This window comes from Pseudomonas sp. G1002 (assembly GCF_013385455.1).
GTDB lineage: Bacteria > Pseudomonadota > Gammaproteobacteria > Pseudomonadales > Pseudomonadaceae > Aquipseudomonas.
Genome location: NZ_JACAPY010000015.1, coordinates 1 through 57671, shown reverse-complemented (window position 1 = coordinate 57671; position 57671 = coordinate 1). Strand labels below are relative to the sequence as shown.

48 protein-coding genes, 4 tRNA genes and 1 pseudogene are annotated in these 57671 nt (G+C 60.0%); 20 read left to right on the top strand and 33 right to left on the bottom strand.

Features of this window, described 5'->3' with window-relative positions; translation table 11 throughout:
- Nucleotides 1-249 precede the first annotated feature (249 nt).
- Entirely contained in the window at nt 250-444 is a 195-nt protein-coding gene (gene csrA / locus HX801_RS06045) for a carbon storage regulator CsrA (RefSeq protein WP_003192511.1), read from the top strand.
- A gap of 120 nt (nt 445-564) precedes the next feature.
- Here the strand turns inward: csrA and HX801_RS06040 are convergent, their stop codons facing one another.
- The gene (locus HX801_RS06040) at nt 565-1023 is read right to left on the bottom strand and encodes a DUF2214 family protein (protein WP_177021778.1); all 459 of its coding nucleotides are present in this window, start codon (nt 1021-1023) and stop codon (nt 565-567) included.
- A 170-nt stretch (nt 1024-1193) separates the two neighbouring features.
- Here HX801_RS06040 and HX801_RS06035 point away from each other — a divergent pair, with 170 nt between their 5' ends.
- On the top strand, nt 1194-1454 hold the full coding sequence (locus HX801_RS06035; protein WP_003219977.1) for a hypothetical protein: 261 nt from the start codon (nt 1194-1196) through the stop codon (nt 1452-1454).
- Between the two features lie 159 nt (nt 1455-1613).
- Nucleotides 1614-1928 (top strand): hypothetical protein, encoded by a 315-nt coding sequence (locus HX801_RS06030; RefSeq protein WP_008438700.1) that lies wholly within the window; start codon nt 1614-1616, stop codon nt 1926-1928.
- A gap of 16 nt (nt 1929-1944) precedes the next feature.
- On the opposite strand, the gene HX801_RS06025 is transcribed toward HX801_RS06030, so the two are convergent.
- Entirely contained in the window at nt 1945-2619 is a 675-nt protein-coding gene (locus HX801_RS06025) for an HAD-IA family hydrolase (RefSeq protein WP_003219982.1), read from the bottom strand.
- A 243-nt stretch (nt 2620-2862) separates the two neighbouring features.
- On the opposite strand from HX801_RS06025, the gene HX801_RS06020 reads away from it, so the two are divergent.
- The 5 genes from HX801_RS06020 (at nt 2863) to HX801_RS06000 (ending at nt 6508) form a co-directional block, all read left to right on the top strand.
- Complete coding sequence (locus tag HX801_RS06020; RefSeq protein WP_003219983.1) at nt 2863-3075, top strand: hypothetical protein; 213 nt, start codon at nt 2863-2865, stop codon at nt 3073-3075.
- Nucleotides 3076-3236: 161 nt separating this feature from the next.
- Nucleotides 3237-4007: an alpha/beta fold hydrolase gene (locus tag HX801_RS06015; RefSeq protein WP_177021777.1), complete on the top strand. Its 771-nt coding sequence runs from the start codon at nt 3237-3239 to the stop codon at nt 4005-4007.
- A 111-nt stretch (nt 4008-4118) separates the two neighbouring features.
- On the top strand, nt 4119-4376 hold the full coding sequence (locus HX801_RS06010; protein WP_003219985.1) for a DUF2790 domain-containing protein: 258 nt from the start codon (nt 4119-4121) through the stop codon (nt 4374-4376).
- Nucleotides 4377-4427: 51 nt separating this feature from the next.
- Nucleotides 4428-5099, top strand: coding sequence for a heavy metal response regulator transcription factor (locus tag HX801_RS06005; protein ID WP_003219986.1), 672 nt, complete (start codon nt 4428-4430; stop codon nt 5097-5099).
- On the top strand, nt 5096-6508 hold the full coding sequence (locus HX801_RS06000; RefSeq protein ID WP_003219987.1) for a heavy metal sensor histidine kinase: 1413 nt from the start codon (nt 5096-5098) through the stop codon (nt 6506-6508). Before HX801_RS06005 ends, HX801_RS06000 begins: the two co-directional genes overlap by 4 nt.
- Here the strand turns inward: HX801_RS06000 and pcp are convergent.
- The 4 genes from pcp to HX801_RS05980 form a co-directional block, all read right to left on the bottom strand.
- Nucleotides 6501-7148 carry a pyroglutamyl-peptidase I gene (gene pcp, locus HX801_RS05995; RefSeq protein ID WP_008438704.1) on the bottom strand — a complete coding sequence of 216 codons (648 nt, stop codon included), beginning with the start codon at nt 7146-7148 and terminating at the stop codon, nt 6501-6503. The genes HX801_RS06000 and pcp overlap by 8 nt on opposite strands.
- 7 nt (nt 7149-7155) lie before the next feature.
- A complete protein-coding gene (locus HX801_RS05990) occupies nt 7156-8106 on the bottom strand; it encodes a DUF979 domain-containing protein (protein ID WP_003219989.1) in 951 nt (316 codons plus the stop codon).
- Entirely contained in the window at nt 8103-8816 is a 714-nt protein-coding gene (locus HX801_RS05985; protein WP_003219990.1) for a DUF969 domain-containing protein, read from the bottom strand. Before HX801_RS05985 ends, HX801_RS05990 begins: the two co-directional genes overlap by 4 nt.
- 337 nt (nt 8817-9153) lie before the next feature.
- On the bottom strand, nt 9154-9579 hold the full coding sequence (locus tag HX801_RS05980; protein WP_177021776.1) for a GNAT family N-acetyltransferase: 426 nt from the start codon (nt 9577-9579) through the stop codon (nt 9154-9156).
- 165 nt (nt 9580-9744) lie between these two features.
- On the opposite strand from HX801_RS05980, the gene HX801_RS05975 reads away from it, so the two are divergent.
- On the top strand, nt 9745-10659 hold the full coding sequence (locus HX801_RS05975) for an SGNH/GDSL hydrolase family protein (protein ID WP_102368531.1): 915 nt from the start codon (nt 9745-9747) through the stop codon (nt 10657-10659).
- Between the two features lie 263 nt (nt 10660-10922).
- Here the strand turns inward: HX801_RS05975 and HX801_RS05970 are convergent, their stop codons facing one another.
- Complete coding sequence (locus HX801_RS05970) at nt 10923-11699, bottom strand: AraC family transcriptional regulator (protein ID WP_174717779.1); 777 nt, start codon at nt 11697-11699, stop codon at nt 10923-10925.
- Nucleotides 11700-11910: 211 nt separating this feature from the next.
- On the opposite strand from HX801_RS05970, the gene HX801_RS05965 reads away from it, so the two are divergent.
- The 6 genes from HX801_RS05965 (at nt 11911) to HX801_RS05940 (ending at nt 19790) form a co-directional block, all read left to right on the top strand.
- Complete coding sequence (locus HX801_RS05965; RefSeq protein ID WP_102605124.1) at nt 11911-13527, top strand: APC family permease; 1617 nt, start codon at nt 11911-11913, stop codon at nt 13525-13527.
- A 30-nt stretch (nt 13528-13557) separates the two neighbouring features.
- Complete coding sequence (locus tag HX801_RS05960) at nt 13558-14484, top strand: 4-hydroxyproline epimerase (RefSeq protein WP_102605125.1); 927 nt, start codon at nt 13558-13560, stop codon at nt 14482-14484.
- Nucleotides 14485-14522: 38 nt separating this feature from the next.
- Nucleotides 14523-15470 (top strand): dihydrodipicolinate synthase family protein, encoded by a 948-nt coding sequence (locus tag HX801_RS05955; RefSeq protein ID WP_087693960.1) that lies wholly within the window; start codon nt 14523-14525, stop codon nt 15468-15470.
- 179 nt (nt 15471-15649) lie between these two features.
- A complete protein-coding gene (locus tag HX801_RS05950; RefSeq protein WP_177021775.1) occupies nt 15650-17221 on the top strand; it encodes an aldehyde dehydrogenase (NADP(+)) in 1572 nt (523 codons plus the stop codon).
- Nucleotides 17222-17224: 3 nt separating this feature from the next.
- A complete protein-coding gene (locus HX801_RS05945) occupies nt 17225-18484 on the top strand; it encodes an FAD-binding oxidoreductase (RefSeq protein ID WP_177021774.1) in 1260 nt (419 codons plus the stop codon).
- A gap of 214 nt (nt 18485-18698) precedes the next feature.
- Entirely contained in the window at nt 18699-19790 is a 1092-nt protein-coding gene (locus HX801_RS05940; RefSeq protein WP_256344219.1) for a carboxylesterase, read from the top strand.
- Nucleotides 19791-19813: 23 nt separating this feature from the next.
- Here HX801_RS05940 and gltS read toward each other — a convergent pair whose 3' ends face one another.
- Nucleotides 19814-21025, bottom strand: a complete 1212-nt coding sequence (gltS, locus tag HX801_RS05935; protein WP_177021772.1) for a sodium/glutamate symporter — start codon at nt 21023-21025, stop codon at nt 19814-19816.
- A 441-nt stretch (nt 21026-21466) separates the two neighbouring features.
- Complete coding sequence (locus HX801_RS05930) at nt 21467-22507, bottom strand: hypothetical protein (protein ID WP_177021771.1); 1041 nt, start codon at nt 22505-22507, stop codon at nt 21467-21469.
- A gap of 825 nt (nt 22508-23332) precedes the next feature.
- On the opposite strand from HX801_RS05930, the gene HX801_RS05925 reads away from it, so the two are divergent.
- On the top strand, nt 23333-24661 hold the full coding sequence (locus tag HX801_RS05925; protein ID WP_177021770.1) for an O-antigen ligase: 1329 nt from the start codon (nt 23333-23335) through the stop codon (nt 24659-24661).
- Nucleotides 24662-25052: 391 nt separating this feature from the next.
- Nucleotides 25053-26168, top strand: coding sequence for an acyltransferase (locus HX801_RS05920; RefSeq protein WP_177021769.1), 1116 nt, complete (start codon nt 25053-25055; stop codon nt 26166-26168).
- Between the two features lie 42 nt (nt 26169-26210).
- Here the strand turns inward: HX801_RS05920 and HX801_RS05915 are convergent, their stop codons facing one another.
- The 3 genes and pseudogenes from HX801_RS05915 to HX801_RS05905 all read right to left on the bottom strand — a co-directional run bounded on the left by HX801_RS05915 (nt 26211) and on the right by HX801_RS05905 (nt 28854).
- Nucleotides 26211-27248, bottom strand: a complete 1038-nt coding sequence (locus HX801_RS05915) for a hypothetical protein (protein WP_177021768.1) — start codon at nt 27246-27248, stop codon at nt 26211-26213.
- A gap of 287 nt (nt 27249-27535) precedes the next feature.
- A pseudogene (locus HX801_RS31960) lies at nt 27536-28657 on the bottom strand (IS3 family transposase); the annotation flags it as partial.
- A 120-nt stretch (nt 28658-28777) separates the two neighbouring features.
- Nucleotides 28778-28854, bottom strand: a tRNA-Val gene (locus HX801_RS05905).
- A 183-nt stretch (nt 28855-29037) separates the two neighbouring features.
- On the opposite strand from HX801_RS05905, the gene HX801_RS05900 reads away from it, so the two are divergent.
- Nucleotides 29038-30321, top strand: a complete 1284-nt coding sequence (locus HX801_RS05900; protein ID WP_003212689.1) for an FAD-binding oxidoreductase — start codon at nt 29038-29040, stop codon at nt 30319-30321.
- 166 nt (nt 30322-30487) lie between these two features.
- On the opposite strand, the gene HX801_RS05895 is transcribed toward HX801_RS05900, so the two are convergent.
- From HX801_RS05895 to leuC, 19 genes are all read right to left on the bottom strand, one after another.
- A tRNA-Asp gene (locus HX801_RS05895) sits at nt 30488-30564 on the bottom strand.
- Between the two features lie 105 nt (nt 30565-30669).
- Nucleotides 30670-30746 (bottom strand) — tRNA-Asp (locus HX801_RS05890).
- A gap of 55 nt (nt 30747-30801) precedes the next feature.
- A tRNA-Val gene (locus tag HX801_RS05885) sits at nt 30802-30877 on the bottom strand.
- A 107-nt stretch (nt 30878-30984) separates the two neighbouring features.
- Nucleotides 30985-31749: an SDR family oxidoreductase gene (locus HX801_RS05880; protein ID WP_003212687.1), complete on the bottom strand. Its 765-nt coding sequence runs from the start codon at nt 31747-31749 to the stop codon at nt 30985-30987.
- 11 nt (nt 31750-31760) lie between these two features.
- Nucleotides 31761-32972, bottom strand: a complete 1212-nt coding sequence (locus HX801_RS05875; RefSeq protein WP_008438742.1) for an O-succinylhomoserine sulfhydrylase — start codon at nt 32970-32972, stop codon at nt 31761-31763.
- A 66-nt stretch (nt 32973-33038) separates the two neighbouring features.
- Nucleotides 33039-34544 carry an amidophosphoribosyltransferase gene (gene purF, locus HX801_RS05870; protein ID WP_003212683.1) on the bottom strand — a complete coding sequence of 502 codons (1506 nt, stop codon included), beginning with the start codon at nt 34542-34544 and terminating at the stop codon, nt 33039-33041.
- 41 nt (nt 34545-34585) lie between these two features.
- Complete coding sequence (locus HX801_RS05865; RefSeq protein ID WP_003212681.1) at nt 34586-35143, bottom strand: CvpA family protein; 558 nt, start codon at nt 35141-35143, stop codon at nt 34586-34588.
- Between the two features lie 254 nt (nt 35144-35397).
- A complete protein-coding gene (locus HX801_RS05860) occupies nt 35398-36060 on the bottom strand; it encodes an SPOR domain-containing protein (RefSeq protein ID WP_087693954.1) in 663 nt (220 codons plus the stop codon).
- The gene (gene folC, locus HX801_RS05855; RefSeq protein ID WP_177021766.1) at nt 36044-37351 is read right to left on the bottom strand and encodes a bifunctional tetrahydrofolate synthase/dihydrofolate synthase; all 1308 of its coding nucleotides are present in this window, start codon (nt 37349-37351) and stop codon (nt 36044-36046) included. Before folC ends, HX801_RS05860 begins: the two co-directional genes overlap by 17 nt.
- Nucleotides 37348-38268, bottom strand: a complete 921-nt coding sequence (gene accD / locus HX801_RS05850) for an acetyl-CoA carboxylase, carboxyltransferase subunit beta (RefSeq protein WP_003212675.1) — start codon at nt 38266-38268, stop codon at nt 37348-37350. The genes folC and accD overlap by 4 nt, the downstream gene beginning before the upstream one ends.
- A 243-nt stretch (nt 38269-38511) precedes the next feature.
- The gene (locus tag HX801_RS05845; RefSeq protein ID WP_177021765.1) at nt 38512-39144 is read right to left on the bottom strand and encodes a phosphoribosylanthranilate isomerase; all 633 of its coding nucleotides are present in this window, start codon (nt 39142-39144) and stop codon (nt 38512-38514) included.
- Nucleotides 39145-39207: 63 nt separating this feature from the next.
- Nucleotides 39208-40032, bottom strand: a complete 825-nt coding sequence (gene truA / locus HX801_RS05840) for a tRNA pseudouridine(38-40) synthase TruA (RefSeq protein WP_003212671.1) — start codon at nt 40030-40032, stop codon at nt 39208-39210.
- Nucleotides 40033-40188: 156 nt separating this feature from the next.
- Nucleotides 40189-42741: a FimV family protein gene (locus HX801_RS05835; RefSeq protein WP_177021764.1), complete on the bottom strand. Its 2553-nt coding sequence runs from the start codon at nt 42739-42741 to the stop codon at nt 40189-40191.
- 160 nt (nt 42742-42901) lie between these two features.
- The gene (locus HX801_RS05830) at nt 42902-43912 is read right to left on the bottom strand and encodes an aspartate-semialdehyde dehydrogenase (protein WP_177021763.1); all 1011 of its coding nucleotides are present in this window, start codon (nt 43910-43912) and stop codon (nt 42902-42904) included.
- 248 nt (nt 43913-44160) lie between these two features.
- Nucleotides 44161-45273 (bottom strand): aspartate-semialdehyde dehydrogenase, encoded by a 1113-nt coding sequence (asd, locus tag HX801_RS05825; RefSeq protein WP_010175747.1) that lies wholly within the window; start codon nt 45271-45273, stop codon nt 44161-44163.
- Nucleotides 45274-45337: 64 nt separating this feature from the next.
- Nucleotides 45338-46420 (bottom strand): 3-isopropylmalate dehydrogenase, encoded by a 1083-nt coding sequence (gene leuB, locus HX801_RS05820; protein WP_003212664.1) that lies wholly within the window; start codon nt 46418-46420, stop codon nt 45338-45340.
- Between the two features lie 53 nt (nt 46421-46473).
- Nucleotides 46474-47238, bottom strand: coding sequence for a class I SAM-dependent methyltransferase (locus HX801_RS05815; protein ID WP_003212662.1), 765 nt, complete (start codon nt 47236-47238; stop codon nt 46474-46476).
- Between the two features lie 146 nt (nt 47239-47384).
- A complete protein-coding gene (gene leuD / locus HX801_RS05810) occupies nt 47385-48029 on the bottom strand; it encodes a 3-isopropylmalate dehydratase small subunit (RefSeq protein WP_177021762.1) in 645 nt (214 codons plus the stop codon).
- Between the two features lie 10 nt (nt 48030-48039).
- Nucleotides 48040-49458, bottom strand: coding sequence for a 3-isopropylmalate dehydratase large subunit (gene leuC / locus HX801_RS05805; RefSeq protein WP_003212658.1), 1419 nt, complete (start codon nt 49456-49458; stop codon nt 48040-48042).
- Nucleotides 49459-49603: 145 nt separating this feature from the next.
- Here leuC and HX801_RS05800 point away from each other — a divergent pair, with 145 nt between their 5' ends.
- Together HX801_RS05800 and HX801_RS05795 are read left to right on the top strand one after the other, a co-directional pair.
- On the top strand, nt 49604-50494 hold the full coding sequence (locus tag HX801_RS05800; RefSeq protein ID WP_003212656.1) for a LysR family transcriptional regulator: 891 nt from the start codon (nt 49604-49606) through the stop codon (nt 50492-50494).
- A gap of 64 nt (nt 50495-50558) precedes the next feature.
- Nucleotides 50559-53864 carry a bifunctional diguanylate cyclase/phosphodiesterase gene (locus tag HX801_RS05795; protein WP_003212653.1) on the top strand — a complete coding sequence of 1102 codons (3306 nt, stop codon included), beginning with the start codon at nt 50559-50561 and terminating at the stop codon, nt 53862-53864.
- 369 nt (nt 53865-54233) lie between these two features.
- Here HX801_RS05795 and HX801_RS05790 read toward each other — a convergent pair whose 3' ends face one another.
- Entirely contained in the window at nt 54234-56198 is a 1965-nt protein-coding gene (locus tag HX801_RS05790; protein WP_177021761.1) for a hypothetical protein, read from the bottom strand.
- Between the two features lie 220 nt (nt 56199-56418).
- Nucleotides 56419-57387 carry a hypothetical protein gene (locus HX801_RS05785; RefSeq protein WP_256344218.1) on the bottom strand — a complete coding sequence of 323 codons (969 nt, stop codon included), beginning with the start codon at nt 57385-57387 and terminating at the stop codon, nt 56419-56421.
- Between the last annotated feature and the right edge of the window lie 284 nt (nt 57388-57671).

Genomic DNA, 57671 nt, shown 5'->3' with positions numbered 1-57671 from the left:
CTACCCTGCTCCTTAGAGGATCAAAGAGGCGACTTTATCATTCACTGTCTATTCTGGCCGTCATAAACGTTGGCTTAAACAATGCGAATGATGTATCGCAGACCTGTATGATGGCGGCATGGGAATTAATGCCGCCTCTATGCGTCCTAAAAGAGGCAGCCACAGGGAAGCGCTTCGCAGTAAGCTACACACATCCGACATCTGCCCTGTCTGAAACATGTGTCCTTCAAAGCAATCAAGGAGAAGTCCATGCTGATACTCACCCGCAAAGTCGGTGAAAGCATAAACATCGGTGATGACATCACGATCACCATCCTGGGCGTTAGCGGCCAGCAAGTAAGAATCGGCATCAATGCTCCAAAGGACGTTGCCGTGCATCGCGAGGAGATCTACCAACGTATCCAGGCGGGCCTGACGGCTCCGGATAAAAACCAGACACCTTGAAGCGCCTCCAGTAGCCAGCCCTTTCGTTCACTGTAACGGCTGGCGAAAACCTCTTTCAGCCTGCTCGCGGCTTCCCGCGGCCAGCGCGCCCTATTCCCTTGTTCCAGCGTCAGGCCAGCGTCATCCCAGGCCGACACCGCGTGCCATGCCACTCGCTGCAATCATCATCAGCACCAGCAGTAACGCCTGCACATGGCTGATGCGCGCAAAAAGACCTGCCTGGTGCAAATCGAGGCGCGTGCCACGCGCCAACGCGATGCGCCATTGGATAAAGCGAATCATCGGCGCGAGCTCCAGTAACAAAATTAATACAAGCAGCGTCATCTTCACGTGAAACAACGGCTGGTGCAGGTAATAATCACTGCCCTTTTCGTAGCCGCCAAAGGCCCGCAGGCCACCGGTTACCAATAACACCAGGGCACTGATTCCCCAGATGTTGTCTGCGATCAATACGCGGCGCAGGGTGGATGGGTCACTATCAGATACACCGCGCAATGCCTTGCCACGCGCAAGCACGGCCGACAATGCCATGGCGAATGCCAGTAAATGGACTGCTGCAAGAAACCACTGAACCAACATAAGGCGTACTCCCTTTTGTATGACACATGGCAGGAACACTTCTCAGTAATAGTCGCTGGCTGCGTTCAACGCATGAAACAGCCTGCAAACAAAGGGAACTTGTGGAGTTTTCCAGGGCCGAATCTCGTGACAAATCCCCTACAGTCTGCAGCGCGCCAAGGAGCACGTTGATGAGGCGTACCGTTAAACAGCCTTACTTATCCAAGTCTTGGTTGATTGTCACGCTGATCAGCGTGGCGTTTGTGGCGCTGGAGTATGGCCTCAAGTTCGAAATCGAAGGTTCCTCCGACAAAGCCTACTCATGGCTGGACCTGACGCTGTTCCTGAGCGCGTACTTGTTTTTCTTCTGCCTCAAGCCCATTCAGGTCGCCGTCCATCGCAGACTGTGCCGGCGCGCGCCTCACAGTGATCGCCGCAAAGCCTCATCCTGACGGCTTTGGGTTTCATCTTGAAGTTCGTTGCCCCAGCGCGGTGTATCCCGCAAGCGGGTTGAAACCGCCGCCGCAGTTGCTATCAGATCGCCGGTATTTACAGCTGCGCGACACAACCTATGCTTGGGCATGCACGGTCGGTGAAAGGTTGTAGCGCTGATGGACACACTGAGTAAAAGCGAAATCGAATCAGCACTGGCAGCGCGCCTGCCGAGCTACAAAATCGTCTGCACCCTGCATGCCGATGGCACGCTTTCCGCGATTCTCAGCGGCCCGGAAGCTGATCACTTTGCGGTGACCGGCATCGTCCGCGCCCACCATCGAGGGCCGGAGGCGATTGCCAGGCTTGCCAGCGAAATCCTCAAGGAAATGGTCTTGTCCCGCCAGGGGCTCAAGGGCAACCGCCTGCAGACGCTGACTGGAAACGGCTCCAACGTTGAACCGCCCCTATACGAAGAAGGCCGATCCGGGTAACCGGGTCGGCCTTTTTTTACGCCAGGCGCTGTAGATGCAACAGCCCGGCTTCGTCCCGCTGAACCTGTAGACGCTCATACCCGTCAATCGAAGGATGCGCGGTGACCATGGGCACAAGGTGGGTCGACGTCACCACCATCACATCGGCCCCCGCCGCCTCGCCGGCGCGAATCCCGACGCTGGCATCCTCAAACACCAGGCAGTCCTGTACCGGTACTCCCAGCCGTTGCGCACCGAGCACATAACAGGCCGGATCCGGCTTGCCGCTGGCGACATCCTCCGCGGTGACCAGCACCGCCGGCGGGTTGATCCCGGCCGCCTGCATACGGCGCAGAGCCAGTGCCTTGGGGGCAGACGTAACCAGCGCCCATTGATCGCCGGGCAATGCGTTGAGGAATTCCACCGCGCCCGCAATCGCCACCACCCCTTCCACATCCTCAAGTTCAGCCTCGGTAATCCACTGCGCCTCAGCCTGCGCGTCCACACCGGGCAACGCCTGGCGGGTGATGGTATCGATGGCCCGGGCACCATGGATGGTCTTCAGAAAGGCCTCGACATCCAGCCCATGGCGTTCAGCCCAGGTGGCCCATACGCGCTCGGCGGCGGCAATGGAGTTCAGGAGTGTGCCATCCATATCGAACAGGAAGGCGCGGTAACGGTGGGCGAATACAGCTGAATCGCGGGTGGACACTGCTCGGCTTCCTCTTGCTTTCGTCACCCGGTCTTGGGCGCTGACGAACCACTTGCCTGGTGCAATCTACGGATCGGCCCAAACGCTGTAAACCTTCCCGTGGTTTGTATCGGACTGTATGGGAACCCCGCCTGGATACGCGAACCCGCATTTCGCCACGCCTGGGCACACATGGCAGATACACCCCGGCGATTAACTACGACCACCAGCCAATCCGGCTGACTCACGCGTAGGAGCCTCATCATGTTCAATCTCTCGAAAGCTTCGTCCCTGGTACTCGGCCTGACTGTCATCGCGGGCCTCGGGCTGTCATCCATGGCGTCGGCCGACACCCACGCTGGCGCGGTCAAAGACCAGCCATCCCACCTGCTCGCCGAGGGCGGCGCAGATCGCCTGCACGAACGCGGCCTGGCGGAAGGCGGCGCTGAACGCCTGCAAGCAGCCCGTACTGTCTGATGGGTCACCGTCCAACCAGGGCAGCCTTCCGGCTGCCCATTGCATTACAAACTTGTCATCAAGCTGTCAGTGTTGCCCGCACCCTCACTTCATACAGTGAAGTCGTCAGTCACCCACAGCGGGTGACCCAACTTCCCACTGAAAATGAAGCGAGCCCGCCCATGAAACCTGCAAGCAAACTCTGTCTGATCGCCGCCAGCCTGTTGATGCTGGGGACCGGCGCCGCCGTGGCCGGCCCGATTGCACCGGTGAAAGCCAATAACGTAGTGCTGGTACACGGCTCCTGGGCCGACGGTTCCAGTTGGTCCGAAGTGATTAACCGCCTGCAGGCCGCCGGCTTGCATGTAACCGCCGTGCAAAACCCGCTGACCTCGGTGGCGGATGACGTCGCTGCCACCAATCGCGTACTCGATCAACAGGACGGTCCTACCGTGCTGGTCGGCCATTCCTACGCCGGCACCGTGGTCAGCGACGCCGGGGTCAACCCCAAGGTCAGCTCCCTGGTATACGTCGCCGCCCGCGCTCCGGACGCCAACGAAGACTTCGTCGCCCTGTCCGCCAAGTACCCAAGCACACCCGTGCGGGCCGGTGTGGTGGAGCACGACGGTTACCTGACCCTGAATCAGGACGCCTTCCTCAAGTACTTTGCCGCCGATGTACCCCACGCCAAGGCCATGGAGCTGTACGCCGTGCAACAACCGATCGCCAAGACCCTGTTCAGCGGTCGCACCGTCAACGCCGCGTGGCACACCAAGCCGTCCTGGTATGCGGTGTCCAGCAATGACCAGACCATCAACCCGGACCTGGAACGCTTTCTCGCCAAGCGCATGAACGCCACCACCATCGAGGTGCCATCGAGCCACTTGTCCCTGGTTTCCCACGCCAAGGAAATCACCGACCTGATCCTCGAAGCGTCCGGCCGCCAGCCTTAAGCCCTTCATTACGATCTTGTCATCATCCTGTTGGCTGGCTGTTTGTGTCGCCTGGTTACTGTGAACTCACTGCCGGATACCGGCAGCCAACCCTTAAAGAGAGATACCGCCATGAAACTGTTTATCCTCGGCTTTGCTGCCCTCCTCGCCACCGGCTCGGCCTTTGCCGATACCACCGCCACCACCTCGGTGATCCATGACACCCCCGGCTTCTTCATGCACATGGACGTGGCCAAAGTACTGTCGAGCACCGATACCTACGGCCAGTGCGGCATTGTCCCTGCGCGCCTCGACTACCTCGACAGCCAGGGCCGCGAACACGTGCTGGACTATCAAGTACAGGGCATCGGCTGCCCCAATGACAATTGATCGGGCTACACTTGCGCCACGCAAGAACTGCACATCACCAGGGCGAATCCCATGAATATCCTCGTAGTCGAAGACGAGCCCAAGGCGGGCAACTACCTGCTTAACGGCCTGCAGGAACTGGGTTACTCCGTGAGCCTTGCCCGCGATGGCGTGGACGGTTTGCACCAGGCCCTGGAAACCCCGTTCGACGTGATCGTGCTGGATGTGATGATGCCGAAGATGGACGGCTGGGAAGTGCTGCGTCGCCTGCGCAAGGAAGCCGACACACCGGTGCTGTTCCTGACCGCCCGGGACGATATTGCCGACCGCATCAAGGGCCTGGAACTGGGCGCCGACGATTACCTGATCAAGCCGTTTTCCTTCGCCGAACTGGTGGCGCGCCTGCGCACCCTGACCCGGCGCGGGCCAAGCCGCGAAGAAGAACACTTGCAGATCGCCGACCTGCAGATCGACGTGCTCAAGCGCCGCGTCAGCCGTGGCGGCGTGCGCATCACCCTGACCAACAAGGAGTTCGCCTTGTTGCACTTGTTCGCCACCCATCAGGACCAGGTACTCTCGCGCTCGCTGATCGCCTCAAGGGTGTGGGACATGAATTTCGACAGCGACACCAATGTGGTCGACGTGGCCGTGCGCCGCCTGCGCCTGAAAATCGACGACCCGTTCCAGCTCAAGCTGATCCATAGCGTGCGCGGCATCGGCTATCGCTTCGATACGCAACCATGAGCAAGCCCCGGCATTACTCCCTGACGCTGCGCCTGGCGCTGATCTTCGCCCTGCTGGCGTTCGCCCTGCTGGCAACCCTCGGCGTGGCGCTGTACCGCGACCTTGAGCGCGAACTGATCCACCGTGACGACGCTGCGCTGATCTACCGCGTCGACCAACTGCGCAACCTGCTGAACGACAGCAACACCCTGGACCTGATCAAGACCAAGCCCGAACTGTTCCAGAACATGCTGGGCAACCGCGAATCGGTGCTGAGCATCGCCGCACCCGGGCAGAAACCGCTGCTGGAAGTGAACCCCGGCAACATCGACATGCCCGACGTTGCACCGGTGCCCCGGGACCACGCCCTGGAATTCGCCGACGTGCAGCATTTACCCGGCGTCAATGGCGTCCCCTTCTCCACCCTCGCCGCCACCATCGATTCAGGCGACCTGGGCAGCCTGCAAGTCACTACCGGGCGGTTGATGACCGAGCGCACCGCAGTGCTCGCCAGCTACCGGCTGAGTGTCTATATCCTCGCCAGCATCGCGGCATTGGTACTGGCGGTGGTCGGTTACCTGATGGTGCATCGCGGCCTGCTGCCATTGCGGCGCCTGGCCGTGCATGCCCAGGGCATCGGCGTCGGCAACCTCGCCGCGCGCCTCGACAGCCACGGCGCCCCCAAAGAACTGCTGCCGATGATTGATTCGTTCAACACCATGCTCGAACGCCTGGCCAAGGGTTTTGTGCAACTGGGCCAGGTCTCCACTGACATGGCCCACGAACTGCGCACGCCGATCAATAACTTGCTCGGGGAAACCCAGGTGGCGCTGCAGCAACACCGTAGCATCGAGGCCTACCAGCAACTGCTGGCCTCCAACGTCGAAGAACTCGAACGCCTGGCGCGCATGCTCGACAACATGCTGTTCCTGGCCCGCACCGACCCGGCCAGTGCACTGCGCCAGCGCCAGGAACTGGACGCGGCCGATGAAGTGGAACGCATGGCCGACTACTTCGAAGGCCTGGCGGGCGATGTCGACATCAGCATCCTCGCCCAGGGCGCCGGTGTGATCTGGGCCGAACCGATGCTGCTGCGCCGTGCCCTGGCCAACCTGTGCGCCAACGCCATCAAATATGGTGCGCCCGCCTCTGAACTGCTGATCCAGGCCACACCCTGCGCCGAAGGCATCAACCTGACGGTGACCAACCACGGCGCGACCATCCCGGCGGAGCACTTGCCCAGGTTGTTCGAGCGGTTTTATCGCGTGGATGAATCACGGGAGCGTTCGGCGCATTCCAATGGATTGGGGCTGTCGATTGTCGCGACCATCATGCAGTTGCATAACGGCCGATACAGCGTGAGCAGCGAGAACGGTGTGACATGCTTTGCGTTGTTTTTCCCGGGACGCGAAGCCGAAAACCTCAGCTGACTTGCCCACCCGTTTCAGTGATATCCACCAGGGTATTCCAGGCCGTCAGCAGCGCAATCCGCAAGCCCTCGACCTGCATCGGCAACGCCATCGAGGCCGGCTCGGGTATTCGGCCCACCACCTGCTCGGGCAGCCACGGCACATGGATGAAACCGCTGCGTACCCCTGACCCGGCGAGCGCGTGCTGCAACAGATAGAACACCTGGTTGCACACGAAAGTGCCGGCGGTTTGCGACACGCTGGCCCCAATGCCGGCCTCGCGCACGGCCCTCACCATGGCCTTGCTCGGCAAGGTGCCGAAGTAGGCCGCAGGGCCGCCGGGCAGCACTTCCGTGTCGACAGGTTGCTCACCCAGGTTGTCCGGAATCCGCGCGTCATTGAGGTTGATCGCGACCCGCTCGATGGAAATATCACTGCGCCCGGGGCCCAGCCCGACAGCAATGACCATCTGCGGGCGGTGTTCGGCCAACAGCTGAGCCAGGCGCTCGCCCGCCGTGGCAAAGGCACAGGGTAACTGCCGCGCGACAATCCGCACATCAGCGCCCAGCTGCACACCCTCCAACAGGCGTACCGCCTCCCAGGACGGGTTGACAAGGTCTTGGTCAAACGGTTCGAAACCCGTCAGCAATACAGTGCGCATTACAGCCTCACATCAGCAGGTAGAGCAGGACAATATTGACCACCAGCATCATCAACGCGGTCGGCATCTGTGCCTTGATGACCGCGTTTTTATCCGGCAGCTCCAGCAACGCTGCCGGGACAATATTGAAGTTGGCCGCCATGGGTGTCATCAGCGTACCGCAGTAACCGGAGAACATGCCGATGGCAGCCATCACCGCCGGGTTGCCGCCGTAGATGCCTACCAGCACCGGTACGCCAACGCCGCCGGTCATCACCGGGAAGGCGGCAAAGCCATTGCCCATGATCACGGTAAACAGTGCCATGCCCAACACATACACCATCACCGCTACCAGCTTGTAATCCAGGTTGATATAGGTGGTGGTGATGTGCGCCACCGCTGTGCCCACGCCCGCTTCGTTGAACAACAGCCCGAGCATCGCCAGCATCTGCGGCAGCACCATCGCCCAGCCCAGCGCTTCGGTGAGGCGCCGGGATTCGCGAAGGGCTTGCACCGGGGTGTCCCGCGTCAGCCAGCAGGCCAGCGCCAGTGCAATCAGGCAGCCGATACCCAGGGAAACAAAGGTGGTGTTCTTCGGGTCCAGCAGCGGCACGCCGCCGATCTCGGTGTGTTTGAGCAATACCGAGCCGATCACCGTGGTCAACGGAATGGCCAATGCCGGGATAAACAATTTATGCCCCAGGCGACCAGCGCTGGCCCGTGCGGCCTTGTCATGCAACTGGGCATGCGCGCCGCGGCCTACGCCGCCCAGGCCCGCGATGAGTGCCATCACCACCACGCCCACGCCGACCACCACCGAGGGCAGGCGCTCCCCCACCAGGAACGGAATCGCAAACAGCAGCCAGAACAACGAACTCGACCAGCGCTTGGGGTGGGTGCGATCCATCAGGATCATCCCGGCGGTGATCACCAGCAGAACGCCGGCCAGCCAGTACAGGTATTGAATGGAAATGATCATTGCGCCGCCTCCGCTGTGTTGGCCGGTAACAGCTCTCGGGTCAGCATTCGGTCAAAGCGGTGCAAGCGGATGGCGTGAATGATGAAGGCGCAGATCGCCGTCGGGATGCCCCAGACCGCAATGTGCAGAGGCTCGACATCAATCCCCGAACCCAGCAGGAACGTGTGCATCAACGCAATCGCACCAAAGGCGACGAAGATATCCTCGCCAAAAAACAGCCCGACGTTGTCGGTCGCGGCACACATGGCCAGGACCTTGTGGCGAAGCTTGTCGGGGAGTTTGCCATAGCGTTTTTCCGCCGCGCCTTCCGCCATCGGCGCCAGCAACGGGCGCACCATCTGCGGGTGCCCGCCCAGGCTCGTCAGGCCCATGGCCGCTGTGGATTCACGCACAAACAGATAGATGATCAGCAAGCGCCCAACCGTGGCCCGCTCAAAGCGCGCGATCCAGTTTTGCGCATGCAGGCGCAAGCCATGGCGCTCCAGCAAGCCGATGACAGCCAGGGGCAACAACAGGATCAATTGCAAGGCGCGAGTCTGGAGAAAGCCGTCGCCCATGGTGGCGAGGATCTTTTCCAGTGGAAAGTGGGCGGCAAACCCGGTGGCAATCGCTGCCGCCGTGACGACCAGCAGCGGATTGAAGCGCAACACAAAGCCGACCACGATGACGAGTACGCCAATCAGCGGCCATAGGTTCACAACAGTTTGCATGGTGGTGAGGTCCTTAAGTGCGCGCTGCGGCGCCAGTAAAGCAGGTAGTGAACAAAGGGTTCACTGCAAGAAAACGGCGTGCAGCCCGGCTCGATTTTTTATTGTTGACCTGGAAGGTCGAGCGTCAGTGGCCGCATCTTTGCTGCTTGGGGAGGGAGGTGTCCAACAAGAAAAATTGTTGCTGCAATCCAATAAAGTTTGTGGGTGTTTGAAGCGTTAGAGGGCATTTGTCGGCCCGTTTGAAGAGAAGGCCCAGGCGCAGAACGTGCTCAGGTACTTGAAGTCCGATAAAGGGCTGGACGGCTTGGTCACGTGGCGGTCGGTGACCCGCTAGCCCTCAGCCCAGGTGCTTCTGGAAAAAGTGGCGCGTGTGCCCTGGCGGGTACTCGGCAATATGCCCGAACTCGCTGAAACCCAGCTTCCGGTAGAACCCGGGCGCCTGGAAGCTGAAGGTGTCCAGCCAGATCCCCGCACAGCCCTTCTCTCGTGCCAGCTCCTCAGCCGCGCGCATCAGCCGCGACCCCATGCCTTGAGTGCGCATTGACTCAGGCACGCTCAACAGCTCAATGAACATCCAGCCATAGGAAATTTTTCCGTACAGGCCGCCCACCACTTCCTGGCTGGCGGGATCACGCAGTAACAGCCCAAACGTTTCGAACGGGTTCTCGCCGCATTGGCTGATGTTGTATGCCCTCAGCGGCTGAAGGATGGCCTGGCGCTCTTGCTCCGTAACTTCAAAAGACAACTCTATCGCTGATGCCATCTCAATCTTCCTGATGTGAATGCCCAATTCTGCGGACACTACCAGCGATAGCCACCTGTCGCATACAGGACAGTCTTTGCGCCCTCAGCTACACACAGGTCGCAACCGCCCGCGGGCATGCACTTCACCGCCAGTACTCTTGGAGCACCACCCGGGAGATTTCCAATGACTCTACGCGCTTGCTTGGCCGCTCTATTGGTACTGACCGCCTCCACCGCCTTTGGCGCTCCCCGCTACGATCACCTCTATGCGTTCGGCGATAGCTACTCCGATAACGGTGCGGGTGAACGCTTCACCAAGACCCTGGCCACTCTGAAGGTCAAGGATGCCCAGGAACTGCCCGGCTCGTTGTACTGGAAGGGCCGCTGGAGCAATGGCCCGACTGCCGTCGAGAACCTGGCCCACGCCTTGAAAACACCCTTGACCGACTACGCAGTGGGCGGCGCCAAGAGTGGCAATGGCAACTACTACGCCTGGATGGAGCCCGCCCGCGACACCGGCGTTTCAGGCCAGATCGCTGACTACCTGAAGTCCGCCAAGGCACACAAAGCCGACCCGAAGGCGCTGTATTTCATTTTCATCTCGGCCAACGACTTTTTTGAATGGGCCGACTTCTCGCACCCAGAGTCGGTTGCCGTACTCAGCCAGAACAGCGTGGCAAATATTCAGAAAGCCACCGAGACACTGATTACAGCGGGCGCAAAACACGTGATGGTAGTGGGCACCACGGATTTGAGTCATGTGCCAGCCGTGGTGCAGGGCAATCAAGTCGAGAACGCGAAAAACTACCAGCAGGTACTGGAACAAAAACTGCCGGTTGTGCTGAGCACATTGGCTAAGGCGCATCAGGTCAGCATCAGCTACTTCGACCACGTGGCGTTCAGCGACAAGCTGCGCGCAGCTCCCCAGGTGGCGGGGTTGAAAGACCTGGATACGCCCTGCCAACACACCTATCCGGACGTGAAGCCGGTGTGTGAAAACCCGGATGCGCATTACTACTGGGATGAATGGCATCCGACGCGCAAGGTGCATGCGCTGGCAGCACAGGCGATGCTTGAAACGTTGAAGGCCGGCCAGTGATTACCCAGGTGACGCCGTCCTACTGAGTCAAGGCGAACACCCACCGATAACCGCTTCTCTTCTGAACGAATCGGGAGAGCCCCCGGTGCTTTTGTCGGTGACATCCACCACGCAGCCACTCACCGGCACGGACTGGACGACTTGATAAGTCGCACCAACGGCAGGGATAAAACTGACCAGGTTTGCGCAACTGCGAAGAGCGTTGGCGCCCTCCTTGTTGGCGCCACCGCTGCTCATGACATTCACGTAGATCCAATTAGACATCACCGCACACTGGTCGCCTGCCGATACTGGCGCGGCGTAAACCCGGTCAACGCCTTGAACTGCCGGGTAAACGCACTGTGGTCGGTATACCCGCACTGCAACGCCACCTCAGTGATCGGCAGCTCGGTATGCAGCAGCCGGTGCGCATGTTCCAGGCGTACCTTCTGGATCATCTGGCGCGGTGTCAGGTGGAACACGCGCTTGCAGTAGCGCTCCAGTTGCGCCACGGAAATCCCGGCGATCCGCGTCAGTTCACCCAACGTGACCCGCCGATTGAAATGCGCCCGGATGTGCTCGTCCACCGCCGCCAGCCGTTGATAGGCCGGGTGGGTTTCGCTGGCGGTTTGCAGGTCGACCGAGATGCCCGCCAGGCCGATGATTGCAGCGTCGCGGCTGTACAGCGGCCATTTGTGGGTCAGGCACCAACCCGGCTCGCGGGTACCGTAGAGGTGCAATTCCAGCTGGTCTTCGAGGACAAATCCCTGCTCCAGCACCCGCCGATCCTGCTCGGTATAGCCGGGCCCCAACTGCGCGGGAAATACCTCGGCGCTGGTTTTTCCCAACAGCGGTTGCAAGTCCTTCAAGCCGCACCGCTGCACCAGGGTGCGGTTGGCCAATACGTAGCGCGCCTGCACGTCCTTGATAAAGATCGCGGCATTGGGAATCACGTCCAGCATCGGCAACAGCAACCCCACGCCGGCCAGTAATTCTTCGATGGTCTGTGGACGATTCGACTCGCTCCCTTGGCATAGGGTCGCGAACGCGCTCTGCATCATGACGCTCTCTCCTGCATTTTGCGGACAGGCCAGGCGCCCGGCGGGCGGTGCCTGGCGAGCAGATTGCCGCATGGCGGTGGCCCTGTCGAGCACTCGCAATTGTGCTGATTTCGTCATCGCAGCCTGCGCAAAACATCAATCGCGGCGCCGTTGATGGGTTCACTGTATGGCCACTGCATGCCTATCCAATAACCCACAAGAAGGCGCCGCCATGTCAGCCCAAGGCAAGTTCAAGAAACAGCTTTCATTGATCGACCTCACCTTTATCGGACTGGGAGCGATCTTCGGTTCGGGCTGGCTGTTCGCGGCCAGTCACGTCTCCGCCATCGCCGGGCCGGCGGGGATTTTTTCCTGGTTGCTGGGCGGCTTCGCCGTGTTGCTGCTGGGCATTGTGTACTGCGAACTGGGGGCGGCATTGCCCCGCGCCGGCGGTGTGGTGCGCTACCCGGTTTATTCCCACGGCCCGCTGCTGGGCTACCTGATGGGCTTTATCACGCTGATCGCGTTTTCAAGCCTGGTGGCAATTGAAGTGGTCGCCTCGCGCCAATACGCCGCGGCGTGGTTTCCCGAGTTGACGCAGGCGGGTTCCAGCAACCCCACCGTCCTCGGCTGGTTCGTGCAGTTTGCGCTGCTCTCGCTGTTTTTCGCCCTCAACTACCGCAGCGTGAAGACCTTCGCCATGGCCAATAACCTGGTCAGCGTGTTCAAGTTCATCGTGCCGCTGCTGGTGATCGGCGTGCTGTTCACCTTTTTCAAGCCGGAGAATTTCCACGCCCAGGGCTTCGCGCCGTTCGGCCTGTCGGGGATTGAAATGGCCGTGTCTGCCGGCGGGGTGATTTTCGCCTACCTGGGTCTGACGCCGATCATCTCGGTGGCCAGCGAAGTGAAGAACCCGCAACGCACCATTCCAATTGCACTGATCCTGTCGGTGCTGCTCTCCACTGCAATCTACGTGCTGTTGCAGACCGCTTTCCTCGGCGGCATTCCCACCGAAATGCTCGCCAACGGCTGGGCCGGCGTCGCCAAGGAACTGGCCCTGCCGTACCGCGACATCGCGCTCGCCCTGGGTGTGGGCTGGCTGGCGTACCTGGTAGTCGCCGACGCCGTGATCTCCCCCAGCGGCTGCGGCAATATCTACATGAACGCCACGCCACGGGTGATCTACGGCTGGGCGCAAACCGGAACCTTCTTCAAGATCTTCACCCGCATCGATGAAAAGTCCGGCATCCCGCGCCCGGCGCTGTGGCTGACCTTTGGCCTGTCGGTGTTCTGGACCCTGCCCTTCCCGTCGTGGGAAGCGCTGATCAACGTGGTGTCCGCCGCGCTGGTCTTGAGCTACGCCGTGGCGCCGGTATCCGTGGCCGCCCTGCGCCGCAATGCACCTGACCTGCCGCGCCCGTTCCGGGTCAAGTGGATGGGCTTGCTCGGCCCGCTGTCGTTCATCATCGCCGCGCTGATCGTCTACTGGTCCGGCTGGAGCACCGTGTCATGGCTGCTCGGCCTGCAAATCCTGATGTTCGTGGTGTACCTGCTGTGCGGCCGTTTTGTGCCGACCCTGCACCTGAGCCTGGGCCGCCAGGTTCGCTCCTCCGCCTGGCTGATCGGCTTCTACGCCGTGACCATCATCCTGTCGAAACTCGGCAGCTTCGGTGGCCTGGGCATCCTCGGCCATCCCTTCGACACCGTGGTCGTCGCCGCTTGCGCGCTGGGGATTTATTACTGGGGCGCGGCCACCGGCGTGCCGGCGCACCTGGTTCGCCTGGAAACCGAAGACGACGAAAGCGAAGCCCCTGAGCCCGATATCGGCCGGGCACAGCTGGCTTCCTGAGCCTCAGCCAACCACTGGATGGATTGTTCTATGAAACGAGTGCACATCATTGATTCCCACACCGGCGGCGAGCCCACGCGCCTGGTGATGACGGGGTTTCCCACGCTGGCCGGCGAGACCATGGTCGACAAGCTCGACGACCTGCGCACCCGGCATGACCAATGGCGCAGGGCGTGCCTGCTGGAGCCCCGTGGCAACGATGTTCTGGTGGGCGCGCTGTATTGCGCGCCGGTCTCGGCCGATGCCACCTGCGGCGTGATTTTCTTCAATAACGCCGGCTACCTCGGCATGTGCGGCCACGGCACCATCGGCCTGGTTGCCTCGTTGCACCACTTGGGGCAGATCGCGCCGGGGGTGCACAAGATCGACACGCCGGTCGGCCCGGTCAGCGCCACGTTGCACGCCGACGGCGCGGTCACGTTGCGCAATGTGCCCGCCTATCGCTATCGCCAGCATGTCTCGGTGCAAGTGCCTGGACATGGCTTGGTCTACGGCGATATCGCCTGGGGCGGCAATTGGTTCTTCCTGGTTTCCGATCATGGCCAAGCGCTGGAAATGAACAACGTCGAAGCCCTGACCGACTACACCTGGACAATGCTCAAGGCCCTCGAAGCCCAGGGCATCCACGGCGAAGACGGCGCCCTGATCGACCATATCGAACTGTTCGCCGACGACCCCCAGGCCGACAGCCGCAACTTTGTCATGTGCCCAGGCAAGGCCTACGACCGCTCGCCCTGCGGCACCGGCACCAGCGCCAAGCTCGCATGCCTGGCGGCCGACGGGAAACTCGCCGCCGGTGAGCCGTGGATACAAGCCAGCATCACCGGCAGCCAATTCGAAGGCAGCTATGAATGGGAGGGCGAACGTGTGCGCCCTTCCATCACCGGCCGCGCCTACATGACCGCCGACAGCACCTTGCTGATCGACGAACAGGACCCCTTCGCGTGGGGCATCTGAACCGCCCCCGCCCCTTCAATCAAACTGGAGCTGAAACAATGAATACCACTATCTTCACCGGTTGCATCCCCGCATTGATGACGCCGTGCACCGCCCAGCGCAAACCGGACTTTGACGCACTGGTCGCCAAGGGCCGCGAACTGATCGATATCGGCATGAGCGCGGTGGTGTACTGCGGCTCCATGGGCGACTGGCCGTTGCTGACCGAGGCCGAGCGCCAGGAAGGCGTGGCGCGCCTGGTGGCCGCCGGTGTGCCGACCATCGTCGGCACCGGCGCGGTCAACAGCCGTGAAGCCGTGGCCCATGCAGCGCATGCGGCGAAGGTCGGCGCCCATGGTTTGATGGTCATCCCGCGGGTGCTGTCCCGTGGCGCATCGGCGACGGCGCAAAAGGATCACTTTGCAGCCATCCTCAAGGCGGCGCCAAACCTGCCGGCGGTGATCTACAACAGCCCTTACTACGGCTTCGCCACCCGCGCCGACCTGTTCTTCGAACTGCGTCGCGAGTACCCGAACCTGATCGGCTTCAAGGAATTCGGCGGTGCTGCAGACCTGCGCTACGCGGCCGAACACATCACCTCCAAGGACGATGACGTGACCTTGATGGTCGGCGTGGATACCCAAGTGGTGCACGGCTTCGTCAACTGCAACGCCACCGGCGCAATCACCGGCATCGGCAATGCACTGCCACGGGAAGTCCTGCAACTGGTGGCCCTGAGCAAGAAAGCCGCCAAGGGCGACGCCACTGCACGTCGCCAGGCGCGGGAGTTGGAGTCGGCGCTGGCGGTGCTGTCGTCCTTCGACGAAGGCTGCGACCTGGTGCTGTTCTACAAACATCTGATGGTGCTCAACGGCGACAAGGAATACACCCTGCACTTCAACGAGACCGATGCCCTCAGCGATGCCCAGCGTCGTTATGCAGAGAACCAGTACGCGCTGTTCCGCCAGTGGTACGCCAACTGGTCGGCCGAGCAGAACGTCGCTTAACACTATTCAAGGCAGCAAAAATCAAATGTGGGAGCTGTCGAGCTCCGGCGAGGCTGCGATGGGATCACTGCGGTGTACCTGCCAGACCGCAGCGCCTGCATCGCAGCCTCGCTGGGGCTCGACAGCTCCCACAGTGGATTCTCTTCGCCAAGCCAATCTTTACTTTCCAGGACTACGCCATGACTCTGACGGGCACCATGCTGATTGGTCAGCACTCCATTCCAGGCAGCCGCGAGGCCATCCGGGCGATCAATCCTGCCACCAACCTTGCGCTGGAACCCGCCTACGCCGGCGGCACCGCCGAACATGTCGAACACGCCTGTGCGTTGGCCTGGAGCGCCTTCGATAACTATCGCGAAACGCCGTTGGCGGCTCGCGCCGAATTCCTTGAAACCATCGCCAACGAAATCGAAGCCCTGGGCGATGAACTGATTGAACGGGCGATGGCCGAGACCGGCCTGCCCCGCCCACGCATCCAGGGCGAACGCGGGCGCACCTGCCAGCAATTGCGCACCTTTGCCCGCACCGTGCGCGCGGGTGAATGGCTGGATGTGCGGGTGGATACTGCACAACCGGAACGCCAGCCGCTGCCTCGCTCGGACCTGCGTCAACGCCACGTACCGCTGGGGCCGGTGGCCGTGTTCGGCGCGAGCAATTTTCCGCTGGCATTCTCGGTGGCGGGCGGTGATACCGCGTCGGCACTGGCGGCCGGTTGCCCGGTGATCGTGAAGGCACACGGCGCGCATCCTGGCACCAGCGAACTGGTGGGCCGCGCGGTGGCCCGGGCCGTTCAGCAATGTGGCCTGCCTGAGGGTGTGTTTTCGCTGTTGTATGGCTCGGGCCGCGAGGTCGGTATCGCGCTGGTCTGCGATCCGCGCATCAAGGCCGTGGGTTTCACCGGCTCGCGCAGCGGCGGTATTGCCTTGTGCCAGGCGGCCCAGGCGCGCCCCGAGCCGATCCCGATGTATGCAGAGATGAGCTCGATCAATCCGGTCTACCTGTTTCCCGCTGCGTTGAGCGCACGCGGTGAAGCATTGGCACAAGGTTTTGTCGCGTCCCTGACCCAGGGTGCCGGCCAGTTCTGCACCAACCCCGGGCTGGTGATTGCCGTTGCAGGGCAAGCGCTGGACCACTTCGTCGGCACGGCTGCCAACCTGCTTCAACACAGCACTGCCCAGACCATGCTGACACCGGGGATCTTCAAGGCTTACGAAGACGGCGTCAGCGCCCTGACCCGGCATGCTCAGCTCGCAGGTACCGGTCTGCCGGCAGAAGGGCCGAACCAGGGACAGGCCCATTTGTTCGTGACCCAGGCCCGGGACTTTCTCGCCAATCACAGCCTGCAAGCCGAGATATTCGGCGCCACGTCATTGATCGTGCAATGTGCCAACGTCGATGAGGTCCGCCAGGTCAGCGAACACCTGGAGGGCCAACTGACCGCAACCCTGCATCTGGATGACGACGACCTGGCAACTGCCCGCGCGCTGCTGCCGACCCTGGAACGCAAGGCCGGCCGCCTGCTGGTCAACGGCTGGCCGACCGGCGTTGAAGTGTGTGATGCGATGGTGCACGGCGGACCATTCCCGGCCACCTCGGACTCACGCACCACCTCGGTGGGCACCGCCGCGATCCTGCGATTCCTGCGGCCGGTGTGCTACCAGGATTTCCCGGATAGCTTGCTGCCGACGGCCCTGCAACACGGCAACCCATTGCTGCTGCGGCGCTTGCTCGACGGTCAGAGGGAAGCCTAGAACATGTCCGATAACGTCATGCCAGACGTCGCCGTAGTGGGCGCCGGCATCATCGGCGTCGCCTGCGCGCTGCAACTGGCGCGCCAGGGCCGGCGGGTGGTCATCATCGATCAGCAGGAACCCGGCCACGGCGCCTCGTTCGGCAATGCCGGCCACCTGGCGACCGAGCAAGTGTTCCCCATCGCGGATGCGTCGATCCTGACGCGTTTGCCCGCCATGCTCATGGACCCGATGGGCCCGCTGCGCCTGGACTGGAAATACCTGCCGCGTGCACTGCCGTGGTTTACCCGGCTGCTGCTGAACCTGCGCCCGGCGCCCTTCCAGCGCACCGTCGCCGGGATCCGCGCGCTCAATGAAGGCAGCCTGGGCGCCTGGCACCGGCTGCTGGGCAGCATCGAGCGCCCGCACCTGATGCGCGAAGACGGCTCGTTGCTGGTCTTCGAGCGCGCCGAGTCGCGACAGGCCATTGATGCATTGCAGGCACGCATGAGTCAGCAGGAAGTGCCGGTGGACCACTGGCACGCCAGCGGGGTGCAGGACGCGGCGCCACAACTCAGCAAAGGGATTCAGGGCGGGTTGTTCTTTCCTCGCACCGGGCATTTTCTCGATCCCTATGGGGTGGTTTGCGAGCTGATGGAAGCGGCCAAGGCCAGCGGGGTGCAATTTCTCAAGCGCCAGGTCGTGGGCGGGAAGCTGGACGAGCACGGTGTTTCATTGCGGACCGACCAAGGCACCGTGGCCGCGCGCCAGGTGTTGATCGCATGCGGTGCGCACTCAGCCAGCCTGACCGGCGCACTGACTGGCAAAAAGGTCCCGCTGGATACAGAGCGCGGCTATCACCTGATGTTGCCCCATGAGCATGGACGGTTGCCGTTTGCGGTCACGTCATTGGAGCGCAAGTTCATCATGACGCCCATGGACGGCGGATTGCGGCTGGCAGGTACCGTGGAGTTCGCCGGCCTTGATCGCCCACCGAACATGGAACGCGCGTGGCAGTTGCATCGACTGAGCCAGGGGCTGTTTCGTCGTGACTTGAGTGCCGAGGACGCGACGCCGTGGATGGGGTTTCGCCCTTCCCTGCCGGACTCGCTGCCGATTATCGACAAGGTGTGCGAGGGCAAGGTGCTGCTTGCCTTTGGGCATCAGCATCTGGGCCTGACGCAGGCTGCGGTGACGGCGGAGTTGATTGCACGGCTGGCATCGCCTGCGGCCGCGTCCAACGAGCTGCCGGCACTTGGGCCCTACCGGCTGGATCGTTTCTGAGATCATCGGAAACGTCTTGCTACTGTTTCGCACTTTCGGCGATACAAGGCAGGTCATTATCGTGCATGACCTTACGGTTACGCTCCGTTGAGAACCTGCCTTGAACAACCACACCTGTATGCAGCACCGTCCATCGATGCGCAGAACGCTCCGAAGCGTTGCTTGCGGCATGCTCGCCCTATTGCTCTGCACGACAGCCCTCGCAGAACCGGGCATGCCGCTTGGCCAGAAATCATTCGAAGCGTATCGCGCCGCTACCTTGCAATGGCTGCGGGACCATCGTGATTTCCAGGGCACCGACAAGGATGCCGAACTCAACTGGAACGCCCCGCAGGAATGGCGCCCGGCGGGTGCCCCCAAGCGCGGGATCATTCTCGTGCATGGCCTGGGCGACTCACCCTGGTCTTTCCACGATATCGGCAGCGCACTGGCCGCCCGCGGCTTCCTGGTCAGGACCGTGCTGCTGCCCGGCCACGGCACGCAACCGGCCGACATGCTGCAGGTGCGCATGGAAGACTGGCGCCGGGTGGTCGACGAACAGGCTGCGATCCTTCGCGCAGAGGTGGGAGAAATCTACCTCGGCGGCTTTTCCACCGGCGCCAACCTGGTACTCGACTACGCCTACAAACACGACGACGTCGCGGGGCTGCTGCTGTTCTCTCCCGCGTTCCAGTCCAGCATGACCTACGACTGGCTGACACCCCTGATCAGTTGGGCGCGCCCCTGGCTGCTGGCGCCAGACGCCAGCCGGCCACAACAGAGCCTGGTGCGCTACATGACAGTGCCCACCAACGGTTTTGCCCAGTTCTACCGCAGCAGCCGGCTAGCCCGCCAGGACCTGGAGCGGCGCCCCTATGACAAGCCGGTATTCATTGCCGTCGCAGCCCACGACTCAGTACTCGATACGCACTACGTGCTGGAGACCTTCCAGCAACGCTTCAGCAACCCCCATAGCCGCCTCGCCTGGTACGGCACATTGCCAGAGAGCGCCTGGGATACCCGCCGTGTAAAAGCGCGTACCGACTACCTGCCGGAGTTGCGGATCAGCCAGTTCTCCCACATGGGGTTGCTGTTCTCACCCGACAACGCTCTGTATGGCGAACAGGGCAGCCTGCGGTTTTGCTGGAACGGCCAGACGGACGACGCAACCCGCGCCTGCGAACAGGGGGCCGACGTGTGGTATTCGGACTGGGGCTACCGTGAGCCGGGCAAGATGCACGCGCGGTTGACGTTCAATCCGTATTTCACCTGGCAGCTTGGGGTGATTGACGAGGTCCTGGGCAGGCAGGACCTGGCGAGTCATTAAACGGCAAATCCGGTAAACCGCGTTTATCCCGCGACGCCCAGGATCGGCAGCGCCAGGTACAACTTGATCACGATCGCATTGGTGATATCGATGAAAAAGGCGCCCACCATCGGCACCACCAGAAATGCAATCTGCGATGGCCCGAAACGCTGGGTCACCGCCTGCATGTTCGCAATGGCAGTTGGCGTGGCACCGAGCCCGAAACCGCAGTGCCCCGCCGCCAGGACCGCCGCGTCATAGTTGCTCCCCATCACCCGGAACGTCACGAAAATCGCAAACAGCGCCATCATCAACGCCTGCGCAGCCAGCAGGATGAAAATCGGCAGGGCCAGCGCGGCGAGGTCCCAGAGCTTGAGCGACATCAATGCAATCGCCAGGAACAACGACAGGCTGACATTCCCTAGCACCGAGACTTCGCGCTCGAATACCTGGTGCCAGCCCAGCGCCGACAGGCCATTACGCAACACCACACCGACAAACAAGACACACACAAACGTCGGCAGCTCAAAGGCCGTGCCCTGGATAAAACCGCTGAGGAACGTGCCCACTTGCAGGCTGATGGCGAGCAGCGCCAGGGTCTCGATAAACGAGAAGGAGGTGATCATGCGCTCTTGATTCGGCTGCTCGAATCCTTTTGGCCCTCGCGGTTGTACCGGCGCCAGGGCGGGCGTCTGGACGCGCTTGATCAGCAGGCGAGCGACCGGGCCGCCAATCAGGCCGCCGAGCACCAGGCCAAAGGTCGCGGAAGCAATGGCCAGTTCGGACGCCGACGCCACGCCATACTTCTCGCTGAACACCGCGCCCCAGGCCGCGCCGGTCCCGTGCCCACCCGACAGCGTAATGGAGCCCGCCAACAACCCCATCAACGGATCGAGCCCCAGCGCCTTGGCCAGCGCAATCCCCATCGCGTTCTGGACCACCAGGAGCGCCGTCACCACCAGCAGGAAAATCCCCAGCACCCGCCCGCCTTTCTTCAGACTGGCGAAATCCGCATTCAAACCAATGGTGGCAAAGAAAGCCAACATCAGTGGCGTCTGCAGCGACGAATCAAACCGGACCTCAATGCCAGCGAGCATACGCAGGACCAGAAGCAGCACCGCCACCACTAAACCACCGGCCACCGGCTCCGGAATATTGTAAGTGCGCAGGAAACCGACTCGAGCGACCAGCCCGCGCCCGAGTAAAAGCACCAGGGAGGCGGCGACCAGCGTTGAATAGAAGTCGAGTTGAAGCATGGGGCAGCTCTCTGTAGTTATTTATGACGAATCGGGGCAGGCCTATCGATCCTTCGGAACAACACAGGAAGAGTAGTAGTACGACGCCATCTTTAACCTCGGAAAAGTCCTAACGTTGCCGAACGGAATCCCCAGGACGTTCAGGCAAAAGACTTGCGAAGCGCAATCTGAAGGGGCACGACGAGAAAATCGAGTGCATGACAAGGGCTGCAGAACTGCGTCTGGACGGGCGCTTTACAGGTTCCGCGGCATCCTGCCGACTCAGCGCCCATTCGAATCTGCCCTACCTGGCCGTGCTTCTGTGTTGGCCAATGATTACCAAGGGACAATTGCGGCCGCTCTGTTGCTGGGCGTCGCAACGGCGCTGGCCGCGAACCTATACCCTGGGAATAAATATTCCCAATAAAAAAGCCCGCTCAATGCGGGCCTTTTTTTCCATGATTATCCGGAAAAAGGTATGGGTTCAACCATATAGCAATCAACGCAGTCTGAAGTGATGACGTTATCCAGGATCAGAGGGGATTCGGTCGCAGGTCGAAGGAACCCGGTACGAATAGACGCTGTATAGACCCCAACGTTTACTGTATTGAGGCGAGCCCTTGCGTTAATCGACACACAATCAATGCTGTAATTCATCCCCATCCCCAAGCCGCAATTTTCACCACCTGAATTAATCACGCGGGTAGAGTCCTGCCCCTCGATGACGACACCCCAGGCGGTCTGTTCAGGATCGACACCTGGCTCTGTAGCCGTGCAATAACTATCAAGAATGGTGTTGTACTCACCACCGTTGTCCAGCAGCAGCATGCAGCGCCCAGTCCAGTCGACCGACGTGATGTTCTCGATCACACAGTGTTGTGCGTAGTGCAGATGCAGCCCTACCGCAGCGTCCCCGGTGAACTCAAGGTTGCGGATGTACACGTTTTTAATCGGGTCACATAAAGCCACGATTGCGCCCTGAGGATGATCACGTTTGATTACGCGATTAACAATCAATGAGTTAGCCAGCACATAAATAACCTGGCGAACCTCCAGCGGGCCGTCGAGTGGCATCGGGTAGTTTGCAAAATCGGTTGAAGCATCCGAGATGACGATCCAGGAACCGTTTGTGTACGGAGTGGTATCAGCCACGGAGATTTCGGTCGTATTGACGTAGGCCGGCGCGGTCAGATAACTGCCCGGGCGAACATTACCCTGGTAGTCGATGGCGGCATAACTCGGATCTGTTGGGTCCAGCGGGTTACGACCGATCCCTGAAACGTCGATAGTGACCTTATCGATCCCTGGTGCTGGCTCGATGATCTGCCCACTGTAGGGCCAATTGTCATCACGGTTTAGCAGGACTGTTGTCCCGATCGGGCAGTCAGTGCCATTGATTTGAATCCAGCGGTATCCGGCCTTCATCACCGACTGGAGTTGAGGGCCGTTATCCGCAGAGGGATCCGGCGTAAAAACATAAGGGGTATCGCTGTAAATTGACATATGACTTCTCCTGATTTCCCATGGCCATTTTTTGGCGAAACAACTGTACATATATACAGCTAAAAATCCTACAAAAGCAGTATTCTCTAGCTCACTTTATTGCCCACCGACACCGCCATACGCATCACACGCGCCGGACGCGTGATCACTCCGTTGTCGCGTTCAGTGAGGCTGATCGGAGACGGGAAAAGAAGATGCCGAAGCACGCTCGAAAGAAGCACAACGGGATAAATCGACAAGCCAGGGAGGGACGCCGAATTGTCATTTTGAGGAGGTAGGTTGCAAAGGCTTCGCACATCGCAACAAAAAAGGGCCCACCTTTCGGTGAGCCCTTCCAGACCGCCCAGGAGAGCGGATTTTGTTTGGTCGGCGCCATTGGACTCGAGCCAGCGACCCCCACCATTTGAAGGTGATCCCGAGAAATATGTAACCGATTGATCCACAGGGGAAAATTCTCCCTTTTGAAGGCTACGAATTTGCCGTTTCACCCTATAAGAATCAATAACTTAGGGTTGTATATTCCTACAGTAGTCATCCACTCCCAGTGTCCTGCCAACCGAACAACTCGAAATACTCTCGCTACGCCGAAACACGTCTACAATTTCAGCAATTCGAACGGATCTTCGATTACCGCAATACAAAGGAACCATCATGCCACTTATCAATTTTCGATCACGTTTCGCGCTTTCGGCAAGCTTGCCATGACAAGTTAACTATTCTGGCGCGCAGATGGGCGGCATGACGCTGCCTCAAAAGGCGCTCAAGACAATAAAGAATGCATGAAGTGTGCCTTTTTAAGTTTTGTTACTACAGGGATAGTCGAACATGCTTTTGTTTTTATCAGCTGTTTTACTGTGCATTCCACTAAGAATATTCGTGCCTGCTCTTGGCGTTGAAATTGCCCCATCTGACTTGCTATGCCTACTTATCCTCCCTTACATACTAATCATTCACCACAAGATAAATAAGTGGCTGCTACTCAGCATAATTTTCTCTTTCATCTCACTAATATACATACAATTATTTATCCAGCCGGGAAACATCGCCAGATCTATTTTCTCCATAGCGTTTTTCTTCAAGCCATACCTGGTCTATTTGCTGGGTAGAAATATTGGAGAGTCAAGCATTCACCCTGACAGGTTCAACAAGACATTAATCTATCTACTCACGGCAACCGCGCTTGCAGCAACGGTTGACGCGATTTTCATGAAGGGCCACGTTACTATATTTACTGAATTTGAGCGTATCCCAGGCGAAGTCATTTACGGTGCCGTCTTCGACCCTACATTTTTCGGTATGAAATTTCATGGTAGCAATGGAATAAATGGAATAGCTGTATTTTTTTCGACGGCATTCATGATTTGTCTAGCGCTAGGCGTAATCATGAAACCCAAAAAAAGCATACGGATTATTTCCTACACTGGAATGTTGTGCAGCTTGATACTCGTCCTAGGCAGTGGATCTAGACAAGCTGCATTTGGTTTAATCGTTAGTTGCGCATGTTGCTTCTTCGCGGGAAAAATGACAGTCGGCAGGATATTTAGAGCTGCTCTATACATCACGCTTGCCATCGTTACATCTGCAACCATAATAGCGATTTTTTCAGACTACTTTATTGAGTTATTCGCCAAAATACTTTTGATGACAGACAATATCTACTCTGGAAATTGGGATGGGGTTTCATCAGGAAGATTAGGCCTGTACATGATAATTATTGATGACTTAATAAGCAGCCCGATATTCGGTACTGGCTTTGGTGGCTATGGGCTTTTTAACTCTGAGCTTGGCTACTTCGATAATGATGTGAGCACCTCAGGTTATACGCCGCACAATCAATATTTAGGTGCCATTTGGAAAATGGGAGGTCTTGCTGGATTGTTCTATCTGATATTTCTGTGGAGCATCGTAAAACCTTTCTTCAAAACCCCTCAAAAAGATGAATTTCAAAAGAGATTTTACATTGCAATGATGGCAATGGTCATACCATTCTTTACTGTATTCAATGTATTTCAAGATGGTCTGTCTTCCCCATCTACAGGCCCTATATTTCTGCTGATACTGGGTTTCTACTGGCGACGCGCATTCAACTTAAGCTCAAAAAATAATTCAACAATGCCTGCCCAACCTCACGCTGCATTCCATCCGGTCAATTAAATAAAAAGCATAAGCCGCACTAGGCATAAGTATCGTTTTTTTAGCGCCTCGCGAGAGGAAATGATCGCCAGTCCTAGGGAAGCCTTCGGGTTGGGGGCAAGAGAAAGCCATTCAGGGAATATTTCTTGAGCGAAGAAGGCAGAGAGCGCTCTGAAGAGACCGCAGATCGAACTCGGCGAATTGAAGCGGGCGTCCACGGAGCCCGGCATTCTCAGCATGAAGCTTGCTGCCGACCAACGCGACTACCTGCTCAGGGAGAACCAGCAACTGCTGACGGAGCTAAAGAAATTCACAACATAGGCAGAATGACACCAGCTTTTGGCTTTACGAGTGCAATCTGTATAGAATTCGCCACAAAATCGAAACATGTCAGAAATAAAAAGGAAAAATCATGCAACGGATCGCTTTTGCGAACGCCTTACGCGGTATCGCAGCCATCTGTGTGGTCATTGCCCACTACATCCTGATGTTCAACTATCTCCGCGGTGAATTCGGCGGCCTTCCGGCACTTGCGGAGAACCCGTTTCCAGGCATGATGATCAGCGTCTTCAACCCGCTCGACAATTTGAACATGGGTGCGTTCGGTGTTGCTTTGTTCTTCCTGATCAGTGGCCTGGTGATTCCAATCTCAGTCGCCAGCCTGCAAGGCAAGCAGCTCGCAAAAACGAAGTTTGTCATAGGTCGGTTGTTCAGGATCTGGCCTACCTACATTGTCGGGCTGCTGATCACGCTTGGTGCGCTGGAGGCTGCTGCGGGCTACATGGGTTACACAACCTCATACACTGCACCACAAGTACTGATGCAGATGTCGTTGTTCCGTGACTGGTTCGGCAGCTCGACACCGTTGGACGGGGTTGTATGGACGCTTGAAGTGGAAATCAAGTTTTACCTGGTGGTACTTCTGTGTTGGTCGATGATTGGCAGGGGCAAGCTCTTTCCTCTATTCGCCCTGGGTATCGCAACCATCCTGGCCGCGAACCTCTATCCGGGGAATATCTACCAAACGGGACCGCTTGCCGCCTTTGTTTACCCGATCAAATACATCTTCTTCATGCTGATCGGCGTGGCGTTTAATTATCACTTCCGAGGCCTGCTGAGTCTTGAACGGCTGTTTGCCATTTCCGCAGGAATGCTTTGCGTTTTCGGTTACAGCTGTATCACAGAGGGGTGGCAGATCGAGGTTATCGTTTCCTACTGTGCCGCCTTTGCACTGTTCACATCCTTCTACCTACTGGCCCAGGACTGGAGTGGCGGCCCGGTGTTCGACTTCCTGGCGAATATCAGCTACCCCCTGTATGCATGCCATGGTGCCTTTGGCATCGTAGGAATGCGCATCATGATCGACCAAGGTATCAGCGAAATTCCGGCATTGATTATTCAAACAGCTATAACGATCCTGTTATCTTGGTTGATACACAAGGCCATCGAAAACCCGACACATCTCCTTGGCAAGAAGATCGCGAGGTCACTCGACGATCCTAAAAACCTGCAGCACGTTCCGCTGTAACATGAAAAAGCCCGCAAAAAGCGGGCTTTTTAATGCCTGTTTTTAGGAAAACGGCTGTGGATTAACGATGTAACAATCGACGCTATCATCACTGATGTATGTGTTCAGGGCGAGCGGGCTGCCTACTTTTGGCCTCAAGAATCCGCTACGGATAGATGCAAACGTTACAGCGGCGTTCACCGTATTCAGCCTGGCCCGGGTGTTTACGAACACGGTGTCAATGCTATAGGTCATCGCCGCACCGTTGCCGCACCGCTCGCCGCCAGAGTTAACTATTTTGGTCGAGTCCTGCCCCTCCACCACCACACCCCAGGCATTTTGCTCAGGGCCTACGCCTGCTTCGGTACCGGTACAGTAGCTATTCAGGATCAGGTTGTTCTCACCGCCGTTGTCGAGCAACAGCATGCATCGACCTCTCCAATCCACCGACGTAATGTTTTCAAGTACGCACTGCTGCGCGTAGTGCATATGCAGGCCGACGGTGGCGTTACCGGTGAACTCAAGGTTGCGGATGTATACGTTTTGGATCGGCGTGCACTTGGCGACAATGGCGCCCAGCGGGTGTTCACGCTTGATCACGCGGTTGATGATCAACGATCCAGCCAGAACAAAGATGACCTGGCGGACTTCCATAGGGCCATCGAGTGGCAGCGGCATATTGGGGAAATCAGTCGACGCGTCAGAAATAACGATCCAGTCGCCGTTGGTGTACTTCGATGAGTCACCGACAAAAATCTGGGTGGTATTCACATGCGCGATGGCGGTCAGGTAGCTGGCCGGAAGCACGTTGCCCTGATAGTCGATAGCCGCATAGCTAGGGTTAGACGGCTGATCCGGGTGTCTGCCCACGCCTGTGCAGTCGATTGTCACCTTGTCGATGCCAGGTGCTGGCTCAATGATCTGCCCGCTATACGGCCATTTGTCGTCACGATTCAGAAGAACGGTGGTGCCGATTGGGCATTCGGTACCGTTGATTTGGAGCCAACGGTAACCGGCTTTCAACAGCGCTTGGATCCGTGGCCCATTATCATTCTCAGGGTCCGGGGTGAAGACGTAAGGGGTATCTCTGTAAATCGGCATGAACTCTCTCTAAATTCTTTTATTGGCGCCAAATCGGCACCGACTAACTGTACATCCATACAGTTATTTTATAAAGGTCTTGCGCAAGCAATTGATAATATTGTTTTTTATCTTGCCTTCTGTGAGAAAGAATCTCTGTCCTGTCAAGACCTACCGTTTATACATTTGATCGCAATCAACGAGCAATCGCTCCGGCGTACGCCTGCCAAGCCGCAGCGCGGTCACGGCGTTCCCCCATTCGTCGGTGATGGCGATAATTCGTTGAGCATGCGCTGAGTAACGTTTGGCTCTACGGACTGCATGAAATCCTGTGGTCGCTCAGGCAGAAGCGCCGCCCTCAAGATCCCGTTGACCCGCTCTGCCAAAGCATTTTGGTAGCAGTCAGTCATAGCCGCCCGTCATGGAACACCGGATGCCGTGTTTCGCGTGCTGTTCCTGGTACATTCCCAAGCGATACTGGCCGGCTCTGTCCGAGTGATGAACCAGTGGCTGCGCGGTTTGAGCCTGATTCACGGCTCGACGTAACCTGCACTACCGACTCGGTGTGCAGACTTTCATGGACCTGGTAACCACGACCTTTCGCGAAAAAGCATCCGTCACAAGTCTCAGATAGGCCACACCTTCCTGAACGGGCAGCTAGGTGATGTCAGCTACCCGGATTTTTTCCGGACCGATTTGAACAACCTGATCAGGACCCGGTTTAAGTAGGTGCGGATGGCGCAGAAAGCGATGATGACTGTCGGTCGTCTTGTGCTACGCCCGCTGGCGGACCACGCCTTCGGTGCAGGATCGAAAACAGCCGATCTCGCCCCACTTGCAGTTCAAGTTGAGGCTGGCAACGCAGCAAGTGGTGCAGCTTTCGGGTACCCAAACGCGGCCGACGCTGACTTTTTTGTTGAACGAAGTCGGCAACTTTCTGATCCAGAACCAGACGAGTTGCATCGGTGCGATTGCGTTTGCAGTAAGCCTGTCGGCTTATCTCCAAGCACTGGCAAGCCCTGCTGATGCTCAGGTTCTGGATTGGTTTATGCGCGAGGAATTGCCGGGACGCTTTTTTACGACAGAGAGACCGTAGGCGTTTTTCAAGACATCCACGACCGCCTCGAAAAACTGCGCTTTCTGATTGGAAAACGCCAACTGTTCTTCAAGCATCTTTGATGCGTTGCCATGGCGTTAGTGGTCGGTTTCTGTCGGGCACAGACCCCATCCCGGCGAGCCAATCTATGTGCCGGGGCTACACTCTTGCCGACCACGCTTGCGTAACCGCGTCAGAACGGTAGTTTTGCCTTGAATCCGGTAGCGCTCTTGAGCCTATTTACAGCCCAGCTCGCCGTTTCGACTTGGTCGACGACCGACAATTTAAAGGTCAGCGTGTAGTCTCGATGACTACGCCTTTTTCCTGCCTCCATTACGCCCTCCTGGAAATAGATCAGAAGGTGTAGACCTCATTCAGGACGAAACACAGGCAACAAAAAAGGGCTCACCTTTCGGTGAGCCCTTCTAGACCGCCCAGCAGAGCGGATTTTGTTTGGTAGGCGCGATTGGACTCGAACCAACGACCCCCACCATGTCAAGGTGGTGCTCTAACCAACTGAGCTACGTGCCTGCTGTGAGGCGGCATTCTACGGAATTCCCGAGGGGTGTCAACACCTTTTTTGCAGCTAAGCCTATGAATATGCGAATTTTTTATTTGTGGCCAGCACAACGGTATTTTCCGGCGGCTGGCAGCGGATTTTCAACTCAGGTAGGATCGGCGCACTCGTAAAAAATATAAAACAGAGGTTCCAGGATGGCGAACACCCCCTACCCCCAGTCGTATTACGCCGCGTCTGCGAATGCGGTACCTCCTCGCCCAGAGCTGCAAGGTGAAGTCGAAACCGATGTGTGCGTGATTGGCGCCGGTTATACCGGCCTGTCCAGTGCGCTGTTCCTGCTGGAAAACGGCTTTCGCGTGACAGTGCTGGAAGCTGCCAAGGTAGGCTTTGGCGCGTCGGGCCGCAATGGTGGGCAGATCGTCAACAGCTACAGCCGTGATATCGATGTGATCGAGCGCAGTGTCGGCCCCCAGCAGGCGAAATTACTCGGCGACATGGCATTTGAAGGCGGCAGGATCATTCGGGAGCGGGTGGCCAAGTATCAGATCCAGTGCGATCTGAAGGACGGCGGTGTGTTCGCGGCACTGAACAGCAAGCACATGGGCCACCTGGAGTCGCAGAAGCGCCTGTGGGAGCGCTACGGCCACACCCAGCTGGAGTTGCTGGACGAGCGGCGCATTCGCGAGGTGGTCGCCTGTGACAACTATGTGGGCGGCCTGCTCGACATGAGCGGCGGGCACATTCACCCGCTGAACCTGGCGCTGGGCGAGGCGGCAGCCGTGGAGTCCCTGGGCGGCACCATTTATGAGCAGTCGGCGGCGACTCGCATCGAGCGCGGCGCCAATCCGGTGGTGCATACGGCGCACGGCAAGGTCAGGGCCAAGTTCATTATTGTCGCGGGCAACGCCTATCTGGGGAACCTGGTTCCGGAACTGGCGGCCAAGTCGATGCCGTGTGGTACGCAGGTGATTACCACCGCACCACTGGGCGATGAACTGGCGAAGACGCTGCTGCCACAGGATTACTGCGTCGAGGACTGCAATTACCTGCTGGACTACTACCGCCTGACGAGCGACAAGCGCCTGATCTTCGGCGGTGGCGTGGTGTACGGCGCGCGTGACCCGGCGAATATCGAGGCGATCATCCGGCCGAAGATGCTCAAGGCCTTCCCGCAACTCAAGGACGTGAAGATCGACTACGCCTGGACCGGCAATTTCCTGCTGACCTTGTCGCGCCTGCCGCAGGTCGGTCGCCTGGGGGATAACATCTACTACTCCCAGGGCTGTAGCGGCCATGGCGTGACGTATACCCACTTGGCGGGCAAGGTACTGGCGGAAGCGCTGAGAGGCCAGGCAGAACGTTTTGATGCGTTTGCCGGCCTGCCGCACTACCCCTTCCCCGGCGGACAACTGTTGCGCACGCCGTTTGCGGCGCTGGGGGCCTGGTATTACGGGTTGCGGGACAAGCTGGGATTCTGACCCCGGACCACGGGGCTGGCTTGCCGGCCCCTGTACTTGCCGCGCCGGCACCAAATCGCAGACACAAAAAACCCCGGTCTTTCGACCAGGGTCTTTGCTATCGATCCAACCAAGCCAGCGGCTTGCTTTGGCGTCTCAGGGCGTTCAGTGGGCCCTGGAACAGATATGGCGCAGCGGACGGGACTCGAACCCGCGACCCCCGGCGTGACAGGCCGGTATTCTAACCGACTGAACTACCGCTGCGTATCGCTCAGACTGCTGAAGTGTCACCTTCAACCGCCTTCAAACATCTGACTGACCAGCCTTGGCTGTTCAATCTCAAATCTGAAACATCAGACCTGGAAAATATGGCGCAGCGGACGGGACTCGAACCCGCGACCCCCGGCGTGACAGGCCGGTATTCTAACCGACTGAACTACCGCTGCGCGTCGGTGCAACCTTTAACGTTGCGTCTTGCCCTAGGGCAAAACTCTCAAGAAGTGGTGGGTGATGACGGGATCGAACCGCCGACCCTCTGCTTGTAAGGCAGATGCTCTCCCAGCTGAGCTAATCACCCTTTGCTTCGTTGAGGCCGCGAAATTTACGCAGGTAGCGGACCTAAGTCAATAGCCTGCTTGAAGTTTTTCTGAAAAAGACAAAATGGCTTCAGGACCGCGACCCGCCCTACTCGGTGTAAATCATCTTCTTGCTCATGCCGCCGTCGACGACGAACTCTTGCCCGGTGACAAACCCGGCATTGCGCGACAGCAACCACGCCACCATCGCCGCTACGTCTTCCACAGTGCCTACCCTGCCCGCCGGGTGCTGGGCGTGATCCGCATCCGTCAGCGGCTCGGCACGGCGTGCAGCCGGGTCACGGGCATCGATCCAGCCCGGGCTGACGGCATTGACCCGTACTTCCGGCCCGAGGCTGATAGCCAACGCGTGGGTCAGGGCCAGCAAACCGCCCTTGCTCGCCGCATAGGCTTCGGTGTCCGGTTCCGACTGGCGTGCCCGGGTCGACGCCAGGTTGACGATGGCGCCGCCGTGGGCCCGCAGGTAGGGCGCACAGTGCTTGGCCAGCAACATGGGACCACTGAGATTCACCGCCAATACACGATTCCAGTAAGCCAGGTCGAGACTTTCCAGGGTGATGTTGCGCGGGTCGGCCACGGCGGCATTGCACACCAGCGCATCCAGGCGCCCGAACTGGCCAAGCACCTCGGCCACGCCCTGGGCAACCTGCCGCTCATCGGCCACGTCCATGGTAATAAACCAGGCGTTGTCGCCGAGCACCTTGGACACCTTGGAACCGCGCTCACGGTCCAGGTCCGTCAATACCACCTGCCAGCCTTCGCTGATCAACCAGGCGGCAATCCCCAGGCCGATGCCCCGCGCCGCGCCGGTCACCAGCGCGACCCGCCCGTTACTGGCGCTCGCCGCCTCCATGGACCACTCGATCACAGGGCAGCCAACCCACGGGCCAGGTCGGCCTGCAGGTCAGCGACGTCTTCCAGGCCCACCGCAATGCGGATCAGGCTGTCACGAATCCCGGCAGCTTCACGCTCCTGCGGCGCCAGGCGGCCGTGGGAGGTGGTGCTCGGGTGAGTGATAGTGGTCTTGCTGTCACCCAGGTTGGCGGTGATGGAGATCAGGCGAGTCGCATCGATAAAGCGCCAGGCGCCCTCTTTGCCGCCCTTGACCTCGAAACTCACCACGGCGCCGAAACCACGCTGCTGGCGCTGGGCCAACTCGTGTTGCGGGTGGCTCTTGAGGCCGGCGTAGTGGACTTTCTCGATGCCGTCCTGCTGCTCCAGCCACTCGGCCAGGGCCTGGGCGTTGGCACAATGGGCCTTCATCCGCAGGCTCAAGGTCTCCAGGCCTTTAAGGAAGATCCAGGCGTTGAACGGGCTCAGGGTCGGGCCGGCGGTGCGCAAGAAACCCACCACTTCCTTCATCTGCTCGCTGCGGCCGGCAACCACGCCACCCATGCAACGGCCCTGGCCGTCGATGAACTTGGTGGCCGAGTGCACAACGATGTCTGCGCCCAGCTTCAGCGGCTGCTGCAATGCAGGGGTGCAGAAGCAGTTGTCGACGATCAGCATCGCGCCCTTGGCGTGGGCCACTTCGGACAATGCGGCAATGTCCACCAGCTCGGCCAACGGATTGGACGGCGACTCGACGAACAGCAATTTGGTGTTGGCCTTGATGGCCGCGTCCCAGCCGGACAGGTCCGCCAGCGGCACGTAGTCGACTTCAATACCAAAACGCTTGAAGTACTTTTCGAACAGGCTGATGGTCGAACCAAACACGCTGCGCGATACCAGGACGTGGTCGCCGGCGCTGCACAGGCTCATGACTACCGCGAGAATCGCAGCCATGCCCGTGGCAGTGGCGACAGCTTGCTCGGCGCCTTCCAGCGCGGCGATACGCTCTTCGAACGCGCGCACGGTCGGGTTGGTGTAACGCGAATAAACGTTGCCTGGCACTTCACCGGCAAAACGCGCAGCGGCGTCGGCCGCAGTACGGAACACATAGCTGGAGGTAAAAAACATCGGGTCACCGTGCTCACCTTCCGGGGTGCGGTGCTGGCCGGCGCGCACAGCCAGGGTATCGAAAGCTACGCCATCGAGGTCGCTGTCCAAGCGACCGGCATCCCATTCCTGACTCATGCTCTACTCCTCAACTCGAATGCTTTATCAAAGATACAAAACCGGCCCCTCAGGGCCGGTGTCTACTCAGTTGTTGTACAGGTCGATGATCGCGCTGACCGCCTGGGTCTTGATCTTCGAGGAATCGTTACGGGCCTGCTCGATCTTGTTCAGGTAGGCCTCGTCGACATCGCCGGTGACGTACTTGCCGTCGAACACCGCGCAATCGAACTCCTCGATCTTGATCTTGCCACCACCGACGGCTTCGATCAGGTCCGGCAGGTCCTGGTAGATCAGCCAGTCGGCGCCGATCAGGTCCGCAACGTCCTGGGTCGAACGATTGTGGGCGATCAGTTCGTGGGCGCTCGGCATGTCGATGCCGTACACGTTCGGGTAACGCACGGCAGGCGCGGCGGAACAGAAGTAAACGTTCTTCGCACCGGCTTCGCGGGCCATCTGGATGATCTGCTTGCAGGTGGTGCCGCGTACGATGGAGTCATCCACCAGCATCACGTTCTTGCCGCGGAACTCCAGCTCGATCGCGTTGAGCTTCTGGCGCACCGACTTCTTGCGCGCAGCCTGGCCAGGCATGATGAAGGTACGGCCGATGTAACGGTTCTTGACGAAGCCTTCGCGGAATTTCACGCCCAGGTGGTTCGCCAACTCCAGCGCAGCGGTGCGGCTGGTGTCCGGGATCGGGATCACCACGTCGATGTCGTGATCCGGGCGCTCGCGCAGGATCTTGTCCGCCAGCTTCTCGCCCATGCGCAGGCGCGCCTTGTACACCGAAACACCGTCGATGATCGAATCCGGACGCGCCAGGTAGACGTGTTCGAAGATGCACGGGGTGAGTTTCGGGTTCAGTGCGCACTGACGGGTGTGCAGCTTGCCGTCTTCAGTGATGTAGACCGCTTCGCCCGGCGCCAGGTCGCGAATCAGGGTAAAGCCCAGCACGTCCAGGGACACGCTTTCGGAAGCGATCATGTACTCGACGCCTTCGTCGGTATGACGCTGGCCGAACACGATCGGGCGGATGCCGTGGGGGTCGCGGAAACCGACGATACCGTAGCCGGTCACCATCGCCACTACCGCATAGCCACCGACGCAGCGGTTGTGCACGTCAGTCACGGCAGCGAACACGTCTTCTTCGGTCGGCTGCAGCTTGCCGCGCTGGGCCAGCTCGTGGGCGAACACGTTCAGCAGTACTTCGGAGTCCGAGTTGGTGTTGACGTGGCGCAGGTCAGATTCGTAAATCTCCTTGGCCAGTTGTTCAACGTTGGTCAGGTTGCCGTTGTGCGCCAGGGTGATGCCATAGGGCGAGTTGACGTAGAACGGCTGGGCTTCGGCCGAGGTCGAGCTGCCCGCTGTCGGGTAGCGCACGTGGCCAATGCCCATGTGCCCGACCAGGCGCTGCATGTGGCGCTGATGGAACACGTCACGCACCAGACCATTGTCCTTGCGCAGGAATAACCGGCCGTCGTGGCTGGTCACAATACCGGCAGCATCCTGGCCGCGGTGCTGGAGGACGGTTAGCGCGTCATACAGCGCCTGATTCACGTTCGACTTACCGACGATACCGACGATGCCACACATGCGACGCAACCCCTACTTAATGAATCTTGACTGAACACAACTTACTGAGGCGTTTTGGCCGGCAAGAGGTGTTCCTTGAACGGAAGATCAGCGGGTACGCTGATCCCGCTGGCCAGCCACTGACTGCTCCACCCCAAAATGAGGTTTTTGGACCAATCTGCAACCAATAGAAATTTTGGCACGAGTACCGACTCCTGCCACCACGAATCCTGCTGTACCGGCCCCAGGCTCAACAGCCCGACCGCCACGACCACCAGCAAGCCGCCACGCGCGGCGCCGAAGGCCATGCCGAGAAATCGATCGGTCCCGGAGAGGCCGGTGACGCGTATCAATTCGCCGATAAGATAATTGACCATTGCCCCCACCAACAACGTGGCGATGAACATGATGGCGCAGCCCGCGATGACGCGAGCCGAAGGTGTCTCGATGTATCCGGCCAGATAGACAGACAATGAACCGCCGAACATCCAGGCTACAACTCCTGCGATGATCCATGTCAGCAGCGACAATGCTTCTTTGACGAAGCCGCGGCTCAGACTGATCAAAGCGGAGATGGCGACGATTGCAACGATCGCCCAATCAACCCAGGTAAATGGCACAGTTCAGCCTACAGACGGATAAGGCGGCGCATTTTAGCAGAGCGCTGGGCTATCGGTAAGCTGTGATTGGCAGTGCATTTGAAATCAATGAGTTATAGGGGAAACCGGCCTGTTGCGGCACACCCAAAACACTTGTGGGAGCGGGCCTGCTCGCGAAGGCGGTGGGGCAGCCAATAAATCTGCTGACTGATACACCGCTTCGCGAGCAAGCCCGCTCCCACATTGACCGCATCCCAGCTTGAATCCTTGCAGCCTCAGCCTTTTTCGGGCTGGAAGCGAACCACAAAACCCTTGAGGTTCTGCTGGCGATCCAACAGGTCCCGCAGGCGATCGGCTTCAGCCCGCTCGATCAGCGGCCCGATGAATACCCGGTTCTTGCCATCGGCGCTGCGGATATAGGCGTTGTAACCCTGGGTGCGCAGCTTCTTCTGCAACGCATCAGCACTTTCGCGGTTAGCCAGGCTGGCCAGCTGGATCGACCAACTGATCGGCAAGCCATTCGGGTCAATACGGCTCTGGCCCACGTCCGGCTTGCCTGGTGCCGCAGGTTGCGGGGCCACAGGTTTTGGCGCTGGCGCCGGCGCCGCAGGCTTCGCAGCAACTGCAGGAGCAGCAGGCGCAGGCTTAACCACCGGCACGCTCGGCTGCACCGGCATCGACGGCGCTTGCTGTGCAGCCACTTCGTCATCGGTCGGCACCGGCTCTTCTTCCGGCAGCGCTTGCGGCTCGGGAACCACCACCGGCTCAACCTGAACCTGAGGCACCGCAGGCGCCTGGGGCGCAGCTGGCGCTTCAACGGTCACTTGGCGCTGCTCATCCTGACGGGAAAACAGCATCGGCAGGAAAATCACCGCCAACGCCACCAGGACCAGGGCTCCAACCATTCGCTGCTTGTATGCGCTATCCAGTAATGCCATGTGCAGCTTCCTCCGTGGAGCGCCGGGCCAACCATTCGAGCGCCTCGGCAACACAATAAAATGATCCGAACAACAGAATCTCATCCTCAGGCGTCGCAACCGCGCACTGGGCTTCCAGGGCGGCTGTCACGCTTGCATGGGACGTCACGGACGCGCCAAGGTTCTGCAAGGCAACCTGCAACTCGATGGCAGGACGACTGCGGGACGTATCCAGCGGTGCAACCGCCCAGGCCTGGACGTCGCCCAGCAAGGGTGCAACCACGCCGTCCAGGTCCTTGTCGGACAACAACCCGAACACCGCGAGGCGGCGACCGGCGGGCGACGTGAGTGCCAGGCGCCTGGCCAGGTATTCAGCGGCGTGAGGGTTATGCCCCACGTCCAGCAGCAGGTTCAGGCGCTTGCCCTCCCAGTCGAACGTGCGCCGGTCAAGGCGCCCCACCACGCGAGTAGCCTGCAACGTAGCGGCAATCTGCTCGGCATGCCAGGGCAAATCCAGCAACAGGTAGGCTTGCAGCGCGAGCGCGGCGTTTTCCATCGGCAGGTTCAGCAGTGGCAAGTCGCGCAACTCAACAGTTTGACCGCGCGCGTCAAGCCCGCGCCATTGCCAGAATTGGTCGCCAATCTCGAGATTGAAATCACGCCCACGCAGGAAGAACGGGCAATCCAGCTCGCGCACCTTGTCCAGCAAGGTATGCGGCGGGTCCAGGTCGCCGCACAGTGCAGGCTTGCCCTGGCGGAAGATCCCGGCTTTTTCATAGGCCACGGACTCACGGGTGTTACCCAGGTAGTCCGCATGGTCGACACCAATACTGGTAATCAGCGCCAGGTCGGCATCCACCACGTTGACCGTGTCCAGACGCCCACCCAGGCCGACTTCCAGCACCACCACATCCAGCTGCGCACGCTCGAACAGCCAGAACGCCGCCAGGGTGCCCATCTCGAAATAGGTCAGGGAAATCTCGCCACGCCCGGCATCAAGTGCGGCGAAGGCTTCGCAGAGTTGCTCGTCAGTGGCTTCGACGCCATTGAGCTGCACCCGTTCGTTGTAGCGCAGCAGGTGCGGCGAGTTGTACACCCCGACCTTCAGGCCCTGGGCTTGCAGCAAGGCCGCGACAAAGGCGCAGGTAGAGCCCTTGCCGTTGGTGCCGGTCACCGTGATCACACGCGGCGCCGGCCGGCCCAACCCGAGGCGGGCCGCTACCTGTTGCGAGCGCTCCAGGCCCATGTCGATGGCTGACGGATGCAACTGCTCAAGGTAGGCGAGCCATTCGCCCAGGGTACGTTGGGTCATATGTTTGCAGGCACCGGTGGCACGACAATCGGCTCGATTTTAGGCGCGACGTACACAGGTGTCGGCAGGCCCATCATTTGCGCCAGCAGGCTACCCAGGCGCGGACGCAGTTCGCCGCGCGGAATGATCAGGTCGATCGCGCCGTGCTCCAGCAGGAACTCGCTGCGCTGGAAGCCTTCCGGCAGTTTTTCGCGAACGGTTTGCTCGATAACACGCGGGCCGGCAAAGCCGATCAGCGCCTTCGGCTCACCGACGATCACGTCACCCAGCATCGCCAGGCTGGCGGAAACACCACCGTAGACCGGGTCGGTCAGCACGGAGATGAACGGAATACCTTCTTCGCGCAGACGCGCCAGTACCGCGGAGGTCTTGGCCATTTGCATCAGGGAGATCAGTGCTTCCTGCATCCGCGCACCACCTGAGGCGGCGAAGCAGATCATCGGGCAACGGTTTTCCAGCGCGTAGTTGGCGGCACGTACAAAACGCTCACCGACGATGGCGCCCATCGAGCCGCCCATGAAGGAGAATTCAAAGGCCGAAACCACCACCGGCATGCCCAGCAGCTTGCCGCTGACGGAAATCAGCGCGTCCTTTTCACCGGTCTGCTTCTGGGCCGCGGTCAGGCGGTCCTTGTACTTCTTGCCGTCGCGGAACTTCAGACGGTCAACCGGCTCCAGGTCAGCGCCCAGTTCGGAGCGACCATCGGCGTCGAGGAAAATATCAATGCGGGCGCGGGCGCCGATACGCATGTGGTGATTGCACTTGGGGCAAACGTCCAGGGTCTTTTCCAGCTCCGGGCGGTACAGCACCGCGTCGCAGGATGGGCACTTGTGCCAAAGACCTTCAGGAACCGAGCTTTTCTTCACCTCGGAACGCATGATCGAAGGGATCAGTTTGTCTACTAACCAGTTGCTCATGCTTTCTTTCTCCAGTACCGGTGGCTTGAACACAGCCCCGCGTATGCCCTTGAGCTAAATTCATATGTGGCGATGACACAAACTGGACGGGGTCAGACGTTCGACCAGCCATTTCCTGCCTGTGCCCTCAGCCTTCCAGACAACCTGCCGTGCAGGGTTGCCACTTCATTTCCGGGCCTCCCACAGGCGGCGCCGGGCTGTTTTACACAGTGGTAGTTATGGACGGCGGCAGACTGCCAGCCGTCACATCGTCCCGCTGCTGTCGCGCACGGCCTGCATGAATGCGCGAATCCTTGCGTGATCCTTGATGCCCTTGCCCTGCTCTACCCCGCCGCTGACGTCCACGGCATACGGCCGAACCTGCTGGATGGCACTGGCCACGTTGTCCGGATTCAGGCCGCCCGCGAGGATAATCGGCTTGCTCAACCCCTCGGGAATCAACGACCAGTCAAACGCCTCGCCCGTACCACCGGGAACGCCTTCGACGTAGGTGTCGAGAAGAATCCCGCGAGCCCCGCCATAGGCAGCGCATGCCGCAGCAATATCGTCCCCGGCCTTGACCCGCAGCGCCTTGATGTACGGGCGCTGGTAGCTCTCGCACTCGTCCGGACTCTCATCGCCATGGAACTGCAGCATGTCCAGTTGCGCGGCGTCGAGGGTTTCATTGAGCTCGCAGCGGCTGGCGTTGACGAACAACCCCACGGTGGTCACGAACGGCGGCAACGCGGCAATGATCGCCCGCGCCTGCAACACATTCACCGCCCGCGGGCTTTTGGCATAAAACACGAAACCGATGGCATCGGCCCCCGCCTCGACCGCCGCCAACGCGTCTTCTATGCGGGTAATCCCGCAAATCTTGCTGCGAACGGCAGACATGTCGATGAAACCTCAGGGCGTGTCCGGGAAAGTCCCGGATGGTAACAAATGCTTTTGAGGGCGTCAGCCGCCAAGTTCGCTGAAACCTGTGAGGAAGTGTGGCCCGATGAATCGCTGGGGCAATTCGAACTCGTCGCGGTACTCCACATCCACCAGGTACAGGCCGAACGGATGCGCCGTGACGCCGCCGGTACGGCGAATCCGGCTTTCCAGCACTTCCCTGGCCCATTCCACCGGGCGTTCGCCGGTACCGATGGTCATCAGCACCCCGGCGATATTGCGCACCATATGGTGCAGGAAGGCGCCGGCGCGGATATCCAGCACGATCATCTTGCCGTGGCGCGTCACCCGCAGGTGGTGGACTTCCTTGATCGGCGACTTGGCCTGGCACTGCCCGGCACGGAACGCGCTGAAATCGTGGATACCTACAAGATGCTGGGCCGCCTCGGCCATGCGCTCGGCGTCCAGCGGGCGGTGGTTCCAGGTGATTTCTTCGTTGAGATGGGCCGGGCGGATCTGATCGTTGTAGATCACATAGCGATAACGCCGGGCGATGGCCTTGAAGCGCGCGTGAAAGTCCGCCGGCATCACCTTGGCCCAACTGACGCTGACGTCGTGGGGCAAGTTGATATTGGCGCCCATCACCCATGCCTTCATCGAGCGCTCGGCCTGAGTGTCAAAGTGCACCACTTGCCCGCAAGCGTGCACGCCGGCATCGGTCCGCCCGGCGCACATCAGCGACACCGGTGAGTCGGCGACTTTCGACAGCGCCTTCTCCAGGGTTTCCTGCACCGTCGGCACACCGGAGGCCTGGCGTTGCCAGCCACGATAGCGCGAGCCTTTGTATTCCACGCCCAGGGCGATTCTGAAAAAGCCTGCGGCCGCCATTTCGGCGGCCGCGTTATCTATATTTGCCAAGAACTGAGAGCCCGATGAGTTGCGCAAAGGCGGCCATTATAAGGCCGTGCGCCTGGGACGCCATGGATTTGGTGCCTGGATGGCAAAACGGCAGCCCGAAGGCTGCCGTTGTATTTACCGCGCGTATCAAGCCAGCCGGCTGAGCATTTCCTTGGCCTCGCCCTTCTGACCGTCATCGCCTTCCTTGAGCACCTCGCCAAGAATGTCCCGCGCACCGTCGGCATCGCCCATGTCGATGTAGGCCTGCGCCAGGTCGAGCTTGGTGGCCACTTCGTCGGTACCGGAGAGGAAGTCGAATTCCGGCTCATCGCCACCCAACGCCGCGTCGTCGGCGGTGAAGGACGGTTCGATTGGCGGATGTTCCAGGCTTTGCGACAGGCGATCCAGCTCGGCGTTGACATCATCAAGCTCCGACGCAAACGCGTCCGGCTTGGCCGCTGCGGGCACCTCGGGCTCGTCGGCCAGGGACAGGTCGAAATCCTCCGGCAGGTCGAGGTCGTCGAGGTCGGCCGGCGTCAGTGTCGGCGGCTCTACCGGCGGCAGGTCCTTCATCTGGTCTTCAAGGCCGGAGAGGAAGTCGTCGTCTGACTGGGCCGACGAGGGTGGATCGAGTTGCAGGTCCAGGTCGAAATCCGAGAGGTCTTCCGCACTGGCCTTGGCCTCGGTCTGCTGTTGCAGCACCGATTCAAAGCTCAGGTCGTCGTCCGACGTCGGGCGGACCACGGCTGGCGAAGCAGCCTCCAGATCGTCCAGGCTGAGGTCGAAGTCTGTGTCAAACGCGTCCGGCGCAGGCTCAGGTGCAGGCGGTGCCGGGTCGTCCTTGAGCAGGTCCTTGACGTATTGGGCGTCGAGAGCGGCAGCGGCAACGGCAGCGCTGACGCCTGCTGCGAACACGGCCATGGCCGGGAAGCGGCTTTTCAGTTGTTCGACCTGGGCATGGTTGTCGCCATTGGCGACCAACTGGCGCTCCTGGGTGACAAACCCGTCCTTGTTGCCCTGCAAGCCGTGGACTTCCATCAGCTTGAGACGCAGGTCACTGCGGGCGGGCTCTTGCTTGATTGCATCTTCCAGCACTTCCGCAGCCTGGTTCAGGTGGCCACGGTCGATATGCGACTGGGCTTGCGCCAGGGCGTCAGTCGGACGCTGCGCAGCAACAGGTGCGACCACCGGCGCAATCACCGGGGCAACCACCGCCGCCGGAGCTGGAGCTGGAGCCAGCTTGACGTTCGGCGGCGGTACATCAAGGCCTTCGAAACTGTCAGATGGCAGGTCGTGATCAATGTTCGGCGCAAATTCCGGCTCTTCAGCCAGGGCCCGTGCCATGCGCAGGTGCTTTTCTTCTTCAAGGCGCGCATTGCGATGACGGGCCCACAGCAGCAGAAGCAACAGCACCAGCAAACCCGCTGCGCCGCCGATCACACCCAGCACGATCGGGTTGGTCAGCAGGTCGTTGAATTTACCTTCAGTGCTGGCAGGCGCCGCATCCGGCTTGACCGGGGTCTCGACCGGCGCAGCCGCGGGGGTTGCTGCCGGAGCTGCCGCTGCCGGCGCCGCCGGTTGTGCAGCCAGCTCGGCCGGCATCGCCGCCGTTGCAGCAGGCTGCGCCGCAGCGCCACCCGGGGTCTGCAACTTGGCCAGCTGGTTGTTCTTGAGCTCGATCAGCCGCTGCAGCTTGTCCAGCTGACTTTGCAGGTCAGCCATGCGGCTTTTCAGTTCTTCATTCTCGCGACGGGTCGAATCCAGGCTTTCCTGGGTCACCGCCAGCTTGTTGTTCAAGGCCCGGCTGTCGCCCGCCGCGCCCTTCCCGCCCTTCCTGGCTGCTTCGGCCGAGACCAGGCTCAAATTGTCCTTGGTATTGGTCTGCGACGGTGCATTACCCGCCTGGGTACGCTTGGTCGCATCCAGCTGCGCCTTGCCGGCGAGCTGATTGCCGCCACGGCGGCCCTCGCGCCACGCCGCGTTTTGCGCCGTCACTTCAGCAATCGCCTCGGGCTGCGGCAGGCTGGTGCTTTGCCCCGAATCCGGCAGGCGCAGGACCTGGCCGGTTTTCATGCGGTTGATGTTGCCGTCGATAAAGGCGTCAGGGTTCAGCGCCTGAATGGCCAGCATGGTCTGCTGCACCGAGGCGCCATTGCGGTTTTTCGCGGCGATTTCCCACAAGGTGTCACGGGAAGTCGTGGTGTGTTCCTTGGCCTTGGTGACTGCCGGAGCCGTCGTCGCAGGCGCACTCAAGCGTGGCGCGGGTGCAGGTGCACCGGCGGCCGGGGTCGACTGGTCGAACTTGGCCGGGTCCAGCAACACGCTGTAGTCGCGCATCAGACGGCCGTTGGGCCATTGCACCTGCAGCAGGAAACGCACGTAGGAATCCGGCAGCGGCTTGCTGGAGGTGACACGCACCACACTGCGGCCGTTGGGATTGACCACCGGGGTAAAGGTCAGGTCGTTCAGGAACGCCTGGCGATCGACGCCCGCATCCACAAAGGCCTGGGACGACGCGAGGCTGGGGGTGATCTCGGAGGCGGTCAGGCCACCGACATCGAGCAACTCGATTTCCACCGACAGCGGCTGGTTCAGCTTCGACTTGAGGGTCATCTCCCCAAGCTGCAGTGCTTGCGCCATACCGGAGGACAGCGCCGAGGCGGCCGCTATTGCTAACACCAGTTTGCGAACTTGAACCATAGCCTCATCCTTTTTGAACACTCCCCGGCCGGCGAGAAGGTGGGTAACCGCTGCCATTAGGCATGGCGAGCCGATAGGTCACCGACGCGCAATTTTTCCAGCTTGGGGCCAAGCATAGCGCTTGGCTAGAATCAATCTACAAATTGCCGCCAAGTATCTTTTACACAAGGCCTTTTATCAACAACTGCGCCAGCTGTACGGCGTTCAGTGCCGCCCCTTTGCGTACGTTATCTGACGCCAGCCACATATTTAGTTCCGCAGGGTCATCAACACCGGCACGAACCCGGCCCACGTAGACCACGTCCTGGCCGACCGCATCGCCCACAGCCGTGGGGTAATCGCCCTCTTCCACCAACTCGACACCCGGTGCCGAGTCCAGGGCACGGTTGACGGCAGCGAGATCCACCGCTGCCCCCAATTGCAGTGACACAGTCAGGCTATCGCCAAAAAACACCGGGGCTTGAACGCAAGTGACGGAAATCTTTAGCAAAGGCATTTCCAGCACGGCGCGCAATTCGTGCACCAGGCGTTTTTCCAGGGCGGTGTGGCCTTGCGCGTCAGGCTTGCCGACCTGGGCCAGCAGGTTAAAGGCCATTTGCCGGTCGAAGAACTTCGGCTCCAGCGGGCGCACATTCAGCAACTCGGCGGTCTGCCGGGCGAGTTCGCTGACAGCCTCACGGCCCTGGGCGGAAACGGCGAGGTTGGCGGTGACGTTGACGCGCTGAATGTCCAGCAAGCCGCGCAGTGGCGCCAGCACCACGGCCAGGGCAGTGGCCGACGGGCTTGGGCTGCTGACCTGATAAGGTTTTTTCAGGCCATCGAGGATCTGCGCGTTGGCTTCCGGCACTACCTGCGGCGCCTGATCGGCCGGCAAGGCGCCGGACAAGTCGATCAGGGTGCAGCTCGCAGCGGTGGCGCGCGGGGCAAAACTCAAGGTGACCGCAGGGCCGGCGGCGAAGAACACCAGTTGGACTTTGCTGAAATCGAATTCATCAACTTCCCGCACCCGCACGTTCTTGCCACGAAACGGCACCGAATGCCCGGCCGACTCGCTGCTGGCCAACAGGTGCAGGCTGCCTACCGGGAAGTCCTGCTCTTCGAGGATCTGCACCAGGGTTTCGCCAACGGTGCCGGTGGCGCCGATCACGGCAATATCAAAGGTCTGGGTCATGGGGGCTGCCTCGGGCATTGCGGGGGGAGCGGCACTTTACCGGGTGGCTGGGGGTGAGGCAATTAACCTGGGGGTTGTGGTGTGGCTGATGGCCTCTTCGCGAGCAAGCCCGCTCCCACATTCGAGCGAGTTTCTTCAGTTGAAATGCGATCAAATGTGGGAGCGGGCTTGCTCGCGAAGAGGCCCGAGCGCGCAATAAAAAACCCGCGCCTGTCACCAGAACGCGGGTTTCTTATTACCAGCAGCGATTACCGCTCCAGCAAGATCCGCAGCATGCGACGCAACGGCTCAGCCGCGCCCCACAGCAGTTGGTCGCCGACGGTGAACGCGCCCAGGTACTGCGTCCCCATGTTCAGCTTGCGCAGACGGCCAACCGGCACATTCAGGGTACCGGTCACCTTGTTCGGGCTAAGTTCCTGGATGCTGATATCACGGTTGTTCGGCACCAGCTTGACCCAAGGGTTGTGCTGGCTGATCAGCCCTTCGATATCGGCGATCGGCACGTCTTTGTTCAGCTTGATGGTCAACGCCTGGCTGTGGCAACGCATGGCGCCGATGCGCACGCAGATACCGTCCACCGGGATCGGGCTCTTGAAGCGACCGAGGATCTTGTTGGTCTCGGCCTGGGCCTTCCACTCTTCACGGCTCTGGCCGTTAGGCAGTTCCTTGTCGATCCACGGGATCAGGCTGCCGGCCAATGGCACACCGAAGTTCTCGGTCGGGTACGCCTCGCTGCGCATGGCCTCGGCCACACGGCGGTCGATGTCGAGGATCGCGCTGGCCGGGTCAGCCAGTTGATCGGCGACAGCGGCGTGGGTCGCGCCCATCTGCTTGATCAGTTCACGCATGTTCTGCGCGCCGGCACCAGAGGCCGCCTGATAGGTCATGGCGCTCATCCACTCCACCAGGCCGGCTTCGAACAAGCCGCCCAGGCCCATCAGCATCAGGCTGACGGTGCAGTTGCCGCCGATGTAGTTCTTGGTGCCCGCGTCCAGTTGCTGGTCGATCACCTTGCGGTTGACCGGGTCCAGCACGATCACCGCGTCATCCTGCATGCGCAGGCTGGAAGCGGCGTCGATCCAGTAACCCTGCCAGCCGGCTTCGCGCAGCTTGGGGAAGACTTCGCTGGTGTAGTCGCCACCCTGGCAGGTCAGAATGACGTCGAGGGTCTTCAGTTCTTCAATGTTGTAGGCGTCCTTGAGCGGAGCAATGTCCTTGCCCACGGACGGCCCTTGACCACCTACATTGGAGGTGGTGAAAAACACCGGCTCAATAAGATCGAAATCCTGCTCTTCCAGCATCCGCTGCATGAGCACGGAACCGACCATACCGCGCCAACCGATCAGACCTACACGTTTCATCGCAACTACACCTTGTTCAAAAGTGGGCCGCCTTGCAGCAACATCTGCAAGCGGGCCCGAGAGATTACAGATTCCGCAGCGCGGCGACTACTGCGTCGCCCATTTCTTGCGTACCGACCTTGGTGCAACCCTGGGACCAGATGTCGCCAGTGCGCAGGCCCTGGTCGAGCACCAGGCTCACGGCCTGCTCGATGGCATCCGCGGCGTCGGTCAGGTTGAAGCTGTAACGCAGCATCATCGACACCGACAAAATGGTCGCCAACGGGTTGGCAATGCCCTGCCCGGCGATGTCCGGCGCCGAACCGTGGCACGGCTCGTACATGCCCTTGTTGTTGGCATCCAGGGAGGCCGACGGCAGCATGCCGATGGAACCGGTAAGCATCGAGGCCTGGTCGGACAGGATGTCGCCGAACAGGTTGTCGGTGACGATCACGTCGAACTGCTTCGGTGCACGCACCAGCTGCATGGCGGCGTTGTCGACGTACATGTGGCTCAGCTCGACGTCCGGGTAGTCCTTGGCGACTTCCTCGACGATTTCACGCCACAGCTGGCTGGACGCCAATACGTTGGCCTTGTCCACCGAGCAGACCTTCTTGCCACGCACACGGGCCATGTCGAAACCGACACGGGCGATACGGCGGATTTCACTCTCGCTGTACGGCAGGGTGTCGTAGGCCTGACGCTCGCCATTCTCCAACTCGCGCACGCCCCGTGGCGAGCCGAAGTAGATACCGCCGGTCAGTTCGCGGACGATCAGGATGTCCAGGCCCGCGACGATTTCCGGCTTGAGGCTGGAAGCGTCCGCCAGTTGCGGGTAAAGGATCGCCGGGCGCAGGTTGCCGAACAGGCCCAGTTGCGCACGGATCTTCAGCAGGCCGCGCTCAGGGCGGATGTCACGTTCGATCTTGTCCCATTTCGGGCCACCCACGGCGCCCAGCAGCACGGCGTCGGCTGCGCGGGCACGCTCCAGGGTTTCGTCGGCCAGAGGCACGCCGTGCTTGTCGATGGCCGCGCCGCCGATCACGTCGTGGCTCAGTTCGAAGCCCAGGCTGTACTTGGCGTTAGCCACTTCCAGCACCTTGACCGCTTCGGCCATGATTTCCGGACCAATGCCGTCGCCAGGGAGAATCAGAATCTGCTTGCTCATGGGTTCCTCATTTCATCAAGCGACCCGCCCGTGGGCAGGTCGGGAAAAATTAATCAGCGTTCGGCCCACACCACCAGCACGTCGGTGCTGAAGGTGCCGTCGGCTTGAATCTCGAAGTAATCGCGCACTTCCTGGCCCATTGCCTTTTGCAGCTCCAGGATCGCGGCACGCAATACCTCTGGGGTGCGCATGCGCTCGACCCACGAGGTGTATTCCAGGCGCAGGCGCTGGCGGCTGCTGTTGCGCACATGCAAACCGGCTTCGCTGAGCTGGCGCATCCACTCGCCGGCGGAATAGTCACGCACGTGGCTGGTGTCGCGCAGCACTTCGACGGTTTGCAGGTAAGTGTCCAACAGCGGGCTGCCCGGTGACAAGACGTCCACGAAAGCGGCCACGCCACCCGGTTTGAGCACCCGGCGCACTTCACGCAGGGCCAGGCCCAAGTCGCTCCAATGGTGCGCCGAGTAGCGGCTGAACACGAAGTCGAATTCGCCATCGGCAAATGGCAGGCGCTCGGCGGCGCCGTGCACGGTGCGGATGTTGTCCAGGCCACGGTCCACGGCAGCGGCGGCGACCACGTCAAGCATCTGCTGGGACAGGTCGTACGCCACCACTTCTTTAACCAACGGTGCAACGTTGAAACTCACGTGACCCGCGCCGCAACCCAGGTCCAGCAGTCGTGCAGCGCCCTGCCCGGCCAGTTCGGCCTGGAGCAGCGCGAATTCGGTGCCTTGAGCATGTACTGCGCTGCTCAGGTAGGCCGAGGCCTGTTCGCCGAATTGTTTTTGCACGACTTGGGTGTGGGCGGTGCTGGTCATGATGATGTCCCTGGTTTTTGTGTTGCTGTTGCTGGCCCTTTCGCGAGCAAGCCCGCTCCCACATTCGACCGAGTTCCTTCAGTTGAAATGCAATCAAATGTGGGAGCGGGCTTGCTCGCGAAGGGGCCAGTCCGGTCTACATGGAATCAAGCGTCGCGAAACAACCAAGGCTGGCTGGCCCGGTGTTTGGTTTCAAACGCGGCAATCGCATCGCCGTCCTGCAAGGTCAGGCCGATGTCGTCCAGGCCATTGATCAGGCAGTGCTTGCGGAAGGCGTCCACTTCAAAGTGATACACCTTGCCGTCCGGACGGGTCACGGTCTGCGCCGCCAGGTCGATGGTCAACCGGTAGCCCACATCGGCTTCCACCTGCTGGAACAACTCATCCACTTCGGCATCGCTCAAGATGATCGGCAGCAAGCCGTTCTTGAAGCTGTTGTTGAAGAAGATGTCGGCGTAGCTCGGCGCGATGATGCTGCGAAAGCCATATTCTTCCAGGGCCCACGGCGCGTGCTCACGGCTGGAGCCGCAACCGAAGTTTTCCCGGGCGAGCAACACGCTGGCACCCTGGTAACGCTCGGCGTTGAGCACAAAGTCCTTGTTCAGCGGGCGCTTGGAGTTGTCCTGGTAGGCGTAGCCCACGTCCAGGTAGCGCCACTCGTCGAACAGGTTCGGACCAAAACCGGTGCGCTTGATCGATTTCAAGAACTGCTTGGGAATGATCTGGTCGGTGTCCACGTTGGCACGGTCCAACGGCGCGACTAAACCGGTGTGTTGAGTAAAAGCTTTCATCGGGTATTCCTCAGATCAATTCGCGAACGTCGATGAAACGACCGTTGACGGCAGCCGCAGCAGCCATGGCCGGGCTGACGAGGTGGGTACGGCCACCGGCGCCCTGACGCCCTTCGAAGTTACGGTTGGAGGTGGACGCGCAGTGCTCGCCCGACTCCAAACGGTCCGGGTTCATCGCCAGGCACATCGAGCAGCCCGGCTCACGCCATTCAAAACCGGCTTCGAGGAAAATCTTGTCGAGGCCTTCGGCTTCAGCCTGGGCCTTGACCAGGCCCGAACCTGGCACCACGATCGCCTGCTTGATGGTCGAGGCGACTTTGCGGCCCTTGGCGATCACCGCCGCAGCGCGCAAATCCTCGATCCGCGAGTTGGTGCAAGAGCCGATGAACACGCGATCCAGCTGGATGTCGGTAATCGCCTGGTTGGCTTTCAAGCCCATGTACTTCAAGGCGCGCTCAATGGAACCACGCTTGACCAGGTCGGTTTCCTTGGCCGGGTCCGGCACGTTCTGGTCAACGGCCAACACCATTTCCGGCGAGGTGCCCCAGCTGACTTGCGGCTTGATCTGGGCGGCGTCGAGGGTGACCACGGTGTCGAATACGGCATCGGCGTCGGACACCAGGTCTTTCCAGGCTTCGACTGCGGCGTCCCAATCGGCACCGCTCGGTGCGAATGGGCGACCCTTGACGTAGGCAATGGTCTTTTCGTCCGCCGCCACCATGCCCACGCGGGCACCGGCTTCGATGGACATGTTGCAGATGGTCATGCGGCCTTCGATGGACAGGTCGCGAATCGCGCTGCCGGCGAATTCGATGGCGTGGCCATTACCGCCGGCGGTGCCGATCTTGCCGATCACGGCGAGGACGATGTCTTTGGCGGTGACGCCGAAAGGCAACTCACCTTCCACCGACACCAACATGTTCTTCATTTTCTTGGCGACGAGGCACTGGGTGGCGAATACGTGCTCCACCTCGGAGGTACCAATACCATGAGCCAAGGCGCCAAACGCCCCGTGGGTAGAGGTGTGGGAGTCACCGCAGACCACGGTCATGCCAGGCAAGGTGGCGCCCTGCTCCGGGCCGATCACGTGAACGATCCCCTGGCGCACGTCATTCATCTTGAATTCGGTGATGCCATATTCGTCGCAGTAATCATCGAGGGTCTGCACCTGGAGGCGCGACACGGTGTCGACGATGGCGTCGATCCCGCCTTTACGCTCCGGTGTGGTCGGCACGTTGTGGTCCGGGGTGGCGATGATCGAGTCGACGCGCCAAGGCTTGCGCCCGGCCAGTCGCAGGCCTTCGAACGCTTGGGGCGAGGTCACTTCATGGATGATGTGACGGTCGATGTAGATCAGCGACGACCCATCATCGCGCCGTTTCACTTCATGGGAATCCCAAAGCTTGTCGTAAAGCGTTTTGCCGGCCATCACGCGGTCCTCATCAGGTGTTTCTATGCCCCGGGCCTTGAACGATTCAATAACCCTTTGGCTTGTGAGGCTGATGGTATGGCGCTACATTAAATAACTCAAATTCATATTTTTTATGCTTTGGATTACCAACTGGAATAGCACAATGGACCTGGCCAACCTCAATGCCTTTATCGCCATCGCCGAGACCGGCAGCTTCTCCGGTGCCGGTGAACGCCTGCACCTGACCCAACCGGCCATCAGCAAGCGCATCGCCGGCCTGGAGCAACAATTAAAGGTGCGCCTGTTCGACCGGCTGGGGCGTGAAGTCGGCCTCACCGAAGCCGGACGGGCGCTGCTGCCCCGGGCGTATCAGATTCTCAATGTACTGGACGACACCCGCCGCGCCCTGACCAACCTGACCGGCGAGGTCAGCGGTCGTCTCACCCTGGCCACCAGCCATCACATCGGCCTGCATCGCCTGCCGCCCGTACTGCGAACGTTTACCCGGGAATACCCGAACGTCGCCCTGGACATTCAGTTTCTCGATTCGGAAGTGGCCTACGAAGAAATCCTCCATGGCCGCGCCGAAGTGGCCGTAATCACCCTGGCGCCGGAGCCCCACACGCTGGTGCGGGCCACCCCGGTGTGGGACGACCCGCTGGATTTCGTGGTGGCGCCGGAACACAGCCTGATCAGCAACGGCAGCGTCAGCCTGGCGGACATCGCCCGGCACCCGGCGGTGTTTCCCGGCGGCAACACCTTTACCCACCATATCGTGCAGCGGCTGTTCGAGGCCCAGGGCCTGACGCCAAACATCGCCATGAGCACCAACTACCTGGAAACCATCAAGATGATGGTCTCCATTGGCCTTGCCTGGAGCGTATTGCCGCGCACCATGCTCGATGACCAGGTGGCACGCATCGCTTTGCCGGGCATACAGCTCAGTCGCCAGCTAGGCTATATCGTGCACACCGAAAGGACGCTGTCGAACGCTGCGCGGGCTTTCATGAGCCTATTGGATGCACAGGTCGATCTGCCAGGGAATCAGGCTTGAATCGCCGTGGCCCGTAGACCGTGGAACCCGCGCCGAACGCCCATCGAGCCAAGGCCCTTTGATAATGCGCAACCCCGTCGATACCGTGCCACCCCTGCCCCGCATCTACGCCCTGGACCCACAGGAGGCGGAGCAAAGCTGGGACAGCGCGCCGCAACTGCTGGCGGCGCTCAACGCTGCCCGGCTGGGCGCCTGGAGCTGGGAAATCGATACCGGCCGGATCAGCTGGTCCCGAGGCACTCAGGCCCTGTTCGGCTTCGACCCGCGCCAGCCGCTGCCTGAAGACCTGGAGTACCTGGACCTGCTGGCCCCCGAAGACCGCGCCAAGGTGGTCCGGGCCTTTCATGCGGTGCTGGCCGGCGAACCCGCTGTCCAGGCCATGCACCACCGTATCCAATGGCCCGATGGCAGCCTGCACTGGCTGGAAATCAACGGCAGCCTGCTACCGGACAAGGCCGGGCGTCGGCGAATGATCGGGGTGATCCGCGAAATCACCCACCAGCGCGAGCGCGAACACGCCCTCAGCCATTCGGAAAAGCGCTTCGCCACCCTGTTCCATTTGTGCCCGCTGATGGTCCTGCTGACCCGCCAGGCGGACGGCCTGATCAGCGAAGCCAACCAGTATTTCGAGAGCCTGTTCGGCTGGCCGTTGGCCGATGCCATTGGCCGCAGCACATTGGAGCTGGGCCTCTGGGTACACCCCGAACAACGCGCGCATCTGGTCAAGGCCACCCAGCGCAAAGGCGCCCCCATCACCATGGAAGTGCAGTTTCGCGCCAGCAACGGGCAGGTCCACGATGGCACCCTCAGCGCCCAGAAAGTCGAGCTGGACGGCGAGGACTACCTGATCAGCACCTTCCTCGACACCACCGAGCGCAAGAATGCCGAGCAGGCCCTCAAGGACAGCCAGGAACGCCTGGACCTGGCCCTGGACTCGGCGCAACTGGGCACCTGGGACTGGCACATCCCCAGCGGCATGCTCTATGGCTCGGCCCGCGCCGCCCAACTGCACGGGCTGGAACCCCAACCGTTCCACGAATCCTTCGAGGCCTTCTTTGAAGGCATGCCCCAGGAAGAGCGCGAGAGCATGCGCAACGCCTACCGCACCCTGCGCGAAGGCCCGGCGGGCAACTACCAACTGACGTACCGCGTGCAACTGGAAGACGGCAGTTCACGCTACCTGGAAAGCCGCGCCCGCCTGTATCGCGATGACACGGGCGTACCGTTGCGAATGGCCGGGACCCTGCTCGACATCACCGACCAGGTTGAACGTGAGCAGCGCCTGATCGCATCCGAAGAAAAATTCGCCAGCCTGTTCCTCGCCAGCCCCGACCCAATCTGCGTGACGCGCCTGGAGACCGGCCAGTTTATCGAGATCAACCCGGCCTTCACCCAGACCTTCGGCTGGACCGCCGCCGAGGTGCTCAACAACAACGCCGAGCAGATCGGCTTGTGGGAGGAGTCCAGCCAACGCCTGCAGCGCATCGAGCAGGTGATCCGCGAACAATCCCTGAGCAACGTGGCAATCACCGTTCATCACAAGAACGGCCAGACCCTGAACTGTGTGATATCCAGCCGCCTGATCCAGGTCAGCGACCAACCCTGCATCGTCACCACCCTGCGGGACATCACCCAACAACAACGCTCGGAAGCGGCGCTCAAGGCCAGCGAAGAGAAGTTCGCCAAAGCCTTTCATTCCAGCCCCGATGCGGTGTCGATCACCGAGCGCGATACCGGGCGCTACGTGGAGGTCAATGACGGCTTCTGCCGCCTCACCGGCTACCGCGCCGAAGAAGCGATCGGCCTGACGCTCTACCAGATCGGCATCTGGGCCGATGAAAACCAGCGCGCGGCGTTATTGGCCGAGTTGCAGATCAAGGGCCGCATTCATCACCTGGAAATGCTCTGGCACAACAAGCGCGGCGAAGTGCTGGCGGTTGAAGTGTCGGTGGAGCCCATCACCCTCAATGAAACCCCCTGCCTGTTGCTGACCGCCCGGGACGTCAGCCTGCTGAAAAACGCCCAGGCGCAGATTCGCCACCTGGCCTATCACGACCCCCTGACCAACCTGCCCAACCGCGCCCTGCTGATGGACCGCCTGAGCCAGCAGATCGCCCTGCTCAAGCGCCACAACCTGCGGGGCGCCCTGCTGTTTCTTGACCTGGACCATTTCAAGCACATCAACGATTCCCTCGGCCACCCGGTCGGCGACACGGTGCTGAAGATCGTCACTGCACGCCTTGAAGCCAGTGTGCGCATGGAAGACACCGTGGCACGCCTGGGCGGCGATGAGTTTGTGGTGCTGCTCAGCGGCCTGGAAGGCACGCGCCCGCAAGTCAGCACTCAAGTCCAGGAGCTGGCCGATACCCTGCGCGAACTGTTATCCGAACCGATGTTCCTGGATGGCCACCGCCTGCAAGTCACCCCGAGCATTGGCGTGGCGCTGATCCCCGATCACGGCTCAACCCCGGCAGATTTGCTCAAGCGCGCTGACATCGCCCTGTACCGGGCCAAGGATTCAGGGCGCAACACCATCCAGATGTTCCACAACAGCATGCAGAAAACCGCCAGCGAGCGGCTGCGCATGGAAACCGACCTGCGCCTGGCCCTGTCCCGCGGCGAGTTCAGCGTGCATTACCAACCCCAGGTGGATGCGCGCGGCAACACCATCGTCGGCGCCGAGGCCCTGGTGCGCTGGCAACATCCGCAGTTGGGCGCACAGTCCCCGACGGAATTCATCAAGGTCCTGGAAGACAGCGGCCTGATCCTTGAAGTGGGCACCTGGATCCTCGACGAAGCCTGCAGCACCTTCGCGCAGTTGATTGCCGAGGGGCTGGTAGACCCGCTGAACTTCAGCCTGTGCGTCAACATCAGCCCGCGGCAGTTTCGCCAGAATGATTTTGTCGAACGGGTAGAACGCAGCCTGCGCACCCACCACCTGCCTTATACCCTGCTGAAGCTGGAAATCACCGAAGGCATCGTGATCCAGAATCTGGACGACACCATCAGCAAAATGCGCCGCCTGAAAAAGCTCGGCGTGAGTTTTGCGATGGATGATTTCGGCACCGGCTATTCGTCGCTGACCTACCTCAAGCGCCTGCCGGTGGATGCGCTGAAGATCGACCAGTCGTTTGTGCGCGACGCCACCCATGACCCCAACGATGCGGAGATCATCCGTGCCATTGTGGCCATGGCGCGCAGCTTGAACCTGGACGTCATTGCCGAAGGAGTGGAAACCCCTGAGCAACTGGCGTTTTTGCAGGGGCTTGGGTGTCATTTGTATCAGGGGTATCTGCACAGTCGGCCCTTGCCGGTGGAAGGGTTCAGGCAGGTACTGAAGCGAATGCCCCAGGCCACTTCATCGGAATAAGTTGCACCGGATTTTCCTGATGGGCAGCTGCTTTTTGAGCCTGTAGGTTCAGGTGCTTTCCATTTTCGGACACACCTACCATGCAGGATGCAAAGCACTCCCCGGCGCTGCTAGGCGGCGCCTCGAGATAACCGGCGCCAGGGTTGATGGACACCATGGGAGCAGACAGGGCATACAGCCAATGCTGTTGAATTTCATCCATGAGCAGGAGGTTCCAGAGTCGATGAGAGTAGCCGAGGCCAACTACCTACGCGGACACAGATTGCAAGGCATATGTAGCCGGCCACCATCGGGCTTGTCCTTTCTGCGCGCAGAAAAAAGACCACGAGATCTCGTGGCCTGTGTTTCTCAAACTTTGCACCTTTAAACCTAAACCAGCGTTAGCGCGGTGCCCTCTTCATCCATCCAGCTTGATGATTTCAGTGGGTGTTTATACCCGTAATCATCAAAAGCCCCATCAACGACGACAACAGAATGCATGAAGTTCGCCAACGTGCCGGTTGCACCATCTGCCAGCGCCTGGACGCTGCTGCTTCGGGTAAAGGCGAACAAACCCAGACGCCGCAGTGCATCACCAGGGGTCTCGCCATCATTGAGCGTGCTCATCGCCGCTTCAAAACTCTCGCCGGCACGAAACTCGTGGTTCTCCATTTGCGCCCGCTTGGCGCTGACGGCGTACAGGAAATTCGCATCCTTGAGCAGGCCGGCGTCGGTGCCTTTGAAATTCGAGTGTTCCCGGGCTGTTTTCAGTTCTGCATGGGTCAAGCTGACCTTGCTGGAATCGCGCATCGTCACGGTATAACCGTCGCGGGTCTCGGTGATGTTTTTATAGATGCCCCGGGGACTTTGCCCATACTTCATCATCGCCGCCTTGATCGCCGATACCGTGACACAGTTCCCCTCGACACCTTGATAGAATCCACTCCAGATATCCCCAGGCCTGACCCCGACCGGTACATTGGAAATAGGTGGGGGCCGCGTGCTTGAACCAACGGGCACTCCGTCCGGTACCTCCTCGGCGAGCATGTAGCCATAAGATTTGACGATAGATGGCTCGTCACCATTGCTGTGCTGCAGGCCATCCAGTACCAAGGCACTCGAATAGCCAAAAGTACTGACCACCCCCACCGCGCCCTGCTCCTGCATCTTGGCGGGTGGCACGATGCGCAAGAAGCCAGTCATGCCCAAGCCCTTCAACACGCGGTATTCCGTATCGCCTTTGAGCGTGTTCGATAAAACCTTTTCAAACGATGCCCCAGGGTCCTGGTCACCGCGGGTCATCTGCTTGCGCTTCGTGTACGCCGCCAGCATGAAGTTGGCCTGCTTCACCGCGTCGGGGTTGTTCCCAGCGAAACGCGAGGCCGTGGTCGCTTGCTGCAACTCTTGCCGGGAAAAATGCAGTTCGAAACCGTCCTTCATCGTGATGTCATAACCGTCTCCCGCCGGGGTGACTTTCTCGAGCATATCCGTGGCGTCTGGACCAAACCTCATCATCATCATTTTTATGACGCAGGCATGGCTGCTGCCATCAACAACCTCACCGAATCCTCGCTCGGCCGCGTTAAATCCGCTGAGAATGTCAACGGGCTGGCGGCCACGCCGGGTGGACGGCGTATCGACGTGGGGAACATCGACCGGAGCAACCGGCACATCCCGCTTGACCGGCTTAGCCGTTTGCCCCTCCTTGTCCAGCACGTAGACGTAGGGACGGTCGGGGCGATATTGACGGTCAAACCGATGCGCCACCCCATCCCGAATCAGCGCGGCACCGAAGTTATGCGCCTCCATGACGCCGACAGAGTTCTTGCCGACGAGTTGCTCCGAAGGGATCTGCTGCATAAAACGGCCCATGCCCATGCCCTTGAGCAGGTTCGATGCAGTCTCACCTTGTAAGGACGTGGTCAAGGCCGCGTTAAAGCTGCTGCTGATACGGCTGTCGGAACTGGACAATTGTTTGCGCTTGACGAAGACAGCCAATGCGAAATTCGCGTTTTCCACTGTACTGGCATCACCACCGACAAATCTCGACGCTGACGCAGTGCCATGCACTTCATGATCGGAAACATGCAACTTATAACCGTCTTTCAGCGTAACGTCATACCCCGAGCCAACGCGCTTTACTTCATCAAATAGATCAGCGCGCGCAGGACCGAAGGTCGATATCATCATCTGGATAACAGCAGAGTGGCTGGTCGTATCAAAATGCTCACCGAACTGTCGCTCGGTAGAATTCAAAGTACTTACACTGTCGACGGATTTATTTTCACCCCCGTATACACGCGCAGGATGATGGACCGCCGTACTCATTGCATAACCCGTATTCATCGTAATCATGGAGCACTCCTTTAAAGGGCGAACACACAACAGCCCGTGGTAACGCTGCCACTTGTGCACTGCGCTCAGGCATAAAAAGAAAGTGCATGAACACGGCATACAGTATTTTCTGCACGCGATGAACTGCACTCAGTCAGATAATAAGTTCAACAAGATCTAGTTATAGATTTAACGTGTTGCGCAGCAACGATCATCTTCTTATTGTTTTATGGACGCCCGGTTAGCCAACCAATGCAATAGCCCGTCCAAACCGCGGTCTTCCCGCTTTAGTCCCATACATTTCCTCACACCCATCAACCACTGCTACAGAGTGCCTGCTCCTGTTGACCATACCGATCAATGATTTATCAGCAAACGCACTGACCGGAACTTCTTTCATATGCTGGCGCAAGCCCAGACGCTTGAAGCCTTCCCCGGGCCCCGTTTCGTCTTCACCGTCGTTGAGGCTGTTTATTGCGGATTGAAAGCTCCTGCCTGCAGTCCCGTCATTGTTTTCCAGCATCGCTCGCTTGGCGCTGACGGCAAATAGAAAGTGCGCATCCTTGAGCATGCCGGGATCGCGCATCGGGACAAACTTCGAGCCACGCCTGGCTTGGGCCAATTCATCCTTGCTCAAATCCAGCGCGTACCCGTCACGCATGACAATGTGATAGCCATCACCCTTGGCTTGAACAGACTTGAAGATATCGGTCGGGCTTTGACCGAACTTCGCCATCGCCGCCTTGATCGCCGAAATGGTCACGCAATTACCGTCAGGGCCCTGGCGAAAACCGTTCCATATATTTGCCGGCTTGGCGCCGTTGCGCTTATCGGACAGATCAGGAAGCGGCTGCGGTGTTGGATCCGGCAGGGGTGCATCCGGCTTGGGCAGCACTGCCGGCGGGGGCGCAGGCGTTACCTTGGTCGCAACTGTATTCGCCAGTTCCTTGCCCGCCAGCAGGCCTTGCAACTGTGTAAAAAACTGGGTGAACAGTTCGAGGAGCTTTGCTAACAGCGGGGTGTCGCTGGCTGTGTTCCCAACGGTACTTTGATCGTTATTACCGAACGATGAGAGGACCTGGTTATTAACGAATACCGGCTGCACGGGAACCGATCGTCCTGGTGTGTTGCCGGTTTGCGAATGTTGATAATAGTTTCTGACCGCGCCCGCATTATTGATTTCTGAACAAGACATATAACCATCCTTCATCAAGGGCCCCCCGACGTTTTTGATCGGGAGCGCCTTGTTGAAAAAAACTGAGGAAGTGGCCGACTTACCTGCTTATCCGGCGGCCGGGATTAAACCGCCAGTCGTTGTCGAACGCTCGACGCCTGCCGCTGGTTTCGAACTCAAAGAAATCCTCAGACGGCCCTGGCGAAGTGATGTCCGGCTCCGGCTTATCCGGCTTCGGAGCATCTGGTTTAGGCGCATCCGGCTTCGGTGGGACCGGAGCGTCTGGCTTCGGCGGAACTGGCACGTCTGGCTTCGGCGGG

What these genes read in the sequence shown, in the direction of transcription:
- csrA (WP_003192511.1), top strand. Translation starts at nt 250, where the DNA reads ATGCTGATACTCACCCGCAAAGTCGGTGAAAGCATAAACATCGGTGAT.
- HX801_RS06040 (WP_177021778.1), bottom strand. Translation starts at nt 1,023, where the DNA reads ATGTTGGTTCAGTGGTTTCTTGCAGCAGTCCATTTACTGGCATTCGCC.
- HX801_RS06035 (WP_003219977.1), top strand. Translation starts at nt 1,194, where the DNA reads ATGAGGCGTACCGTTAAACAGCCTTACTTATCCAAGTCTTGGTTGATT.
- HX801_RS06030 (WP_008438700.1), top strand. Translation starts at nt 1,614, where the DNA reads ATGGACACACTGAGTAAAAGCGAAATCGAATCAGCACTGGCAGCGCGC.
- HX801_RS06020 (WP_003219983.1), top strand. Translation starts at nt 2,863, where the DNA reads ATGTTCAATCTCTCGAAAGCTTCGTCCCTGGTACTCGGCCTGACTGTC.
- HX801_RS06015 (WP_177021777.1), top strand. Translation starts at nt 3,237, where the DNA reads ATGAAACCTGCAAGCAAACTCTGTCTGATCGCCGCCAGCCTGTTGATG.
- HX801_RS06010 (WP_003219985.1), top strand. Translation starts at nt 4,119, where the DNA reads ATGAAACTGTTTATCCTCGGCTTTGCTGCCCTCCTCGCCACCGGCTCG.
- HX801_RS06005 (WP_003219986.1), top strand. Translation starts at nt 4,428, where the DNA reads ATGAATATCCTCGTAGTCGAAGACGAGCCCAAGGCGGGCAACTACCTG.
- HX801_RS06000 (WP_003219987.1), top strand. Translation starts at nt 5,096, where the DNA reads ATGAGCAAGCCCCGGCATTACTCCCTGACGCTGCGCCTGGCGCTGATC.
- pcp (WP_008438704.1), bottom strand. Translation starts at nt 7,148, where the DNA reads ATGCGCACTGTATTGCTGACGGGTTTCGAACCGTTTGACCAAGACCTT.
- HX801_RS05990 (WP_003219989.1), bottom strand. Translation starts at nt 8,106, where the DNA reads ATGATCATTTCCATTCAATACCTGTACTGGCTGGCCGGCGTTCTGCTG.
- HX801_RS05985 (WP_003219990.1), bottom strand. Translation starts at nt 8,816, where the DNA reads ATGCAAACTGTTGTGAACCTATGGCCGCTGATTGGCGTACTCGTCATC.
- HX801_RS05980 (WP_177021776.1), bottom strand. Translation starts at nt 9,579, where the DNA reads ATGGCATCAGCGATAGAGTTGTCTTTTGAAGTTACGGAGCAAGAGCGC.
- HX801_RS05975 (WP_102368531.1), top strand. Translation starts at nt 9,745, where the DNA reads ATGACTCTACGCGCTTGCTTGGCCGCTCTATTGGTACTGACCGCCTCC.
- HX801_RS05970 (WP_174717779.1), bottom strand. Translation starts at nt 11,699, where the DNA reads ATGATGCAGAGCGCGTTCGCGACCCTATGCCAAGGGAGCGAGTCGAAT.
- HX801_RS05965 (WP_102605124.1), top strand. Translation starts at nt 11,911, where the DNA reads ATGTCAGCCCAAGGCAAGTTCAAGAAACAGCTTTCATTGATCGACCTC.
- HX801_RS05960 (WP_102605125.1), top strand. Translation starts at nt 13,558, where the DNA reads ATGAAACGAGTGCACATCATTGATTCCCACACCGGCGGCGAGCCCACG.
- HX801_RS05955 (WP_087693960.1), top strand. Translation starts at nt 14,523, where the DNA reads ATGAATACCACTATCTTCACCGGTTGCATCCCCGCATTGATGACGCCG.
- HX801_RS05950 (WP_177021775.1), top strand. Translation starts at nt 15,650, where the DNA reads ATGACTCTGACGGGCACCATGCTGATTGGTCAGCACTCCATTCCAGGC.
- HX801_RS05945 (WP_177021774.1), top strand. Translation starts at nt 17,225, where the DNA reads ATGTCCGATAACGTCATGCCAGACGTCGCCGTAGTGGGCGCCGGCATC.
- HX801_RS05940 (WP_256344219.1), top strand. Translation starts at nt 18,699, where the DNA reads ATGCCGCTTGGCCAGAAATCATTCGAAGCGTATCGCGCCGCTACCTTG.
- gltS (WP_177021772.1), bottom strand. Translation starts at nt 21,025, where the DNA reads ATGCTTCAACTCGACTTCTATTCAACGCTGGTCGCCGCCTCCCTGGTG.
- HX801_RS05930 (WP_177021771.1), bottom strand. Translation starts at nt 22,507, where the DNA reads ATGTCAATTTACAGCGATACCCCTTATGTTTTTACGCCGGATCCCTCT.
- HX801_RS05925 (WP_177021770.1), top strand. Translation starts at nt 23,333, where the DNA reads ATGCTTTTGTTTTTATCAGCTGTTTTACTGTGCATTCCACTAAGAATA.
- HX801_RS05920 (WP_177021769.1), top strand. Translation starts at nt 25,053, where the DNA reads ATGCAACGGATCGCTTTTGCGAACGCCTTACGCGGTATCGCAGCCATC.
- HX801_RS05915 (WP_177021768.1), bottom strand. Translation starts at nt 27,248, where the DNA reads ATGCCGATTTACAGAGATACCCCTTACGTCTTCACCCCGGACCCTGAG.
- HX801_RS05900 (WP_003212689.1), top strand. Translation starts at nt 29,038, where the DNA reads ATGGCGAACACCCCCTACCCCCAGTCGTATTACGCCGCGTCTGCGAAT.
- HX801_RS05880 (WP_003212687.1), bottom strand. Translation starts at nt 31,749, where the DNA reads ATGGAGGCGGCGAGCGCCAGTAACGGGCGGGTCGCGCTGGTGACCGGC.
- HX801_RS05875 (WP_008438742.1), bottom strand. Translation starts at nt 32,972, where the DNA reads ATGAGTCAGGAATGGGATGCCGGTCGCTTGGACAGCGACCTCGATGGC.
- purF (WP_003212683.1), bottom strand. Translation starts at nt 34,544, where the DNA reads ATGTGTGGCATCGTCGGTATCGTCGGTAAGTCGAACGTGAATCAGGCG.
- HX801_RS05860 (WP_087693954.1), bottom strand. Translation starts at nt 36,060, where the DNA reads ATGGCATTACTGGATAGCGCATACAAGCAGCGAATGGTTGGAGCCCTG.
- folC (WP_177021766.1), bottom strand. Translation starts at nt 37,351, where the DNA reads ATGACCCAACGTACCCTGGGCGAATGGCTCGCCTACCTTGAGCAGTTG.
- accD (WP_003212675.1), bottom strand. Translation starts at nt 38,268, where the DNA reads ATGAGCAACTGGTTAGTAGACAAACTGATCCCTTCGATCATGCGTTCC.
- HX801_RS05845 (WP_177021765.1), bottom strand. Translation starts at nt 39,144, where the DNA reads ATGTCTGCCGTTCGCAGCAAGATTTGCGGGATTACCCGCATAGAAGAC.
- truA (WP_003212671.1), bottom strand. Translation starts at nt 40,032, where the DNA reads ATGGCGGCCGCAGGCTTTTTCAGAATCGCCCTGGGCGTGGAATACAAA.
- HX801_RS05835 (WP_177021764.1), bottom strand. Translation starts at nt 42,741, where the DNA reads ATGGTTCAAGTTCGCAAACTGGTGTTAGCAATAGCGGCCGCCTCGGCG.
- HX801_RS05830 (WP_177021763.1), bottom strand. Translation starts at nt 43,912, where the DNA reads ATGACCCAGACCTTTGATATTGCCGTGATCGGCGCCACCGGCACCGTT.
- asd (WP_010175747.1), bottom strand. Translation starts at nt 45,273, where the DNA reads ATGAAACGTGTAGGTCTGATCGGTTGGCGCGGTATGGTCGGTTCCGTG.
- leuB (WP_003212664.1), bottom strand. Translation starts at nt 46,420, where the DNA reads ATGAGCAAGCAGATTCTGATTCTCCCTGGCGACGGCATTGGTCCGGAA.
- HX801_RS05815 (WP_003212662.1), bottom strand. Translation starts at nt 47,238, where the DNA reads ATGACCAGCACCGCCCACACCCAAGTCGTGCAAAAACAATTCGGCGAA.
- leuD (WP_177021762.1), bottom strand. Translation starts at nt 48,029, where the DNA reads ATGAAAGCTTTTACTCAACACACCGGTTTAGTCGCGCCGTTGGACCGT.
- leuC (WP_003212658.1), bottom strand. Translation starts at nt 49,458, where the DNA reads ATGGCCGGCAAAACGCTTTACGACAAGCTTTGGGATTCCCATGAAGTG.
- HX801_RS05800 (WP_003212656.1), top strand. Translation starts at nt 49,604, where the DNA reads ATGGACCTGGCCAACCTCAATGCCTTTATCGCCATCGCCGAGACCGGC.
- HX801_RS05795 (WP_003212653.1), top strand. Translation starts at nt 50,559, where the DNA reads ATGCGCAACCCCGTCGATACCGTGCCACCCCTGCCCCGCATCTACGCC.
- HX801_RS05790 (WP_177021761.1), bottom strand. Translation starts at nt 56,198, where the DNA reads ATGATTACGATGAATACGGGTTATGCAATGAGTACGGCGGTCCATCAT.
- HX801_RS05785 (WP_256344218.1), bottom strand. Translation starts at nt 57,387, where the DNA reads ATGAAGGATGGTTATATGTCTTGTTCAGAAATCAATAATGCGGGCGCG.